Below are 56,073 nucleotides of genomic sequence, written 5' to 3'. Positions count from 1 at the left end.
TGGGCCGCATGGTGGCGGCGTCCGCCGCGCTGACCCTGTTCGTCGCCGTCACCCGGCGGTTCCGGGTCCGGCACACCGAAGCGACGGTCCCCCGCCGGGTCGCCGTCCCCCGGGGCGGCACGCTGGGGCTGATCGCGCTCTGGGGCGTGGCCTGGTTCGGCGGGTACAACGTGGCGCTCAACGCCGCCGAACGACTCGTCGACGCCGGGACAGCCGCGCTGCTGGTGGCGGTCGCGCCCATCCTCGTCGCGATCGCCGCGACACTCGTACTCGGCGAGCGGCTCACCGGCCGCCTCGGCGTCGGGGTGACGATCGCCTTCGCGGGCGTGGCCCTGATCGCGGTCGGCGGCTTCACCGGGCACGCCGACCCGGTGGGCGTCGCGCTGGCGGTGCTCTCCGCCCTGCTGTACGCCTTCGGCGTACTGCTCCAGAAGCGTCTCCTGGCGCGGGTGGACGCGGTGACGATGACCTGGCTCGGCGCGCTGGCAGGGACGGCGGCTCTGCTGCCGTTCGCGCCCACGCTGCTCGCGGAGTTCGCCGCGGCGCCGCTCCCGGCGACCCTGGGCGTGCTGTTCCTCGGCGTGTTCCCGACCGCGATCGGCTTCCTCACCTGGGGTTACGTCCTGTCCCGCTGGACCGCGGGCCGCACCACCGCCGCGACCTACCTGGTCCCGCCGGTGACGGTCCTGCTCTCCTGGACGCTGCTGGGTGAGGTACCCGCGCCGCTCGCCCTGCTGGGCGGCACGCTCTGCCTGGCCGGCGTGGTCTTCGCGACGCGCCGCTGAAAGAACGACGGCACGGCCGCACCGCCAGGCGCGACGCCGGCCGGTGCGGCCCGTCGCCACGCATTCCCGCCAGGAGTACGCGCCGACCACCGACCCGTCCGCCACCGGGTGGCACCCGGCCACGCTCGTGCCTCGCCGCGCCGCACGTGGCCCCGCTCGCGCCTGACGGGCTCGTCGGCGTCCCAGCTCGCGCCCCACGGCAGGTGCGCGCCTCCGCTCGCGCCTCGAAGTGTGCTCCCCGGCCCCTTTCGAGCTGACGGCGCAGACGGATCAGCGGCACCGATCGACCTCGGCGTGGGACCGCACCGTCGACATCCGGGCCGCTACCTTCGGTTCGTGACGTGGACCGAGCCTTCCGTCTGGTACGCCAACCTGCCGACCTTCCACGCCTCGGCCGGTGCCCTGATCACCGACCCGGCCGGCGACGTACTGCTGGTCAAGCCCCGCTACCGCGACCACTGGGCGTTCCCGGGCGGCGGCGTGGAGGCCGACGAGGCGCCGCACCACGCGTGCGCCCGCGAGGTCCACGAGGAGTTGGGCCTCACGCTGCCCGTCGGCGACCTGCTCGTGCTGGACTGGGCACCGCCCGAGGGCCCGCGCCTGCGCTCCCTGGTCCACTTCACCTTCGACTGCGGCACGCTCACCGGCACCGAGCGTCTCGATCTGCCAGCGGACGAACTTACCGAGGCCGCCTTCTTCCCGCCCGACGAAGCCGAGAAGCTCCTCCCCACCACCGTGGCCCACCGAGTCAGCGCCGCCCTCCACGCCCGCTCCCAGCGCAGGCCGATCTACCTTCCAGCGACCCCACCTTTGCAGCGGTCAACCGTGTGACGGCGTGACCTGCGGCCAGTTCACGAACGAGAGCCGACCAGGCACATCACCCTGCGTCTACGCGTCGCGGAGGGCAGCAGGATCCCGATACCGATGCCGGCAGCGACACCGATCACGAGGGTGCGACTACGACTGCCGCTCGAAGACGTCGGCTGCGGCGGAATCGGCAGCGGATCACCATTGACCTTCCACCACTCGCGCGCCACCGCCGACTCGAACAGCCGACTCGCCACGACGTGCAGCGTGTCCTCCCGCATCTCTGCGAGATCCCACACCATCGCCCAGTGGCTGACGAACAGGTTGGCATACACCTTCAGGTGGTTGCCCGGGTCGGAGATCGCGGCGGAGCCGTCGACATAGAGGTACCTGGGATTGTCGAGAGCCAGCTTGACGATGTCGAACTGCCGCTGCCGGATCGAATGGAGCTGGCTGATCCGATTCAAGCTGCTCTGCATAAGCAGGGAGGCCGACACGCTGGCCAGGGCGAGCCCGGAGAGGACCGCCGACGTGCCGCCGTACGCCTGACCCATGTCGGAGAGATGGCTCCACTGCACGGGCAGGTCCACCAGCCACGTCATGGCCAGCAGTGACAACCCGATCAATCCGACGGCCAGGGTCACCATCAGGGGAATCACCATCCTGCGAGCCCACCGCTTCCACGCCGACCACCTGGACGTGCCACTCCCCGATGATCACCCGCCCCGGCTCCCCTACACCTCAGCATGGAGCAGCCGCGCAAGTTCATCGATGGAGCAGACCACACCCGGTCCACAGTGGTCGAATGGGCGCCCGACCACGATTCACCCTTACCTGATCACCTGTCCAAGGCGTCGGCAGCACCGTCGCGAAAGTCGAGAACGAAGGTCCGCCACGCCGGACGGTCGAAGGCGTGAGGCCGACCATGGTTGCCAGGCGCGCCAAGTCCACACCTCAGGTGCCCGATTGCGGCAACTGGGTTCGGCGGCCGTGATCGCGGCAGCGTAGCTGTTCGACACGCCGGGCTGGAAACAGCTGCACTGCCACGGTGATGGTGGACGCCGGTGCGGCATCGGTGAGTGCGGCATCAACAGGGACCCTGGTCGAGCTAAGGGACAGCAGCCGGGACGGGACAGGTCATAGACTCCCCGGGTCGCGCCGCCGCACGGCGCACCGACCCGGGAGGACGTCCGTGGCGAGTGACGCGAACGAACCGGGGAAGCTGCCTCCTGCCTCCGCCGCCGAGATGCCCCGGGTCGACAGGCGCGGCACCCACCGCCGGGCCCTGATCCTGGTGACCGTGACGACCCTGGTCGCGGTGGTGGCGGGCCTGACCGTCTGGGCCACCCGACGGGTTTCGCAGACGGACGACATCTCCCACGGCCTACCCACATCGGTTCCCTTCAGATTCGACCCCGGCCAGCAACTGATCCACCTCACTTTTCTGCCTGGCACCGTCCGCTGGGCGAGATACGAGACCGAGCCCGGAATGCAGAGCATCATGGTGAGCGGGCAGCCGCCCAGCGACTGGAACTGGCAGTCGGGAGACCCCCCAAAGCCCGTCGACCGGAGCTGGCGGGTCGAGGTCAGGATGGCGGCACAGGACGTCGACGCGCACCGTTGGGACCGGGAGTACGACGAAGAGGCCGGATGGACGTTACCGGGCGATGAGATCGCGCCGGTGCGCGGGCGTCCCGCCTTCACCAACGAGGGTCAGGTGCTGTCCTGGGAGTACGTGCGGTATTCATGGATCCGGATAACGGTGCACGGTGTCGACCGGAGCGCTGAGCTCGCGCTCGCTCGTCAGGTCGCCGAGGGCATTCGTTGGGAGACGAGACCGCTCGCCCTGCCGTTCGAGACGGCGGGGTTGCCCGAAGGCGCCGTACTCGGCAGTGCGGTCCTGGAATGGTCCGAAGACGGACCTGTTCGGTCCTCCGCCGGGTACCTGCTGGAGCAGAAGGACCACGGAGGCTTCATCGATCCCGACTTCACGGTGGGTCTCACCACCGAGAGCCTGGACAGCGGCACCGAAGCCGTGACCGTGTCGGGCCGGGCCGCCACCGCAGACGTCTTCAGCAGGAAGAGCAGCGCAGGGACCTACCGGGTGGGTCAACTCCCCGGTGGGTGTGCCCAGTGCGTCGCGGAGCTGGACATACCCAAGCGAAGCGCCGGCGCCACGGCGGTGCGGGACAAGAAGGCCGCACTGCTGCTGGCGGCCTCGATCCGGCTGGTGGAGGGCCACGAGGATCCCGCGAAGTGGCGCACCTGGTAGTCGGAAACTCCAACACCGCGCCGCCGCACCGCGCCGCATCGGGGAGGATGTTCCATGGCGAGCACCAAAGGTCGGGTCCTGATCCTGGTGACCGTGACGGTCGTGGTGGCGGTGGTGGCGAGTCTGAGCGCGTGGGTCACCGGACGGGCGTTGAACACGGACGACATCGTCACGTCGGCACCCGTGCGATTCGACCCGAGTCAGCAGATCATGCGCCTCGGCTATCTGCCCGGCCCCGTGGAAACAGCCGAATACACCACCGGGCCAGAGTTTCATCGCCTCGACATCCACGGATCATTCGACGACGCGCCGAGCACCGAGGAGGAAGACGCTTCCTCATTCGACCCCGACTGGTCGATCGAGCTCCGGATGGCAGCGCGGGGTGTCGATATCCGCAGTGTCGTTCCGTACGACGAGGACTCGGGCGAGGTGCCCGTTCGTGGCGAACGCCTCCAGGTGCACGGACGTCCCGCCTTCCAGGCCACCTTCGACTCCAGCCGGGTGCTGACCTGGGAGTACGCACCGGACGCGTGGATGCACATGATGCTGTACGCGAAGAGCGCGGAGGACCGCCGGGATGAGATCGCGCGTCGGGTGGCCGAGGGCGTTCGCCTGGAAGCCACGCCACGGGTCCTGCCGATCCGGGTGAAGGGCCTGCCCGACGGCGCCGTGCTCGAAAAGACGCGGCTGTACTGGAAGGCGGACGGACACATCTCGTACTCCGCCGACTACCTGGTGGGGCAGGTCGAGGAGGACCAGCCGGATTCGCGGCCTGTGGTTCGGGTCGGGGTCAGCACGGAGAAGCTGGCCCGCGCCAGGCACCTCGACCGAGTCACCGTGGCAGGCCGGTCCGCCACGGTGTCTGAGAGTCGGAGAAAGGCGGGCACCATGGGTATCTACCGGGTGGCGCAACTGCCCGGTCGATGCGCCGACTGCGTGGCGGAGGTGTGGATCGAGCCGTACGCGTCTGCCGTGATGGGGGACCGGGACGACGCGCTGAAGCTGGCGGCCTCGATCCGGCTGGTGGAGGGCCACGAGGATCCCGCCCGGTGGCGCTTCTGGTAGTCGGCGACAGACCCCCGTGGGCGAGGACGACCGGCCGGTCAGAGTGCCACGATCGCTGCCGTCTCCGCCGGTAGCTCGATGCGGTCGCGTTGCACGGTGACGCCCTCCCCGGTGGCCAGCAGTACCCGGCGGGCCACCCCGGGCAGCGTCACGCGCTGCGGCTTGTCCGCGAGGTTCGCGGCCACCAGGCAGCCGCCACGCCGCATCACCAGGAACCGGTCGCCGTGACGGACGTCGATGGCGAACAGGTGCGGGTCGGACAGTTCGGGGCGGGACTTGCGCAGCGCGATCAGTCGGCGGTGGAACTCGTACATCTGGCGGTGTTCGGGTTTGTCCAGCTCGGCCCAGTCCAGCCGGGAGCGGACGAAGGTCTGCCGGTCCTGCGGGTCGGGCACGTCGCCGGGCGGCCAGCCGTGGGCGGCGAACTCGCTGCGGCGGCCGGTCACCACGGCGGTGGCCAGTTCGGGCTCCGGGTGCGACGTGAAGTACTGCCAGGGCGTCGACGCCGCCCACTCCTCCCCCATGAACAGCATCGGCGTGAAGGGTGCGGTCATCAGGAGCGTCGCGCCGACGCGCAGCAGTGCCGGGGAGAGCGTCGCCGAGAGGCGGTCGCCAAGCGCGCGGTTGCCGATCTGGTCGTGGTTCTGGAGGTACGCGACGAAGCGGTGGCCGGGGGTACGCGGGTCGACCGGGCGGCCGTGCTGGCGGTGGCGGAAGGTGGACCAGGTGCCGGTGTGGAAGAAGGCACCGGTGAGCACCTCGGCGAGGCACTCCATGGTGCCGAAGTCGCCGTAGTAGCCCTGCCGTTCGCCGGTGAGCAGGGTGTGCAGGGCGTGGTGGGCGTCGTCGTTCCACTGGGCGTGCAGGCCGTAGCCGCCGGCCTCGCGGGGGCTGATCAGTCGGGGGTCGTTGAGGTCGGACTCGGCGATCAGGGAGAGCGGGCGGCCCAGGTGCACCGAGAGCGACTCGACCTCGACGGCGATCTCCTCCAGCAGGTGCACCGCGCGGGAGTCGGGCATCGCGTGCACGGCGTCCAGACGCAGACCGTCGACGTGGTAGTCGCGCAGCCACATCAGGATGCTGTCGGTGATGAAGCGGCGTACGCCGTCGGAGTGCGGGCCGTCCAGGTTGACCGCCTGGCCCCAGGGGGTGTCCCGCTCGCTGAGGTAGGGCGCGAACATCGGCGCGTAGGCCCCGGAGGGCCCGAAATGGTTGTAGACGACGTCGAGGATCACCCCCAGACCCTTGGCGTGGGCGGCGTCGACGAGCCGTTTCAGGCCGTCGGGGCCGCCGTACGGTTCGTGCGGGGCGAACCAGCAGGCGCCGTCGTACCCCCAGTTGTGTTCGCCGTTGAAGGCGTTGACCGGCAGCAGCTCGATCATGTCGACGCCGAGGTCGACGAGGTGGTCGAGTCGGCCGATCGCGGCGTCGAAGGTGCCTTCCGGGGTGAAGGTGCCGACGTGCAGTTCGTAGAGGACGCTGCCGGGCAGTTGGCGACCGGTCCAGCCACCGTCGGTCCAGTCGAACGCCGCGTGGTCGTAGCGGCGGCTCGGGCCGTGCACGCCGTCGGGCTGCCACCGCGAGCGAGGGTCGGGCAGCGCCTGGTCGTCGTCGTCGAGCAGGAACTGGTAGTCGTCGCCGGCGTCGGGCACCTCGACCCGCCACCAGCCGCCCCGGGAGGCGCGCATCTCGTGGTCGGCGGCGCCGGCCAGGCGCAACCGGACCCGGGACGCCTCCGGTGCCCAGACGGTGAACTCGGTCATGACGCCTTCCCGGAGCCATCGAGGGGGGCGAGCAGCGCGACGGGATAGGTGGCGAGCAGGTCGGCCAGACGGGCCTCACCGTCACTGTAGACCTGCCCGGTGAACTGGCACGACATCTCTTTAACGGGTAATGACAGGGTGGTGTCGCGCCAGCCGCCGCCCGCCGCCAGGCGCAACGGCAGCCGGGTGGCGACGGCGAGCGCACCGCCCCGATCGAAGGCGACCGCGTGCCGGGCGGCCGGGCCGTGCACGACGACCGGCTGGTAGTCGCCGAACAGCTCCGGGCGGTCGCGACGCAGCCGCAGGGTCCGGGACACCACGAGCAGCTTGGCCGCGCCGGTCTCGTCCACCGCCGGCTGCCAGCCGGCATCGAGCCGGGCCAGCAGGTCCCGGCGTACGGCGAAGTCGACCGGGCGGCGGTTGTCGGGGTCGACGAGGGAGTCGTCCCACAGCTCGGTGCCCTGGTAGGTGTCGGGCACGCCGGGCATGGCGAGCTGCACCAGCTTCTGCCCGAGCGAGTTGGACCAGCCGGGCGGGGTGATCTCGGCGGCGAACGCGGCGATCGAGGCGTGCACCGCAGGGTCGTCGTACATGGCGTCGACCAGGGCGTGCATCGCCTGCTCGAAGGCCGGGTCGGGGTCGGTCCAACCGGTCGAGGCGGCGGCCTCCCGGGCGGCCTTCTCGGCGTACGCGTGCATCCGCTCCCGCGCGATCGGCCAGGCGCCGACGACGGTCTGCCAGAGCAGGTGGGCCAGGGCGGCGTCGGGGAGCGGCACGGCGGAGGTCCAGGCGGTGACCTGCTCGGCCCAGCGGCGCGGCAGTTCGGCGAGGACGGCCAGGCGGGCGCGGACGTCCTCGCCGCGTTTGGTGTCGTGGGTCGAGAGCGTGGTCATGCTCGCCGGCCAGCGGTCGTGCCGGGCGGCGGCGAAGCGGTGGAACCGGCCGGGCAGGGTGCCGAAGTGGGCGGGGCTGCCGCCGACCTCGTTGAGCGCGACGAACCGGGTCCACCGGTAGTAGGCGGTGTCCTCGACGCCCTTGGCCATCACCGCGCCGGTGAACTGGGGGAAGCGGCGGGCCAGCTCGTCGTCGGGGTCACGCAGCCGCCGGGTGACCGCGTCCAGTGCGCCGGTCAGGTCGCTGCGACGGCGGCCGGCCTCGGCGCGGGCGTTGGCGAGGTGCCGTGCCCCGTCGGGCGGGTAGCCCCGGTAGACCGGGAACGCGGCGGCCAGTTCGGCCAGGGCGGCGCGGGCCGCGTCCGGCTCCACGTCGGGGGCGAGTGCGGCGAGTCGCGCCAGCTCGGTGGCGAGCAGTCGGGTGGCGGCACCGAGCTTCGTGTCGTGGGTCAGGTCGGCCCAGGAGGTGGCCCGCCCGACCAGCCGGGTGTCCAGGGCGGTGAAGTCGGCCTCGGCGTCGCTGTCGACGAAGAGCCCACCGACGGCGTTGAGGGCGTCGTAGCCGGTGGTGCCCTCCACCGGCCAGGAGGGCAGTTCCTCGCCGTACTCCAGGATCTTCTCCACCACCAGCCACGCGTCGGGGGCGGCCTCGCGCAGCCGGGCCAGGTAGCCGCCGGGGTCGCGCAGCCCGTCGGGGTGGTCGACCCGGATGCCGTCGACCTCACCGGCCGCCACCCAGGCCAGGATCAGCTCGTGGGTGGCGGCGAACACCTCCGGGTCCTCCACCCGCAGCCCGGCCAGGGAGGCGATCGAGAAGAACCGGCGGTACGTCAGCTCGGCGTCCCCGCGTCGCCAGGAGACCAGCTCGTAGTGCTGCCGGTCGTGCACCTCGCGGGGGCTGCCGTCGCCGGTGCCGTCGGCGATCGGGAAGCGGTGCTCGTGGTACCGCAGCTCGCCGTCGGCGATCTTGAGGTCGGCCGGCGCCTCGGGGTCGTCGGCGAGCACCGGCAGCAGCAGCCGGTCGCGCGTCCAGTCGATGTCGAACCACTGGGCGTACGCCGAGTCGCGTCCCCGGCGCAGCACGTCCCACCAGGCCGGGTTGGCGGCCGGTACGGCGACTCCGGCGTGGTTGGGCACGATGTCCACGACCAGGCCGAGACCGGCCGCGCGCAGGGCCCGCAGCAGGCGCTGCCGGGCGGGCTCGCCGCCGAGTTCCGGGTTGACCCTGCGGTGGTCGACGACGTCGTAACCGTGCGCGCTGCCCGGCGCGGCGGCCAGCAGCGGCGCGCTGTAGAGGTGGGTGACGCCGAGGTCGGCGAGATAGTCGGCGAGGCCGGCGGTGGCGTCCAGGTCGAAGCCCGGGCTCACCTGCACCCGGTAGGTCGCCCCGACGGGGGTCACGGTCATGGTCAGTCCACCCTCTCCAGCACCACCAGCGAGCGGTCCGGTACGCAGACCGAATCGCCGGTCTCCACGGTGGTGCCCTTGTCCTGGTCGGGTTCGGCGGTGCTGATCACGAGCTTCCAGCGCTGGCCGAACTCGGCCGGCGGCGGGGTGAAGTCCAGTGGCGCGTCGTGGGCGTTGAAGCAGAGCCAGAACGAGGCGTCGTGGTGGCGCTGGCCGTACTGGCCGCGTTCCCGGATGCCCTCGCCGTTGACGAACAGAGCCACCGAGCGGCCGAAGTCGTTGCCCCAGTCCTCGCCGGTCATCTCCCGCCCGTCCGGGGTGTACCAGGCCAGGTCGGGCAGGGGCTCGTCGACCCCGCGACCGTGCACCGGCAGGCCGGTGAAGAAGCGGCGGCGCTGGAACACCTGGTGCTGGCGCCGGAACTCGACCAGCCGGCGGGTGAAGTCGAGCAGGCCGGTGTCGATCGCGTCCCAGTCGATCCAGGCGATCTCGCTGTCCTGGCAGTAGGCGTTGTTGTTGCCCCGTTGGGTGCGACCCATCTCGTCGCCGTGGCCGATCATCGGTACGCCCTGGGACAGCAGCAGGGTGGCGATGAAGTTGCGCTGCTGCTTGGCGCGCAGGGCGCGTACGCCCGGGTCGTCGGTGTCGCCCTCGACGCCGCAGTTCCAGGAGCGGTTGTGGCTCTCGCCGTCGCGGTTCTCCTCGCCGTTGGCCTCGTTGTGCTTGTCGTTGTAGGAGACCAGGTCGGCCAGGGTGAAGCCGTCGTGGCAGGTGACGAAGTTGATGCTGTGGAAGGGGCGGCGTCCGTCGTCCTGGTAGAGGTCGGCGGAGCCGGAGATCCGGGAGGCGAACTCGGCGAGGGTGGCCGGCTCGCCGCGCCAGAAGTCGCGGACGGTGTCGCGGTACTTGCCGTTCCACTCGGTCCACTGCGGCGGGAAGTTGCCGACCTGGTAGCCGCCGGGGCCGACGTCCCACGGCTCGGCGATCAGCTTGACCCGGCTCACCACCGGGTCCTGCTGCACCACCTCGAAGAAGGTGGAGAGCCGGTCGACCTCGTAGAACTCGCGGGCCAGGGTGGCGGCCAGGTCGAACCGGAAACCGTCCACGTGCATCTCGGTGACCCAGTACCGCAGCGAATCCATGATCAGTTGCAGCGAGTGCGGGCTGCGGACGTTGAGGCTGTTGCCGGTGCCGGTGTAGTCGACGTAGTACTGCCGGTTCTCCTCCGACAGGCGGTAGTAGCTGGGATTGTCGACGCCCTTGAAGCTGAGCGTCGGGCCGAGGTGGTTGCCCTCGGCGGTGTGGTTGTAGACCACGTCGAGGATGACCTCGATGCCGGCCGCGTGCAGGGCCTTGACCATGCCCCGGAACTCCTGCACCTGCTGACCCAGGTGCCCCAGGGCCGAGTACGCGTGGTGCGGGGCGAAGAAGCCGATGGTGTTGTAGCCCCAGTAGTTGCGCAGCCCCAGGTCGGCCAGGCGGTGGTCGTTGACGAACTGGTGCACCGGCATCAGCTCGATGGCGGTGATGCCGAGCCGGGTCAGGTGCTCGATCATCGGCGGCGAGGCGATGCCCGCGTACGTGCCGCGCAACTCCTCGGGGATGCCGGGCAGCCGCATGGTCAGCCCGCGCACGTGCGCCTCGTAGATCACCGAGTGGTGGTACGGGATGCGGGGCGGGGCGTCGTTGCCCCAGTCGAAGTACGGGTTCACCACCACGGACTTGGGCATGAACGGCGCCGAGTCGGTGACGTTCATCCGGTCCGGGTCGCCGTGCTCGTAGTCGTAGACCGCCGGGTCCCACTGCACGTCCCCGTCGATCGCCTTGGCGTACGGGTCGATGAGCAGCTTGTGCGGGTTGCACCGCAGCCCGTTCGCGGGCTCGTACGGGCCGTGCACGCGGTAGCCGTACCGCTGGCCGGGTCCGATCCCCGGGATGTACGCGTGCCAGACGTACGCGTCCACCTCGCGCAGTTCCACCCGACGCTCGTGTCCGACGTCCCACTCGTCGAAGAGGCACAGTTCGATCTTGTCCGCCACCTCGGAGAAGATCGCGAAGTTGGTGCCCATCCCGTCGTACGTGGCCCCGAGGGGATACCGCTCGCCCGGCCAGACCTGCATGTCGCTCCTTCGGCCACGTGTCACGAGCGCGCGCCCGCGCCCGGAAGCGCACCCGTCCGGGGGAGCCGGGCCGGTGCGCGCGGCGGTAATGCCCCGCACGGTCCGCCACCAATCCATCCGATCGGGTGAATGCCCGGTATCCAGCCGACTGATGCGAGATGAACCCTTGCGGTGCCGTCCGTCACTGTGACCGTTCTCAAGGTGCGTTATCGGCCATCATGCCGTTTCCTTGTTACCGGGCAAGTTCTCGCGTGCCCGCACCCCCGACGCTGTTCCCCCGCCGCCACCGACGCCGGCGCGTTCTCTGCTGCACGGACGGAGACTCTTGTGACGACCCTGCGGATCGGCGGGCGTACCGCCACCGCCACGGACCGAATCCACCGGCCCACCCTCACCTCGCGACCCCAGATCCCGGCCCAGCCCGGTCCGGCCACCCCGCCGCGCACCCACCGCATCCTGATGCTGTCGTGGGAGTTCCCGCCGGTGCTCGTGGGCGGTCTGGGCCGGCACGTGCACGCGCTCTCGGTGGCCCTGGTCGCCGCCGGCCACGAGGTCACCGTCGTCACACGTCACTGCGAGGGCGCTCCGCTGGAGGAGTACGTCGACGGCGTCCGGGTCGTCCGCGCCGCCGAGGACCCGGTGGCCTTCCCGCTGGCCACCGAGAGCCTGCTCGCCTGGACGATGGCGTTCAACCACACGCTGACCCGGGCCGCGCTGCGCGCCGCCTCCTCCGGCGGCTACGACGTCATCCACGCGCACGACTGGCTGGTCGCGCACGCCGCGATGACCCTGCGCGACCACCTGGACCTGCCGCTGGTCAGCACCATCCACGCCACCGAGGCGGGCCGGCACCAGGGCTGGCTGCCCGAGGAGATGAACCGCACCATCCACGGCGTCGAGCACTGGCTCAGCACCGAGTCGACCCGGGTGGTGGTCTGCTCCGGATACATGCGCGAGGAGGTCAGCGCCCTGTTCGGGGTGCCGACCGATCGCGTCGACGTGGTGCCGAACGGCGTGGAGCCGCATCGCTGGCGGGTGTCGGCCAGCGCGGTGGCGCAGGCCCGGGCCCGGTTCGCCGGGGACGGCCCGCTGGTCACCTTCGCCGGGCGGCTGGTCTACGAGAAGGGCGTGCAGCACCTGCTCGCCGGGCTGCCCAAGCTGCGCGAGCGGCACCCCGGGCTGCGCGCGGTGATCGTCGGCGACGGGCCGTACCGTGGCGAGTTGGAGGCCGACGTGCACCGGCTCGGTCTGGGCGGCATGGTCAGCCTGCCCGGCTTCCTCGGCGGCACCGACCTGCCGGCCGTGATGGCCGCCTCGGACTGCTTCGCGGTGCCCAGCATCTACGAGCCGTTCGGCATGGTGGCGTTGGAGGGCGCCGCCGCCGGTGCCCCGCTCGCGGTCGCCGAGACCGGTGGACTCGCCGAGATCGTCGAACCGGGCGTCACCGGCATGACGTTCCGGCCGCACGACCCGGACGCGCTGACCGACGCCGTGCACGCGGTGCTCTCCGACCGGGAACGCGCCCGGGCGCTGGCCCGTCGCGCCCGCGCCATGGTGCACGAGCAGTACGGCTGGGCCGCCATCGCCAGCCGCACCGGCTCGGCGTACGCGGCGGCCATCGCCCAGGCCCCGAACGTGGCCGCCGAGCGCGCCGCGCAGCTCATGGCGCACGGCCGGTCGCGCCCGGTGGTCCCGGAGGGCAACCTGCTGGCCGCCGCCGGCCTGCGCTGACCCACACCCCACACCCCACAGCGCTCGCGCCACACGGCGTTGCGCCTCGACGAGCCAGTGTCGACCCACCCGGTCGGCACTGGCTCGTTCGCGTGCCGGGGCGAACGGTGCCGGGACGGTCGCGTACCACCAGCGTGGTGGCGTTGCGTAAGCGTCGCCGAGCGTGACGATGCCCGGCCGCCACCAGTGGTCCACCTCCCCGCCTTTGCTCTGCTTCAACCCACGCAATAGCACCTGAGCTGCACCGATCCGACGACGGTGCCACCACGGCGACGGCGCGTCCACTGCGGAGGGTTACCGATGCGTGGGTTGAAGCAGAGCAAAGGGGCCGCAGGGGAAACGGCGGACACCGGGGTGGGCTACCGACAGTGAGGCCCCGGTGCGGCCTGTCCCGGTGCGGGTCGTGCCGGAGCGGCGTCCGTGGCCCTGCCGTCGGGCGGGCCCGCCGAGGTCGGATCCGAGGCGGCCAGACCCGTTCGGCCAGATGATTCTGTCGTTACGATCTTGTATCTGCACTGGTCACCGCTGCTTCACATCCGACAGACTCGCAAGAATTCGGGAAGGCTGCGGCCTCCGCGAGGTCGAGGAGGGTGTGCGTGCGGGTGCTCCTGGTGGAAGACGACCTCCGCGTGTCGGCGGGCCTCTCCGCAGCGCTGCGGCGCCGGGGGCACGAAGTCGTGCAGGCGCTGACGGCCGCCGAGGCGGTCGAGGCGGAGCCGGTGGACCTCATCCTGCTCGACATGAACCTGCCGGACCGCGACGGCCTGGAGGTGTGCCGGCGGATCCGCCAGCACAACGAGGAGGTCGCCATCATCGCCGTGACGGCGCGCGTCGAGGAGCACGACCGGGTGGCCGGGCTGCGGGCCGGGGCGGACGACTACGTGGTGAAGCCCTTCTCGATGGTCGAGTTGCAGGCCCGGATCGAGGCGGTGATGCGGCGGACGACGCGTACCGCCCGGCCGGCGACCCTGGTGCAGGTCGACACGCTGCGGATCGACGTGGACGCCCGACGGGTCTGGGTCTCCGACCGGGAGGTCGGCCTCTCCCGCAAGGAGTTCGACCTGCTGCTGGCGCTGGCCCGGCAGCCGGGCACCGTGGTGCCCCGGGACCGCTTGCAGTTGGAGGTCTGGCAGACCACCTGGGCGACCCGGCACAACCTCGACGTCCACGTGGCCGCGCTGCGCGCCAAGCTCGACGACGCCGGGCTGGTCGAAACCGTACGCGGGGTCGGTTATCGCCTCCGGTCCGGCTGAGCATCGACTCAGGGCCGAGGCCGGCCGAACCTCAAGGCATCCTCAAGAATCCCTGCTCGCGGCCCCGCAGTCGGCCCGCTGAGGGTGTGCTGTCGGTATCCAGCCCTCCCTCCTGTTTGGAGAACCCCCCTTGAGATACAGACGGACAACGGCCGGTGTCTTCTCCACACTTCTCGTCGCCGTGCTCGCGGCGACCGCCCAGCCCGCCCCGGCCCTCGGCCAGCTGCCCACCGCGCTGGCGCAGGCGGAACCGAACCAGGTCCAGGGCCTGACGGTCGTCCAGGGCGACGGGTACGCCACGCTGGCCTGGACCCACGTCGACGGCGCCACCGACTACCAGATCGAGCGCACCGCCCTCGCGGAGGACGGGACCCCCTCCGGGAACGGTGTGATCGTCGGTGTCTGGCGACCGAACCGTCAGATCAACAACTCCGAGCCCACCTTCGCCGACGCTGGCTTCGTGCCGGGCAACCGGTTCCAGTGGCGGGTACGCGCCCGCCTCGGCACCGAGGCGCAGCCGTACTCGGCGGCCGTCAGCGGCACCACCACGGCGCACTGGGGCGACCCGAACGTCCCCGGCCAGAACCTGCGTACGCAGTGGGAGAACACCCTCGGCGCGCAGTACACCAGCGACGTCAACGAGTACGCCTACACGGCGGCCGTCGACGAGCTGAGCGAGCGGGTCCGCGTCGTGGAGCTCGGCCGCACCATCAACAACCGGCCGATCAACATGTTCGTCATCGGCTACCCCACCCCGCCGGCGACCCCGGAGGCCGTGGCCGCGACGAACCCGCTGCTGCTCAACTGCAACGTGCACGGCAACGAGCCGGGCGACCGTGAGGCGTGCTTCATCATGGCCCGCCAGCTGGCCTTCACCGACGACCCGGCCACCCTCGACCGGCTGTCGAAGACCACCATGCTGATCCTGCCGACGATCAACGGCGACGGTCGGGCCGCCAACAGCCGGGGCAACTCCACCGGCCAGGACCTGAACCGGGACTACTCGCTGATCCGCCAGCCGGAGACGCAGACCTTCGTGGAGATGATCCGCGACTACCGCCCGATCGCCAGCTACGACGGCCACGAGTACGGCAACGCCAACACCGGTGACCTGCCGATGCTGCCGCCGCGGCACGCCAACGTGGCGCAGGGGATCTTCGACGAGTCGCAGAACATGATCGAGGGTCACATGTACACCCAGGGCGCCAAGGACGGCTGGTGGGCCTGCCCGTACGGGTGCACCGGGGCCAACGTCGGCCTGGGTGAGGAGACCATCCTGCGGAACACCCTGGGTCTGAAGAACGTGGTCAACTCCCTGCTGGAGCTGCGCAGCTCCGGCGGCCCGACCCGGCCGGACGAGACCAACACGGCCAACAACCGGCGCCGCAAGACCTACTCGGCGCTGTGGACGTTCACCCAGTTCCTCGCCTACCACCAGGCCAGCGCCACCAACCTCAGCAGCGCCCGGGCCGAGGCGATCAGGTTCCAGTCGGCGAACACCGGCCGGATCGTCTTCCGCGGCTCCCGTCCGATCGAGGCGCACCCCGCCCCGCACCCGGGTGACACCCCGCCGCCGGTCGACGCCCCCACGCCGGCGCGGATCCTGGAGCAGGCGCCGTGCGCGTACAAGCTCACCGAGGCGCAGTACAACGGTGCCCGCACCGACGGTCCCGCCGGTCGACAGACCACCGTGGCCCAGCGGCTCGCCGCACACGGCTGGAAGGTGATCAAGGTCGCCGACGGGTACGTCGTGCCGCTGTCCCAGCCGGAGCGGGGTCTGGTGCCGCTGCTCCTCGACGAGCAGGCCGTGGAGGGCCTGGTCGTGGGCGAGCGGATCGCCGCCACGGTGACCGGTACCCGCAACGGCCCGCTGACCGTCTCCGGGGTGACGTGCCTCGCCGACGCCACCATCCGTGGTCCGATCAAGGTCCAGCCGGGCGCCGCGCTGATCGTCAACGGCAGCTCGATCAACGGGCCGGTGGACGCCAGTGGTGCGGCCGGTTTCGTGCTGACCGCCAGCACCGTGCACGGTCCGGTGAACGCCACCGGCGTCCGGGGCCCGGTGGTCCTGGTCGGCAACCGCACCAACGGCCCGGTCAACGTGGTCAACAACACCGGTGACGCTCCGCTGGTCGCCGGCAACACCGTGAACGGCCCGCTGTCCTGCTCCGGCAACACCGCCGCGCCGGTCAACCTGGAGGTCGTCAACTCGGTGAGCGGTCCGAAGTCCAGCCAGTGCGCACGCCTGTGACCTGCTGAACCTCGACCGACCGACGTACCGGCAGGCCGGATCCGCGCCCGGCCTGCCGGTACCCACCACCCGCCCGACACAAGGGGAGACCACCGTGACCGACACCCTCAGGCCCTCGACGACGGACCCGCGACGGGCCCGACGGCGCGCGGTCCCGGTCGCCGGTGCGGCCCTGGCCACGCTGCTCGCGGTCGCGGGCTGCACCGGCGGCGAGGATCGCGCCACCGACGCGGCGGACACCGGTACGCCGGTCGCCGTCGCGGTGACCGGCCCGCTCTGCGAGCAACTGCCGGCGGGCACCGAACCGGGTAACCCGGGCTCGCTGGTCGGCCAGCCCGCCGACCAGGCCCTCCAGTGGATTCCCGTGCTGACCACCTTCGAGGCGGCGGTCCGGGCCACCGGTCTGGGCGGCGAACTGGCCGGCGTGACCGTGCTGGCCCCCACCGACGACGCCTTCTCGGCGAAGTTCTCCCGCACCAACCTCGACGAGTTGCTGCTGCACGATGTCGACGACCTGCGCACACTGCTGCGCGAGCACGTGGTGACCGGGCCGATGTCGGTCTCCGAACTGGTCACCGCCGGCAGCGTACGCACCCTCGCCGACACCGAACTCACCGTCACCGGACAGGGCGAGGCCGCCCGGTTCGGCGACGAGGCACAGACCGTCTGTGCCGACTACCAGGCCGCCGGCACCCGGATCCACGTCATCAACCGGGTCCTCGGCTCGCTGCCGACCACGGCCGGCGAGGACGACGACGGCCACCCGGCGCACTGACCGTCCGTGGGGCCAACCCCCTCCTCGCGGACGCACGACGGCCGCCGACCCCCGTGAACCGGGGACGGCGGCCGTCGTGTCGCTGTGAGGAAGGGACCCTTGCTCTACACGAGGCGTGAGTAAGGGGCCCTTCCTTGCGGGGTCAGCGCTTCTCGAAGGGGAGGTAGTCCCGCTCGGCGGAACCGGTGTAGACCTGCCGAGGACGGCCGATCTTGGTCTCCGGGTCGTTGATCATCTCGCGCCACTGCGCGATCCAGCCCGGCAGCCGACCCAGGGCGAACAGCACCGTGAACATCTTGGTCGGGAAGCCCATCGCCTTGTAGATGAGCCCGGTGTAGAAGTCCACGTTCGGGTAGAGCCGGCGGTCGACGAAGAAGTCGTCGGCGAGCGCGATCTCCTCCAACTGCATGGCGATGTCCAGCAGCGGGTCCGGCTTGGCCATCCGGCCGAGCACGTCCTGCGCCGCGTTCTTGACGATCGCGGCACGCGGGTCGTAGTTCTTGTAGACCCGGTGGCCGAAGCCCATCAGCTTGACGCCGTCCTGCTTGTCCTTGACCTTGCGGACGAAGGACTGCACGTCACCGCCCTCGACCTGGATCCGCTCCAGCATCTCCAGCACCGCCTGGTTGGCACCGCCGTGCAGCGGGCCGAACAGCGCGTTCACGCCGGCCGAGACCGAGGCGAAGAGGTTGGCGTTGCTGGAGCCGACCAGCCGCACGGTCGACGTGGAGCAGTTCTGCTCGTGGTCGGCGTGCAGGATGAACAGCATGTCCAGCACGCGGGCCATCACCGGGTCGACCTCGTACGGCTCCGCCGGCACGCCGAACGTCATCCGCAGGAAGTTCTCCACGTAGCCCAGCGAGTTGTCCGGGTACAGCAGCGGCTGCCCGATCGACTTCTTGTAGGCGTACGAGGCGATGGTGGGCACCTTCGCCATCAGCCGGACCGTGGACATCTCCACGTGCTCGGCGTCGAACGGGTCCAGACTGTCCTGGTAGAAGGTGGAGATGGCGCTGACGGCCGAGGAGAGCACGGCCATCGGGTGCGCGTCCCGGGGGAACCCGTCGAAGAACCGACGCATCTCCTCGTGCAGCAGCGAGTGCCGCCGGATCCGTTCGGTGAACTCGGTGAGCTGCTCGGTGGAGGGCAGCTCACCGTAGATCAGGAGGTAGGAGACCTCCAGGAAGGAGCTCTTCTCGGCCAACTGCTCGATGGGGTAGCCACGGTAGCGCAGGATGCCTGCATCGCCGTCGATATAGGTGATCGCGGACGAACAGGCGGCGGTATTGACGAAACCGGGATCGTAGGTCGTCATCCCGGTTTCCTTCAGCAGCTTGCCCACGCCGACCCCGCCGGGGCCCTCGACCGCGGAATGCACCGGCATCGACAGCTGCCCGCCGGGGTGATCGAGCTTGACTTCCGTCATGTGGTTCCTCGCTTCGCCGGCAGATCTACGTTGAATTGCCTTCGCTTCTACCGTAATTGCGGTTGCGGCGACACCGCCTGCCGTGGTTCGGCGGTGAGGTATGCGTCACCCGATTCCCGACCAGGGCGCTGGGAAACCCCGACGAGCAGGGGCATACAGGCACAAAGAAACCACGAAGAGTGTCGGTACGCGACGGGTACGTAACTGTCCGAGCGCTCAGTCACGTGCCCCTCGTGGGGTGACGGCGGGCCGCGCGCGGACGTGCCGGCGTCAGGTGACGGCGAGCCGGCGCAGGTCACCGGCGGCGTCGACGAGGTACAGGTCGAGCCGGTTGGCGCCGGGGTGGAACAGCCGGTCGTCGGCGAGCAGCGCGGCGAAGCGGCGACCACCCGGATCCGGGGAGACCACCGGCACCACGGCCCCGACGACACCGTTGACCGCCACCGCCAGCGAGGTACCGTCGGCGACCCGGTCGGGCACCGTGCCCCAGATCATCCCCGGCAGCCGCCCGTCGTCCGGGTCGACGGCGCGGAAGGCGTCCTGCCCGCCGACGACGGCGGTGCCGCCGGGCGGCGCGTCACCCACGGTGGTGCCGACCAGCGGGTGCGGTGGCGGCGACGGCATCGCGGCGGGTACACCGCCCCGGATCGGCATGGGCTGCGACGGCCGGTCGTAGAAGACCTTGCCCGGATCGGTACGCGGCGCCTGCCGGGCCGAGCGGCCCTCGACCCGCCACGGCAGCCGGATGGCCGCCTCGTCGGCGATGGTCGGCAGCAGGTCGACGTGTTCCCAGTTGCGGTCGTCCACCCGCCCGGTGCGCTGCCCCGGCGTCCGGACGAAGGTGGGCACCCAGGCCACCTGCTCGGGGGCGGCCCGGATGGCGTCCTCGCCCCGGCCCTGCACCCCCTCGGTGAAGCTGACGCCGTGGTCGGCGGTGACCACCACCAGCGCCCGGTCCCACAGTCCGCTGGCGCGCAGCGTACGGATGGTCTCGCCGATCAGTCGGTCGGTGTAGCCGAGCTGTGCCAGGTGCCGCTGCCGGGCCAGGTCCACCCAGCCCCGTCCCTCGTACGGAAAGTCCTCGGGCGCCTCGTACCGGGCACCCGAGGGCAGGTACGCCCACGGGCTGTGCGGCATCAGCAGGTGCAGGAAGTGCAGCGTGGGCCGGTTCGACGGGGTCAGGCCGTTCAGGAAGCTGGTGAAGCGGGCCGGCTGGTTGACGTTGAGGCTGTCCCAGCGGAACTTCGGGTCGCTCGGCACCGGCTCGGCGGCGTCGATGCCCGCCTCCTCGGCGGTGCGCTCCCGGTACGAGTCCTCCGGGTCGATCCGGCTCTCGTGCGGCGCGGTGATCTGCCGCGCCAGCCTTCCGGTCTCCCGTACCAGCACCCCGATCCCCTGTTCCGGGGTGACCGGCTGCTCGCAGCGGCTGGGCGGGCAGAGCCGGGTGATGCTCTCCTCGGCCCGGATGTCGTACAGCCCACCGAAGGCGGTGAAGAGGTTGTCCGGGTAGTGCGAGTAGTGCGGCGCGTACGGCTGGGCCGGGTAGCGGCCGGTCAACATGGCCGGCAGCGCGTACGGCGTCCAGCCGCTGACCCCGGTCGAGTTGCGGTACCAGGTGGAGCCGGCGGCCAGTTCGGCGAAGTGCGGGTACCGGGCCGCGTCGATGCCGCCGTCCGCGTCGAGCAGCGAGACCAGGGGCAACTCGTCCAGCACCAGCATGACCACCGGCGGGTGCAGGTCACCGATCGCCGTACCGGCCGCGCCGCCGTCGCCCCGGGGCAGCACCACCGGACCGGTCGGCGAGGCGAACAGGAACAGACCGACGAAGATCAGCGGACCCACGGCGGCCACCCGCAGCACCCGTCCCGGAGCCCGCCACCGCCGGTGCGCGAGCGCCGCCACGGCCCCGGCCACCGCCGCCACCAGCAGCAGCGGTACGCCCCGCAGCGGCGTGACGTGCCGGCCGACCTGCACCGCCAACGCGCCGACCAGCAGGCCGACCAGGAGCGTGTGCGTGGCCGCCCGGGTGAGCCGACCGGCCAGCCCGGACAGCAGGCCGAGCAGCCCGAGCGCGACGGTGGGCACGATCGCGACGAGGGCGACCAGCAGCAGGATCTCGCCCCGGTCGGCCCGGTGGAACAGGAAGAAGTCCGGACTGCGGCCGAGGACGTCCAGCAGCGGCTGGGTGACCGCCAGCCCGACCAGTGCCGTCACCTCCAGCACCCGACCGCCCTCGGCCCGCCACCCGCCCCACGACCGACCGCCCCACCGGCGACCCGCCCTCGCGCCCCCGGCAGCGTCGGCCCCGGCGCCGTCGATCCCGGCAGCCCCGGTCCCCGCTTCGTCGCCGGCACTGTCAGCGCCGGTCGCGGTGGAGTCGGTGGGGCCGGACCCGTCGGCGGGTCGGTCACGCACCCAGGGCCACCCGGTAGAGGGTGCGGGTGCCCGAGGGCAGCTCTAGCCGGTCCTCGACGGTGCCGTGCGCGCCGAGCAGTGCCTCGAAGGCGTCGCGCCGGTAGTCGGGGAAGAGACCGTCGGGCTTGTTCGCCAGCAGCCGGGCGGCCATCGGGTCGTCGGGGTGCACGAACTCCACCACCAGCCGGCCGCCCCGGACGGCGTACCCGGCCAGGCAGGCGACCACCTCGGGCAGCGGCACGTTGCGCCCGATGGCCAGGTGGTGCACCAGGGCCAGGGCGAGCACGGTGTCCGCCTGCGCGCGGTCGGCGAACGAGGCCCGCTCCACGCCACGCCAACCGCCGCCGGGCGACGGGTCGGCGAGATCCATGACCAGCGGCAGGATCCGCGGTTCCCGCTCGTCGCGCAGCGTGCGGTAGAGCCGGTCGAGCACCGCCGGATCCTGCTCGACGGCGACCACGTAGTCGGCGTGCCGGGCGGCGAGGCGGGCGTACCGGCCGTCGTTGGCGCCCAGGTCGAGCACCATGCGCGGCCGGGCGGCGCAGGTCAGCGCGGCGGTGACGAACCGTTCCTTGCCGGCGCGGTCGTCGCCGGAGTAGCCGCAGGTGCGCTGGTAGTCCACCCAGTGCGTGGCGGTGGGCCGGTGGTCGAGACGGCGGACCAGCTTCTCGATGCCCCGGACGGTGGCCAGGGCCAGTTCCCGGGTGTAGCCGGCGGCGCGCAACTGGGCGCGGACGTCCGAGGTGCTGGTGGCGGCGCTGCGCCGCTGCACGCTGCCATGCAGGTGGACGTGGGTCGGTACGCCCGGCAGCAGCCGCCGTACGCCCCGGAACAGCGGGACCATCTGCTCCGGTTCGATGCCGTCGATCCGGGCCCGCAGCCAGGGCCGGAAATCCATCCCCAGGTGGGCGCCGAGCATCAGCGGATAGAGCAACGTCTGGCAGAACTGCCGGTAGCCGGCCCACGGTTCGCCGTCGCGCAGCGGGGTGAACGAGCCGACGTCGATGAAGACCGGTTCGACGCCGCGCCACTGGAGGTTGTACGCCGAACCGTCCTTCGTGGTGAAGCCCGCCGGCAGGGCCGCCCGGAGGATCTCCAGGTGCAGCAGGGCCGCGTCGCGCAGCATGGCGAAGGACCACTCGTACGGGTGGGAGACGAACGGGATGCGCTCGTGCCGCAGCACCGCCGCCCATGCGGGGTCTCCCGTGCCGGTCGGGTCTCCGGAGCCGGCCGGTGCGGCGGAGGGCGGCACCTGCGCGCCGGCCGGGAGTTCCTCGGTGCCGCAGACCTTGCCGGCGGCGAGCAGGGGCGGGAAGAACGTGCTGCCAGCGAGCGCCCGCCAGTGCTGCGTGGCGGTCTCGTCCAGCGCCCGCAGCACGTCGTCACCGGCGTGGAAGACCCGGTTGGCCGGGTCGCGGAAGGACCCGGGTTCGGCCCGCAGCTCGACGCCGGACGAGGTCTGCCGGTCGGCCCGGCCGAGGTCGGGGATCGTCATGCCCGGCGGGTCAGTTCTGGTCGGTGGGCTGGCGGCGGAACCGGTCGACGAGTCTGCGCCAGTACAGTTTGGCCGCCACCGCGACGCCGGCGACACCGCCGACCACCGCCTGCACGATCAGGCTGCCGGATCCCGCGTCCAGGTAGGCCAGGTGGTCCACCGACCGCTCCTTCCCCTCGCCGTCTACGTCGTCGTCTACGGCATACGTTTCACGTTTCGCACGTTTTGCCGGACTCCTGCCACCGTACGCGGATTGCCGCTGCCTGTCGGGCACAACGCCCACTTCCCCGCGTTCGAGTCGGATGTAAGGAGGGGACCCCTGCTATGCACGAGGCGTTAGCAGGGGTCCCCTCCTTACATCCGGGGGAGGTGGACGGTGAAGACGGTGCGGCCGGGGCGGGTGTCCAGCGTGACGCTGCCGTGGTGGGCCTCCACCACGGCGGCGACGATGGACAGGCCGAGTCCGGTGCTGCCGTAGGCGCGGGAGCGGGAGCTGTCGCCCCGGGCGAACCGTTCGAACACCTCCGGCCGCAGCTCCGGCGGCACGCCCGGCCCGTCGTCGGCGACGCGGAGTTCGACGACGCCGTCGGCCAGCCGCAGGCCGGTGGTGACGGTGCTGCCGGGTGGCGTGTGCACCCGCGCGTTGGCCAGCAGGTTCGCCAGCACCTGGTGCAGCCGGGCCGGGTCTCCGGGCACCCGGACGACGGTGTCGGGCAGGTCGAGCTGCCAGTGGTGCTCCGGGCCGGCCACGTGCGCGTCGCTGACCGCGTCCACGACCAGCGCGGTGAGGTCGACCGGTTCGAGGGCCAGCGGTCGGCCGGAGTCGAGCCGGGCCAGCAGCAGCAGGTCGTCCACGAGTCGGGTCATCCGGGTGCTCTCCGACTCGACGCGGCGCAGCGCGTGGGCCACGTCGGGCGGGACCTGGTCGCGACCCCGACGGGCCACCTCCGCGTACCCCCGGATCGCGGCCAACGGGGTGCGCAGCTCGTGGCTGGCGTCGGCGACGAACTGGCGTACCCGGGTCTCGCTGGCCTGTCGGGCGGCGAGCGCGGCGGCGACGTGCCCGAGCATCCGGTTGAGCGCGGACCCGACCTGCCCGACCTCGGTGCGCGGATCGGTGTCGGCGACCGGCACCCGTTCGGAGAGGGCCACCTCGCCCCGGTCCAGCGGCAGTTCGCTGACGTGGGCGGCGGTGGCGGCGACCCGACGCAGCGGACGCAGTGTGGCCCGCACGATCAACGCCCCGGCGGTGCCGGCGACCAGCAGCCCGGCCGCGGTGACGCCGGTCTGCGCGGCCACCATCCACCAGACGGTTTCCCGGACGCCGGACAGCGGCACCGCGAGCACCCGGACGGTGCCGGTGGCCGACGGGCGGGCCACCATCCGGTAGCCGCCCCGCTCGCCCAGGTCGACGCTGCGCGGACGGCCGTCGGTGGGCACCCCGGACAGCGCCGACAGCTCCGTGACCGGCACCTCCTGCTCCTGGCGGTCGACGAGGGTCCACGCCTCGGTGACCCGACCGTCGACGACCCGCGCGCTGATCGTGCCGGACGGGAAGCCGCGCGGGACCCGCACGTCGCCGTTCCACGGCCCACCGCCCGGCACGGGCTCCCACGGCACGCCGGGCCGGCCGCCGGGCATCGACTGCAGCTGCTGGTCCACCCGGGAGATCAGGAACTGCCGCAGCGCCACCGTGGTCAGGCCGCCGATGGCCAGGCTGACCACGGCGAGCAGGGCGACGAGCGTGACCACCAGGCGGGTACGCAGCGACCAGCCGGCCAGCCAGCGCCGCAGCACGCTCACTCCGCCGGCTTGAGCAGGTACCCGGCCCCGCGCAGCGTGTGGATCATCGGCGGGCGACCGGCGTCGATCTTCTTCCGCAGGTACGAGATGTACAGCTCGACCACGTTGGCCTGGCCGCCGAAGTCGTAGTTCCACACCCGGTCGAGGATCTGTGCCTTGCTGAGCACCCGACGCGGGTTGCGCATCAGGTAGCGCAGCAGCTCGAACTCGGTCGCGGTGAGCGTGACCAGTTGCCCGTCCCGGCGTACCTCGTGGCTCTCCTCGTCCAGCGTGAGGCCCCCGACGGTGAGCACCGCGTCGGGGCGGGCGGCGACCGCGAAGCCGGAGCGGCGTAGCAGCGCCCGCAGCCGGGCGATCACCTCCTCCAGGCTGAACGGCTTGGTCACGTAGTCGTCGCCGCCCACGGTCAGCCCGGCGATGCGTTCCTCGACCGCGTCCCGGGCGGTCAGGAACAGCACCGGCAGGGTGGCGGCCTCCTCGCGCAGCCGGCGCAGCACCTGGAAGCCGTCCAGGTCGGGAAGCATCACGTCGAGCACCACCGCGTCGGGCCGGAACTGCCGGGCGGCATGGACCGCCGCCGTTCCGTCCCCGGCGGTGCGGACCTGCCAGCCCTCGTAGCGCAGGGCCATCGACAGCAGGTCGGCCAGGGTCGGTTCGTCGTCGACGACCAGCACCCGGACCGGTTCGCCGTCGGGCCGGCGCAGCTCGACGCGGCCCGGCCCGACCGCTCCCTCGCTCATCATGGTCCCCATCGTGAGCGGACCGACTGGGCTCCGCTTGTGCGGTTCCTGTGTGCCGGCTGTGTGGACTCCCCGCGCGCGGGGTCCGTCACTCGGTCACGCCGACCGGGTCGGTCCGGACGAAACGCATCGTCCAGTCGCCCGTGCCGTCGGGCCGCTGCCGCGCGTAGAGATGGTCGGCGGCGGGATCCGGCGCCGATTCCGGCCGACGCAGCACCCACAGCCGGGGCGGCGCCCCGTCCGGGCCGGCCGGCAACGCCCGGACCAGATCGTCGGCCGGGCCACCGACGAAACGTACGGTCACCTCACTCATCGTGTGCTCCGCCTTCCGTTCGTCCGGTTCGTCGCCGTCCCGGCTCGCACGCTAACGCACCGGCCGCCGCCGGAGGCCGGTTTGCCCTGATCAACGACGGGGTACCGTGCCGGACGCCGCCAAGTCAGGTGAGGCGCGGCACAGCAGCACGAGGACGAGGAGCGGTCCATGCGGACGCTGGACGGGCGATACCGGCTCGAACAGCGCATCGGCGTCGGCGGGATGTCCGAGGTCTGGCGGGCCCACGACTCGGTGCTCGACCGGCCGGTCGCGGTGAAACTGGTGTCGCCGGGTCAGCCGGACGGGGACGCCTCGGTCGAGCGGATCCGCGCCGAGGCCCGGTCGGCGGCCCGCCTGGTGCATCCCAACGTCGCCAGCGTGCACGACTTCGGCACCTGCGCCGGCCTGCCCGGACGCGAGCAGCCGTACATCGTGATGGAGCTGGCCGAGGGGTTGACGCTCGCCGCGCACCTGCGCGCCGGGCCGCTGGACTGGCAGATCGCCGTCCGGGTCTGCGCCGAGGTCAGCGCCGCGCTGGCCGCCGCACACGCCCACGGCATCGTGCACCGTGACGTCAAACCGGCGAACGTGATGCTCACCCCGTCCGGGGTGAAGGTGCTCGACTTCGGCATCGCCACCCCGAACGGCACCGCCGACTACGCCCCCGACGGCGTGGTGGTGGGTACGCCCGCTTACCTCGCCCCCGAGCAACTGCGTCAGGCGCCGGTCACCACGGCGGCCGACATGTACGCCCTCGGCGTGCTGCTCTACTGCTGCCTGGCCGGGCGGTTGCCGTACTCGGCGGACAGCGTCACCCAGTTGCTCGGGCCGCACGGACGGCAGCCACCGCGCCCCCTGCCCGAGGTCCCGGGCCTGCCCGCCGAGGTGGCCGACCTGTGCCGGCGCTGCCTCGCCGACGATCCCGCCCGGCGGCCGACCAGCCTGGTCACCGCCCTGCTGCTGGCCGAGGCGGTGGACGCCCGGGTGTACGTGCCGATGCACCAGCCCTTGCTGCCCCGTCAGCGCCCACCGGTGAGTCCGTGGACCGAGCGGGCGGCGTCCGAGGCCACCGAGGCCGCACCGCGTGTGCAGTGGAGCCGGCATCCCCGGTGAGTTTCACCCGATCGGGGTCGGGTAGCCGGGCGGGGAGCGACGGGAGGAACGTGATGAGTTCCTGGCTGAACGAGGTTGCCACGGCCACCGCCGAGGGCGGCCACATCCACACCGACGACGAGGCGCTCTCCACCGGCCTCGCCTCTCCGTTGGCGGCACACTGCAGCGGGCTCACCCCGTCGCAGCTGCTCGCCGCCGCCTTCGCCTCCTGCCTGCACCACGCGGCGGTCGAGGCGGCCGGGGGGATCACCGACGAGGCGCACACCGTACAGGTACGGGCGGAGGCCAGCCTCGGACGCGACGACGACGGCCGGTACCGGGCCGACGTGCACGCCTCGATCTCGTCGGTGGGCCTGACCCGCCAGCAGCTCACCGAGCTGGTGGAGCAGGCCGACCTGCTCTGGCCGTTCTCCAGCGCCGACGGCAGCCGGCACCGCCTCACGGTCACCCCGGCGGAGAACGGCCGGCACTGACCCCGCCGGGCCCAGCGGCCCGCGTCGCGGCCCCCGGCCCCGCCGATCATGGCGTCGCGGCCCCCGGGTTCGTCGATCATGGCGTCGTGGCACCCGGGTTCGTCGATCATGGTGTTGCGGCACCCGGGTTCGTCGATCATGGCGTTGCGGCACCCGGTTTGTCGAATTATGGGGCGTTATGCCGTCGCCACGAGTCCATGATCGACGGGGCGCACGGGTGCTGGGCGCACGGGCACTCAGGGCGTGGGGCGATGGGGGTGGTGGGGCGGGTGGGGACGAGGGGGGCCGACCGCCCGACCGGTGCGGACGCGATGGGCCCAGGCAGCCCTCCACCGTTCGGGGGAGGCGCGGTCGGGGCTCCATCGACGGCGGCGAGATCCCTTTTTCGTCCTATTCACACCGTAAAATCCGGCATGACGGGCACGACGGATAGACGAGGTGCATCCGCTATCCGGTCAACCGGGCGGTATCGACCGGTGAACAGCGACGAATTGTGACGCACGCCACCAAGTGGGCTGATGGCAACGGGCCGAAGGCTTTCTAGCCTCGGCGGGTGCATCCCGACGACCCCATCGACCAGAAGCTGAACCCCGAGCGACCGGCGAGCCGTACGGCCGACGGAGCATCCTCCGAAAGGACGACCGGACGACACCGCCGCGTGGTGAACCCACGTCGTGGTGTCCGTGCCCGGCTGGCCTCCACCCCGGTCCGGGTGGCCCTCGCCACCGGCGTGACCTGCTGCCTCGGCGCGGCGGCGGTGGCGACGGCGACCCGGAACGACGACGAGCCACCCCGGGCCCGGGTCGCCGATGCGGTGGCCGAGCGCGCCCTGGCCGCCGAGGACGACCCCGCCTCCCGTTCCTTCGACCGCAGCCCCTCTCCCACGCCGCCCAGCCCGAGCCCCAGCGCGTCGCCGAGCGCCTCGCCGACGCCGAAGAAGACGACCTCCCCGAAGCCGAAGAGGACGACGCCCGCCCCGCCGGCGCGACCCAGGCCGGTCGCCGGACTGACCCAGGCGCAGATGGACAACGCCAAGGTGATCGTGGACGTCGGCGTGGACCTCAAGATCCCGCGGCAGGGCCTCGTCGTCGCCGTCGCCACCGCCATGCAGGAGAGCACGCTGCTCAACTACGCCAGCGGCGTGCTGCCCGAGTCGCAGAACTACCCGCACCAGGCGATCGGCTGGGACCACGACTCGGTCGGACTGTTCCAGCAGCGGCCCAGCAGCGGCTGGGGCACCGTACGCGACCTGATGCGGCCCGCGTACGCCTCACGTGCCTTCTACGAGGCGCTGGTGAAGGTGCCGGGCTGGCAGCAGATGAGCATGACGCTGGCCGCCCAGGCGGTGCAGATCTCCGCCTACCCGTACGCGTACGCCCAGCACGAGCAGCGGGCCGAGACGATCGTGGCGGCGCTGACCTGACGCGCCGTCGCCGGTCCGGCCCGTCCCTCGTGTCCGGCGGGGACGTCGGCCGGACCGGCGGAGACGGACCCGACCGCGACGTGACGTGTCAGACGCGCTTGGGCAGCACGACGACCCGGCCGAAGAACTCGTCGATGCGGTGCACGACGTCGTTGAAGTCGTCCAGGTCGATCGGCTTGGTGACGTACGCGTTGGCCTGCAGCGTGTAGCTGCTGATGATGTCGGTGTCGGCGTTCGAGGTGGTCAGCACGACGATCGGGATGGTCCGCAGGTCCTCGTCGTTCTTGACCTCGCCCAGCACCTGACGCCCGTCCATCCGGGGCATGTTCAGGTCGAGCAGGATGACGTCCGGCCGGTGCGCCCCGGTGTGCCGCCCCTCGCGACGCAGGAACTCCATCGCCTCCTGGCCGTCGCTGACCACGTCGATGACCTTGTCGACGGTCGAGGTGGCCAGTGCCTCCTCGATCATGAGCACGTCACCCGGATCGTCGTCGACGACGAGGATGTGTACCGGGTCAAGGGTGCGTGCGCCCATCGTTACCTGCCCTCAGGTCGGCGAGGGCGGGACCTCTCGGCCCCGCGCTGGCGGGAAATCTAGCCCATCCCCGGGCGGTCGGTGGCCGCCGGGTCGACGGCGTCAGCACCGTACCCCAGCACCTCGGCGAGACCCGTCACCGTCAGCACCCGCTGCACCCGGCCGGTGGCGCCGGTGACGCGCAACCAGCCGCCCTCGGCCGCCGCCCGGTTGTCTCCCCGGACGAAGACCGAGATGCCGGTCGAGTCGCAGAACGTGAGGTCTGTCAGGTCGACCAGCAGCCGGCGCTCACCGGCGTCGGCCAGCCGTTCGATGACGGCGGTGAGTTGCCCGGCGCTGCTCATGTCGAGTTCGCCGGCGAGCCGGAGGCGGGTCGGCCCGCCACCGAGACGCTCGGCGTACGTGACGGTGAACGTCACGGTGATCCCTCCCGCCGTCCAGAGACGGATGCTTGCAGTGGCGCAAGTATAGAGCCAGCCTGACAGCCGGCCGGATCCTACGCCTCGGCGGGTGCCGGACGGGCGCAGCGCGCCGCCACCACCGCGCGGCCCGACCGCAGGTATCCGGCGGCGCGGGGGAAGTCCTGCAGGACGCGGGCGTAGTGGCTCAGGACGGTGTCCACGGCGGACTCCGGCACCCCGCGACTGTCCAGCACGGCCGCCATCCACTCGACGAACTCGGTGAACAGCGTGTCGTCGTCGACGTAGAGCGCGGCGGCCAGGAAGTCCAGGACGTGGCCGAGGTCGCTGACCGTCGAGTCGGTCTGGGCCGGGGTGTAGTCCCGGGCGGCCGGATGTCGGTGCGCCAGATCGGCCAGCGCGCTGTCGATCAGCTCACCGCGCCGGGCGACCAGGGCGGCGTACTCGTCGTCGGCGAGGTGCGCCAGGCTGGCCGGTGGCGGCCCCGCCCGCAGCGCCCGCTCGTCGCCGAGCAGGCGTGCCGCGGTGGGTCCGTCGGGCGCCCACAGCACGCCCAGGCGCCGCGCCCAGCGGCCGTCCGTGCCGAAGCCCCGCCCGCCGACCACCACCGGCACGTCCGCGCGCTGGCATGCCTCCACCATGCGGTGGGCGTGCGGCAGCCGCATCGGCAGCGCGCACGCCAGTGCGACCGCGTCCGCGTCGTGGCGGTGCAGGTACGACACCAGGTGCGCGGCGGGTACGCTGGCCCCGAGGAAGGTCACCTGCCAGCCACGCAGCCGCAGCATCTCGGCGACCAGTCGCGCCGGCAGCGCGTGCCACTCGCCGTCCATGCAGGCCACCACGATCCGACCCCGGGTCGGCCGCACCTCGCGATACGCCGCGATCGCCCCCACCACCCGCTCGCTGATGTGGGTGGCGGCATGTTCCTGGGCCACGCTCCACTCGTTGCGGGCCCACCGCTCCCCCACCTCAGCCTGGGCCGGGGCGACCAGTTCGAGCAGCAGCCGTTCGGCCGGTACCCCACCGTCGAGCAGGCCCCGGGCCACCTCGATGGCGGCCGGCTCGTCGGCCTCGGCGAGACAGTGCAGGTAGTCCTCGTACGCGGCGGCGGAGAGGACACCTCTGGTCGCGGTGGTCACGACCCGGTCGTCCCTGCCCCGTCCCCAGGTGGGGTGGGCACCGCGTGCAGGTGCCGGTGCGAGCGCGGGCCGGCGCCGGTGGCGCGCAGCGCGAGCACCGCGATGTCGTCGTGGTCGCGGTGGGCCAGCCAGTCGCAGGTGACCTGCTCGATCCGCTCGGCCAGGGCGGGCGCGGGCATCCGCTGGCAGTCGGTCACCGCCTGCACCAGCCGGTCGGTGCCGAGCTGCTCGTCGCCGCGCCGTCCGCCGCGTGCCTCGGTCACCCCGTCGCTGTAGAGCAGACACGTCTCACCGGGGGCGAGCCGGACGGTGACCTGACCGACCCGCGGGTCCGGCACCACGCCGATGAGCATTCCGCGCAGCGGCAACTGCTCCACCTCGCCGGAGGCCCGCAGCACCAGCGGCGGCAGGTGCCCGCCACCGGCCAGCGTCAGCGACAGGCCGCCGTCGCGGTGCGGCCGGACCACGCCCAGCACCAGCGTGGCGAACCGGCCCTGTCCGTGCGCCAGGGTGGTCTCCAGCAGCGCGTCGTTGAGCAGCTGCAACAGGCGGGCCGGCTGCTGCTCGACCCGGTGCAGCGCGTGCAGGCACTGCCGTAGCTGGCCGGTGAAGACGGCCGCCTCCACACCCTTGCCGGAGACGTCGCCGAGGAAGAACACCGAGCCGCCGTCGGGCAGCCGGTGGGAGCCGTAGAAGTCGCCGCCGATGCGCAGCCCCGCCTGGGCGGGGCGGTAGGCCGTGCCCCACTGCACGCCCGGTGCCTCCACCGGCTCCACCGGCAGCAGGCTGGACTGCAGGGTGTCGGCGACCTCCGCCTGCTCGCGATAGAGCAGCGCGGTGGTCAGGGCCGCACCGGCGCGGGCGGCGAACGCCCCGATCAGGTCGACGTCCTCCTCGGCGTACCAGTCGGTGGCCGCGCGGGCCACCAGCAGCACTCCGGCGGGCGCGTCCCGGCCGGGAAGCTGCACCAGGCGGGCGCAGACGTCGGCGGCGGCCGACCCGGGCAACCAGCCCGCCTCGACGGCCTGTTCGACAAGCCAGTCGACGGTGTGCGGCTGGACTCCCCGGAGGCTGTCGGCGACCGCCTGCGGCAGCTCGGTGACGGAGAGCACGCCCCGCTCCACCACCGGCGCGTCGTCGTCGGCGCGGCTGGCCCGCCACCAACGGGCCCGGCCGGAACGCGGCGCCAGCACCAGCACCGCCACCTCCGCCAGGGTGGGTACGGCGAGCCGGACCACCGCCGCGGCGGCCCGGTCCGGGTGCAGCGGGTTGCCCAGCTTCTCGCCGACCACGGCCAGGAAGGCGGACCTGGACCGCTCGGCCGCCAGCGCGTCGGCGCGGACGACACTCTCGCTGACGTCCTCCACGTACCAGCAGCTTCGACCGGCCGACAGCGGCACCCGGCGGGCCCGGAGTCGCCGGCCGTGGTGGACGAACTCGGTCGGATCGGCACGCAGTCCGTCGATCGTGCCGAGCGTGCCCCCGACGGCGATCTCCGGCAGGAGTCGCTCGGCGACGGGGCTCACGTGCCACACGGTGTCGTCGGGACCGCACACCACGAGTCCCTCACGGAGGTGCTCGACCACCTCGGGCCAGTCGGCTGCGGCGTGGGAGCGCTCCAGGGCGGAGAGGCCAGCGGTCGGGGACGCATCCGGGCGCCATGCCGAGACCCGGGCGACACGCGGCGGGGTAGACCGTCCGTCGCCGGGCTCGAGATCCCTGACGTCGGTACCCGTCACCAGCTCGGCCCTACTCCTGTCGATTTCCGCACCCGCGTTGCGCGGGGTGCACGGCGTTTCCCCACCCACCCTACGCTGCTCCCGCGCTACCGCCACCCGGCAGCGATCACGGCTGAGCGGCCCGCGCGGGACGCGTCGGCGGACGCGAGCGTGCCGGTCGCGCCCGGGAGGCGGTGCAGCTCAGGGATTGTTACGATCCGGGACGCCCCTGCCCGCCCACCCCCGCGGAAGGCTGATCGTTGCTGTCACACGGTCGGAGACCCGAGTCGACGCCCCTGAGCATGTCCGTCGACCGGGCCGATCCCCGAGCACCCGTCATCCGGGTCGGTGGAGACCTGGCCTACACCACGGCGGCCCCGCTCCGGGTGGAGATCGACCGGCTGCTGGGCACCGGGCCCGTCACGCTCGTGCTGGACTTCGCCGACCTCCAGTTCATCGACAGCACCGGGCTCAGCGTGATCGTGCACGCCTGGCGTGAGGGGCAGCAGCACGGCAGCACGGTCGAGCTGCGCGCGGTGCCGCGATTCCTGGAGACGATCCTCGACATGACCGGCGTTACCGGGCTGCTCGCCCGTCCGGTCGGCGGCGGTGGACCGGCGACCGGGTCCGAGGGCCAGCCGACCGTCACCGCGTAAAAGGCCATCACTGCGAAAATGCCGGTCTCCGGGAGAAACGCCGACCCCGCGACTTGCGTCAGACGCAGGGACTGGGAGCATGGAGGCATGTCCTCACCGCTGTTGGCCATCACGGTCAGCCGTCTCGACGCCGAGCGCGCCGAGCTACGGCTCACCGGTGATCTGGACTTCGACAGCGCACCCGACCTGATCGCCGCCGTCACGGAGCTGCACCGCTCCGGCTACCGGCAGCTCGTCATCGACCTCGCCGGGGTCGGCCTCTGCGACTCCTCCGGGCTGAGCGCCTTCGTGATGGCCCACCGCAGCGGCTCCGAGCCGATCCGGCTGGTCAACGTCAACCCGCCGCTACGTCAGCTGCTGGACCGCACCGGCCTGGCCGAGCTGCTGCAACTGCCGCCGGCCGTGGACGGCGACGGCATCACCGCGGTCGGCTGACCGCGCCGGACGCCGCCCGACAGGGGTGGCCCCCGACCCTGGGACCAGGGGCCGGGGGCCGGAACAGGGATCAGGGCGTCGGGACCGTACGGCTGACGGTGCGGTGCGGTGCGACGGCGGTCTCCGCGTCCTCGGGAGGTCCGGCTTCCGGCGGCTGGAACAGATACCGGACGAACTCCCCGTCCGTGCCGTCGTCCTCCGCCCCGGGCCACTGGCCGGCGCAGTCGACCCCGATCACCTCACGGCCGGTGCCGTCCGGCTCCTCCAGCAGCGCCCACAGCGTCACCGGGTAGCACCGGGTGTCCTCGGCGGTCAGCCGCCATCGCGCGTACCAGCCCGGTCGGGCGGGGACGATCTCGACAATCTGCTTCATCGGACCTTCCCTTCCGCGTGCCTCGGAAGTTCGTGCCTCACACCGGGTTGCCCGGCCACCCCGATCGTCCGGCCGGCGCGGGTGAGCGTCCCTCACCCCGGCCGGATGAAGCGCGCCGACCCGATCCGGAGTGGCCGTCTCGGGCGCCGGGCGATCGTTTCGTGCTCGGTGGCAACGGGAAGGCGTCGCGGGAGGCCCGACGAGAACCGACGGAAGCGAGGTGTCACCGTGCGCAAGCAGATGGAGGGCGACAACCAGCGCCGCCGCGCTCTGGCCCGGCAGGCCCGTGAGCGCGGCATGCAGGCCGCCGACACCGGCGCGAGCCTGAGCGCCTCCAAGCAGCTCACGCACCTGGAGCAGAGCAAGCGCGCCGGTCCACCGCCGGCCGGAAAGAGCCACAAACCGGACACGACGCGCGGTGGGCCCGCGCCCCCGCCGGCCGGGGTCGCCGCGAACCCTCGGCCCCGACCCGATCCGGGCACGAACGCCCCGGGAGTCACCAGCATGGGCTACCGCGAACTCGTCGAGGACGTCGTCCGGCGGTCCGGCGTCGACTTCCGTACCGCCAAGGTCGGGGTCGAGTCGACGGTGCTCGTGCTGGCCACGGCCCTGGATGCCGGCGAACGCCAGCGCCTGCTGCGGGCGGTACCGGACTCGCTGCACGACGTCGTGCCCGTCGACGGCATCCGACGCCACCGGGACCTGTCCGGGTTCCTGTCCGAGGTGGGCCGGATCAGCGGACGCACCCCGGAGCAGGCCCGCTACCAGGCCGAGGCCACCCTGGCGGCGCTCGCCGAGCAGGACCGCGACCTGGTCGAGTCGCTGCACGTACCGGACGGGTTGCGCGACCTGCTGGAGCCGCCGGCAGCCGGCGGCGGTGTGGTCGGCACGAACGGCGGCACCCCGCCGCTCACCGACACGGAGCTCCGCGACGCGCTGGGCGGGCTGCCCTACTGGTCCGGTAACAGCGACGCGCTGTCCCGGACGCTGGAGCTGCCTGCGGAGAACCTCGACCGGGTGCTCGACCGGCTCGACCTGCTCCGGGACGAGACCGGACGACGGCCGCGCATCGGCCGCGCCGGCCCCACCACGGCGGTGCTGACCGTCAGCAGCCGCAACGCCGGAGCGGTGACCGCGCTCGACGTCGACCTGGCCCACGCCGTCGACGACGCGATCGACGAGGCGGGCGCCGGAATGGCCGACGGCTGATCCCCGCCGCCGGGCCGGGTGGACGAGTTCCCCGGCCCGGCGGCCGGTCAGCGGGCGTGGCTCGGCAGCTCCGGCGACTCGCTCTCCAGCGGCACCGCGTCGGCGGGGATCAGACCCAGCTGCGCCGCCGAGCGGGGCAACGCGGCGTCGAGCAGCCAGTCCGCGCTGACCCGGGCCCGGTTGCCCGGCATGGCCAACAGGTGGTAGCCACGCGTCACGGCCTTCGCCGGCAGACCCGACAACGGCACCTTGAGCGGGTTCGCCGCCGCCTGCTTGCCGCCGAGGTCGACCACCCACCCGAGGTCGTGGTGCTTGTACGGCCGACGCCGCCCCTTCCCGTAGGAGGCGGCGATGTTGTGCGCGGCGAGTTTGCCCTGCCGCTGGGCGTGCTGGGCGGTCATCGTGCAGATCTCGCCGGGCCGGGTCAGGTCGGGCACGGCGGCGGCGTCACCACAGGCGAACACCTCGGGGAAGCCGGGCACGTTGAGATACTCGTCGACGACCAGCCGCCCCTTCTCGGTCCGCAGGCCCAGTTGCGCCACGAAGGGGTCGGGACGGACGCCGACGCACCAGATCAGCGAGCAGGTCGGCACGTACTCCCCGTCGGTGAGGGTGACCCCGTCGGAGGTGGCGACCGCCACCGAGGTGCCCATCCGCACGTCCACGCCACGTCGGCGCAGCACCCGGTCGGCGGTACGGGACATCCGCCGGTCCAACTCGGGCAGCACCCGGGGCGCGACGTCCAGCAGCATCCACTTCGGGCGGATCGGCAACCGGGGACGCTGGGCGGTCAACTCGTCGGTGAAGAGCTGCCCGTGCGCGGCCACCTCGGTCCCGGTGTAACCGGCGCCGACCACCACGAACGTGGCCCGCGCCCGCTGCTCGGCCGGGTCCTCGGCCTGCTCGGCCAACTCGATCTGACGGACCACGTGGTCGTGCAGGTAGAGCGCCTCGGGCAGGCCCCGGAACCCGTGCGCGTACTCGGTCACCCCGGGGATGGGCAGCAGCTTGTTCACGCTGCCGACGGCGAGGATCAGCCGGTCGTACGCCAGCCGGTTGCGCTCGCCCTCGGGCTGGGTGAAGCCGACCCACCGGTTCTGCAGGTCGACGTGGTCCGCCTCGCCGATGACCACCCGGACCCCGTTCAGCGTGCCGGTCAGCGGCACCGCGATCCGACCCGGCTCCACCACGCCGGCGGCCACCTCGGGCAGCAGCGGCAGATAGAGGAAGTAGTCGGTCGAGTTCAGCAGGACGATCTCGGCCCGGTCGCGGGCCAGCCGGCTCAGCGTCTTCGCCGCGTGGTACCCGGCGAAACCGGCCCCCACGATCACCACACGAGGCTTCGTCATTCCGGGCCCGTTCCCACCCCGCAGGCCGACAAACGTCGCCCCGCCGACCTATCGGCGCAACGTCCGGTCCGGCGGCATCGGGAACTGGAGGAACGTGGCGCCCCGCAGGTCCAGCCAGGCCCGGTCCGGCGCGCGGACCAGCCGCAGCATCACGTCCGCGCAGGCCGGACAGCGGGCCACCAGCCCCGGCGCGTGCGGGTAGACCCGCAGTCCGGCCATCGGGCCGGCGGTGCCGCAGTGGGCACAGCGGCCGGTGGCCGTGCTCAGGTCCACCGCGAACACCTCCCCCAGCGGACCGTCGAGCATGTTCCCGTCCACGTACGGCAGGGCGGTCATCCGCGGCTCCTCTCAGCCGGTCGGGCCGAAACGTTCGGTGCGTACCTGTCGGGCCGGGTGACCCAGGCCGACGAGCAGGTCGGAGACGGTCTCCACGAAGCCGGTCGGTCCGCAGACGTAGACCAGCGGCGTCAGCTCCGGCGGCCACCCGTGCGTGTTGACGTCGGCGAGGCCGAGGCGGTGCGGCTCGCCCGACCAGCCGTCCGGAGCCTCGCGGGTGTAGACGTAGGCGACGTCCAGGCCCGCGTCGTCGCGAACCCGTCGCCGCAGTTCGTCGGCGTAGAACACGTCGGTGGGCGTGCGGACGGAGTAGATCAGCCGGAACGGGGTGCGGCTGCCGGCGGCCCGTCGGGCGCGGATCATCGCCATCAGCGGCACCACACCCGAACCACCGGCGACCAGCAGCACCGGGTCGGTCTGCGTGGGCCGCCAGACGAACCAGCCGCCGACCGGGCCCCGGACCTCGATCGGGTCACCCTCGCGGTAGCCGTCCACCAGGAACGGCGACACCTCGCCGTCGGGCACCCGCTGCACGGTGACCTCGATCCGGTCGCCGTCGGCCGGCGCGGCCAGCGAGTACGACCGGGCGGCCTGGTATCCGTCGGGTGCGGTCAGCCGCAGGTCGACGTGCTGTCCGGGTACGTGGGCGGTCCAGCCCGGCACCTGGAGCACCAGGGTGTGCGCGCTGGGCGTCTCGACCCGGCGGTGCACCAACCGGGCCGGCTGCCACCGCATCCGCCCGCTCAATCGCCCTGGTACCGCTGCTCACGCCACGGATCCCCGTAGTCGTGATAGCCGGCGGTCTCCCAGAAGCCGGGGGTGTCCTCCAGGCCCAGCCGGATGCCGCGCACCCACTTGGCGGACTTCCAGAAGTACAGGTGCGGCACCAGCAGTCGGGCCGGACCGCCGTGCTCGGCGGGCAGCTCGGCGTCGTCGTACGTGTGCACCAGCCAGGCCCGACCGTCCATCAGGTCCTCCAGCGGCAGGTTGGTGCTGTAGCCGCCGTAGGAGTGGGCGAGGGCGTAGTCGGCGGCGGTGTCCACCCCGTCGAGCAGGGTGTCCAGCGAGACGCCCTGCCAGCTGGTGCCGAGCTTCGACCAGCGGGTGACGCAGTGGATGTCGACCGTCGGGGTCTCCTGCGGCAACGCCATCATCTCGGCCCAGGACCAGCGGTACTCCGCGCCGGTCTCGGTGGTGATCACGAATTCCCAGCTCTCGCGCGGCACCTTCGGTGTGGGGCCGGCGGAGAGCACGGGGAAGTCGGGTGTCAGGTACTGACCGGGTGGCAGGTCCGGCGCTTCGGAGCGTGGCCGGCCCTGGAAGCCGGGCGTGACGATACCCACCGCACAGTCGTACCACGCCCGGCTCCGCCATGGGGGCGGGTCACTTCCGTTCGGTGACGACCTCCTTGGAGCCCGGCACCACGTTGCGGGTGGCACGCAGGCTGGTGATCGTCACGACCGTCAGCACACCGATGATGACCAGCAACGACGCCACGGTCGGGATCTCCGGCACACCCTCCCAGATCCCGTGCGCCCAGTGCAGGCCCAGCTTGACGCCGATGAACGCCAGGATGATCGCCAGACCGTAGGTGAGGTGGACCAGGCGGCTGAGCGCGGCGTGCAGCACGAAGTAGAGCGCCCGCAGACCCAGCAGCGCGAAGGCGTTGGTGGCGAAGACGAGGTACGGGTCCTCGGTGATGCCGTAGACCGCCGGGACCGAGTCCACCGCGAAGACCACGTCGGTGGCGAAGACCGCCACCACCACCAGCGCGAGCGGCGTGAGCGCACGCCGTCCGTCGACCCGCACGGTCATCTTGGTGCCGTGGTACTCCTGGACCACCGGCATGAACCGACGCAGCAGCCGCACCGACCGCATGTTGCCGATGTCGACCGACTGCTCGTGCCCGGTGAACGCGTCGCGCAGCAGCTTCGCGGCGGTGAACAACAGGATCAACGCGAAGATCAGGAACGCGAAGTCCAGCGTCTGCAACGCCGCCGCGCCCAACGCGATGAAGATGCCCCGCAGCACCAGCGCGCCGGTGATGCCGAAGAGCAGCACCCGCTGGGCCAACTCGGTCGGCACCGCGAACGCCGCCAGCAGCAGCATGAAGACGAACAGGTTGTCCACCGACAGCGACTTCTCGACCAGGTAACCGGTCAGGTACTCGAAGCCCCGTTCCGAGCCGAACTCGGACCACACCCAGGCACCGAAGGCCAGCGGCAGCGCGATGTAGAAGGTCGACCAACCCAGTGCCTCCCGCAGGGACACCTCGTGGGGCTTGCGGGTCACCACGAAGTCGAGCACCAGCAGGGCCAGCACGCCCGCGATCGTCACCGCCCAGAGAGTGGGCGTACCCACCGACTGCAAACCGGCAGCAGCGTAGGACAATTCGGACATTGGGCCTCCTCGAACACCGTGTCATGTTCGAGGTCTCCTTCACCCACGTTTCGTGGGCAACCACCCGAGGCACACCCGGGGTGCGCCGTACTGACCGGTATGGTTCGTGGGAAGTACTCCCCTCGTACCGCCAAGGTTAGGACAGCCCGATCCGACCCGCCAGACGGGGGCTCCTGTCGGCGTGTACCGCGTCCGACCAGGCCGGAACCCGGAGTGACGATGCCGGTACCGGACCCGGACCCGAGCGCCTATCGTGATGGCGGTGACCGCAGAGCAGGCGGCCGGCCCGCTGGCCGGAGTACGCGTGGTCGAGCTGGCCGGGATCGGCCCCGGCCCCTTCGCCGCGATGATGCTGGCCGATCTCGGCGCGGACGTGATCCGGGTGGACCGGCTCACCGACGTGGACCCCTCGGCCTTCGGCACCGCCCACCCGGACCTGCTCAACCGAGGTCGACGCTCGGTCGGCGTGGACCTCAAGTCCGCCGGCGGACGTGAGGCGGTGCTCGCCCTGGCGCAGAGCGCGGACGCGCTGGTCGAGGGGTTCCGACCCGGGGTGACCGAGCGCCTCGGTCTCGGGCCGGCCGACTGCCACGCGCTCAACCCGAAGCTGGTGTACGGCCGGATGACCGGCTGGGGGCAGGACGGCCCGAGCGCCCCGTACGCCGGACACGACATCGACTACCTCGCGTTGACCGGCGCGCTGCACGGCATCGGGCGGGCGGACGAGCGGCCGGTGCCCCCGCTCAACCTGCTGGGCGACTTCGGCGGCGGCGGGATGATGCTGGCCCTGGGCGTGGTCTCCGCCCTCTACTCGGTACGCGGCGGCGCCACCGGCCAGGTGATCGACGCGGCCATCGTGGACGGCGTGGCGGTGCTCGGCACGCAGATCCACGCGTTGCGGAGGCTCGGCCTCTGGCAGGACCCGCGCGGCGTCAACCTGCTCGACGGCGGCGCGCCGTTCTACGACACCTACGAGTGCGCCGACGGGCGCCACGTGGCGGTCGGCGCCCTGGAGCCGCGCTTCTACGAGGAACTGGTCCGCCGCACCGGGTTCCCGCTGCCGGGCGACGAGGCACCGGACCGGACCGACCCGGCGCACTGGCCGGCGTTGCGCGCCGCCTGGGCGCGGCTGTTCCGGACCCGTACTAGGGACGAGTGGGCGGCCCTGCTCACCGCCTCCGACGCCTGCGTCGCGCCGGTGCTGGACTGGGCCGAGGCGCCGGAGCACCCGCACCTGGTGGCGCGGGACACGTTCGTGGTGCGGGACGGCGTGGTGCAACCGGCACCGGCCCCCCGTTTCTCCGGCACCCCCACCTCGGTACGCCGACCGCCGCCCTGGCCGGGCGAGCACACCGACGAGGTCCTCGCCGAGATCGGCTACGGACCGGAACGGGTGGCCGCCCTGCGGGCCGACGGGGCGGTGGGCTGAGTCAGCGGCGTCGCAGGGTCGCGCCGGGTGCCAGCGCGGGCTCGACCATGTCGCGATAGTCGCGGGGAAGCTGGACCATCAGCGTCTCGAACTCACCGGCCAGCGCCTCGCGCAGTGCGGTGAAGACCGCGCGGACCCCGCCTCGGGCCGCCGACGTCTGCACCCCGAGGCGGAACGCCACCCGGGCGGCGAACTCGTCGGCGTCGAAACGCTGGGCCGCCTCACCGTCGGGGGTCGTCCGCATCGACTGGCGCAGCGGCACCGGCAGTTGCAGAGACAGGTCCAGGGCCTCCCCGCCGGTCAGCCGCTCGGCCAGCGTGGCCAGCGTCGCCCGGGTCAGGTCCACCGCCCGCTCCGGCGTCGTACCGGCCCGCCGGGCGACCTGGTCGACGAACGTGTCGTAGTCCATCGCGTACCCCCTCGGGCGGCGGTTACCCGGCGGAGCGGGTCGGAAACGGCGGCCCGTGGCGGGGCGTGACGGCAGCCGGGGTGGGTAACCGCGGCCGGTCGTGGCCGGATCGAAGCCGGGAGGAGCCGAATCCATGGCGAGTTACGCCGACGTCCTGCAGTACCTGTCCCGCCTGGACTACCCCGCCGACAAGGACGAGGTGGTACGCGAGGCCGAACGCGAGGGGGCACCGCCGGACGTGCTGCAGGCCCTGCGCGCGCTGCCGCCGGTGGACTACGCGAACAGCACCGAGGTGGCGCGTTCCGCCCACATCGACGCGAGCGAGGAGGCCGACGACGCCCAGCGCGGCGCGGCCGGACGGGACAAGCGTCACCAGCGGGTGTCGCAGCACCTGCGCAGCATCTGATCGGTCGGTCGACGGGCGATCGCCCGGACCGCCTGTCGGCGGGTCGGGGTCACGGCACCCGACAGGACTCCGACAGGCGGGCGCCCCGGCCGCGAACCGCGACCGGGGGCGCCGCTACGTAATCGCCTGCCCTGTTAGCACGGCGAACCCGAACCGGGTCGTCATGACCAGACGGCGACAACCACCCGAACCGGGCGGCTGCTACTGCGACTACCTTACCGCACGCCATCAGCCGAACGGACAGGGGGTGCCGGACGAAGGTATTTCATCCGGTTTGTTCGGGAGCCGCCGGTCAGTTCCGGAAGCCGCCGGAGCGGTCGCGGGCCTTGAGCCGGACCGTGGGCAGCGCCGGGGCGGGCAGCGGCGGGTCGGGGTCGTCGGCGACCGTACCGAAGCGCCGACCGGCCATCCAGTCCTCCCGGGCGTCGGCGATCTCCTCGTGGCTGCGGCCGACGAAGTTCCACCACATCACCAGCGGCTCCTCGAACGGCGTCCCGCCGAGCAGCATCAGCCGGGCACCCGGCCCTCCGCGCACGGTCAGGGTGTCCCGCCCGGCGCCGAGCCAGAGCAGTGCCCACGGCTCCAGCGCCACGTCGTCCACCTCGGCGGCGCCGTCGAGCGCCAGCAGCGCGTACTCGAAGTCGCGGCGCAACGGCAGTGCGGCCGGACCCGCACCGCTCAGGTCGAGCTGCGCGCCGAGCAGCGGGGTGTGCACCCGGGCCGGCGAGACCTCGCCGCCGAGGTCACCGACGAGCAGGGTGACGTCCAGGTCGCCGTCGCGCCACCGGGGCAACTCGGCGTGGTGGGCGAAGTCGGCCGCGCCGGCGCGGGCCGGGTCCGGCAGCGCCACCCAGAGCTGCACGCCGTGCATCAGCGGCGGATGGGCGGCCGGGGACCGCTCGGAGTGCGCGATGCCGTGCCCGGAGGTCATCACGTTGAGCTGCCCGGGTCGGATCGGCTGCACGTTGCCGAGGCTGTCGCGGTGCAGGATCTCGCCGTCGAGCAGCCAGGTCACGGTCTGCAGCCCGGTGTGTGGATGCGGCGGCACCTCCATGCCCAGGCGCTGCGCCACGTCGTCCGGACCGAAGTGGTCCACGAAGCACCAGGCGCCGACCATCCGGCGGGTGCGTTGCGGAAGCAGCCGACGCACCGTCGTGTAGCGCCCCAGCGGCACGTCGTGGCCGGGCAACAGGACGCTGCCGGGGTCGACGGTGGCCACACCGGGCGGTCGGGTCTGCGCGGGCATCGACTCGGCACGTTCCACCATCCGACTGTACGCCCGCGCGCCGGACCCGCTCAGCCTCCGCGTACGGTCACCCGGTTCGCGCCCGCCACCAGGTCGAGGAAGATCCGGTCGGCGGCCCGGTCCCAGCCCGGCGACCCGAGCACCGTCTGCGGGGCGACCCCGTCGAGGCGCTCGTCGTACACGGCGATCGCTCCGGCTCCGGCGACCGACCGGACGCGGACCGGAACGCCGCCGACCACGGTGACGTCGAACCGGTTGACCCCGCCGGTGACCCGCACCACGACCAGCCCCTCCACGGCGGGCAACCGCAGCGTGGTCCGGGTCGCGCCACCGGCCAGTTCCAGGCCGCCCAGGCGGGCGGCGGCGAGGTCCAGCCGCCGTTCGGTGCTCCCACCGGTGAGCGCCACCTGCCAGCTCACCCGGGCGTTGAGCAGCACCTCGACCTCGCCCGGACCCGCACCGTCGCGGGTCAGCCGCAGCCGCACCCGGTCGCCGACCAGTTCCGGGAGAAGCCGGGTGACCGACTCGGCCGGGGTGATGATCCGGTACAGCTCCTCCCCCAGGTCCGTCACCCGCAGGTCGAACCGGGTCACGTCGTCGACCAGTTCGAAGGTGGCCCGCCGACGGCCGTCCAGCGGCGCGGTCTCGACCTGCTCGGGGCGCTGCGCCGCCGCCTGCGCCGCGCCACCCAGTCCGCTGGTGCCCTCGGGGGCGGCGGTGACCTCCGGCAGGTCGCCGGAGAAGACCCGACCGAGCCGGTGCGGGTCGGAGAGGATCACCACCACGGCGGTCGCGCCCAGCCCCAGCATCAGCACCGCGGCGGCGGCGAGCAGCCGCGCCCCGGCCGACCATGTCGGTCGTCCGTCCCCGGGCTCGTCCCGGACCTCGGGCTCGTCCTCACCCACGGTCGCGTCGTCACCCACGGTCACGCCGTCCGCGTCTCGCGATTCGTCACCGACAGTTGCCGGTGGTGCCGGCACCGCGTCCTCCGACCCCCGACCCGAGGGTGTCAGGCGGTACGCCTCGTGCTCCGACTCGGCCATGCCACGTCCCCTTCCACGGTCCCCTACCAGCAGGTACGCGCCAGGGAGCGGGTCGGATCAGTCAACTCGGGGACGAACCTCCCCCTCGACCGGTGCGCCCAGCCGACCGGCGACCTTGTCGGCGCACCCGCCGAGGACCTCGCGGGCGTCCAGACCCAGGCTCTCGATGGCGACCAGCGCGGTGAACGCCACGTCGGCCAGCTCCGCCGCCACGTCCGCCCGGGTGTGCGTGACCCCCTTGCGCGGGTTCTGGCCGAGGAACCCGATCCAGGCGCCCGCCACCTCACCCGCCTCCTCGGTGAGCTTGAGCATCCGGCAGGTCAGCTCCGCCTCACCGGTGCCGTTTGTCACGTCCAGCCAGTCACGCGCAGTGCGTACAGTCGTCCAGATCGTCTCGTCCACGCTGCCAGTGAACCGGACAGTGGTCACCATCCGTATCCGGGGGCACCGCGTGACGGGGCGACAAGGCACGGCACCACGCCGTGCCCGGACCGGAAGGACGTGTCGGTGATGCCGGAGACGGTCGAGTCGGTGTTCGCCAGTGTGGTCAACCGCAACCCGGGTGAGCCCGAGTTCCACCAGGCCGTACGGGAGGTGTTGGAGAGCATCGGCCCGGCGCTCGCGCGTCACCCGGAGTACGCCGACGCCCGGATCATCGAACGGATCTGCGAGCCGGAGCGGCAGATCATCTTCCGGGTGCCGTGGGAGGACGACCGGGGTCAGGTCCGGGTGAACCGGGGATTCCGGGTGGAGTTCAACAGCGCCCTCGGCCCGTTCAAGGGCGGCCTGCGCTTCCACCCCTCGGTCTACCTGGGCATCGTCAAGTTCCTCGGCTTCGAGCAGATCTTCAAGAACGCGCTGACCGGGCTGCCGATCGGGGCCGGCAAGGGCGGTGCCGACTTCGACCCCAAGGGATGCTCGGACCGCGAGGTGATGCGGTTCTGCCAGAGCTACATGACCGAGCTGTACCGCCACATCGGCGCGCAGACCGACGTGCCCGCGGGTGACATCGGGGTGGGCGGCCGGGAGATCGGCTACCTGTTCGGCCAGTACAAGCGGATCACCAACCGGTACGAGTCGGGCGTGCTCACCGGTAAGGGCCTGTCGTACGGCGGTGCGCAGGCGCGTACCGAGGCCACCGGGTACGGCGCGGCGTTCTTCGCCGAGGAGATGCTCACCCAGGGCGGGGACAGCATGGACGGCAAGCGGGTGGTGGTCTCCGGCGCCGGTAACGTGGCGATCTACGCGATCCAGAAGGTGCACCAGCTCGGCGGCAGGGTGGTCGCCTGCTCCGACTCGTCCGGGTATGTCCTGGACGAGAAGGGCATCGACCTCGACGTGCTGCGGGACCTGAAGGAACGCCGCCGGGGCCGGCTCGCCGACTACGTACGCGAGGTGCCGCATGCGGTCGCCGTCGCCGGGCGTACTCCCTGGGAGGTGCCTTGTGACCTGGCCCTACCGTGCGCGACGCAGAACGAGATCGGCGGCGCCGAGGCCGCGCAGCTCGTCGCCGGCGGCTGCGTCGCGGTGGTGGAGGGGGCGAACATGCCGACCACCCCGGAGGCGGTCCGCATCCTGGGCCGGGCCGGGGTCCGGTTCGCACCCGGCAAGGCGGCCAACGCCGGTGGGGTGGCGGTCAGCGCCCTGGAGATGCAGCAGAACGCCAGCCGGGAGTCGTGGACGTTCGCCGAGTCGGAGCAGCGGCTGCGCGAGACCATGCGCGACATCCACGCCCGCTGCTGGGCCACCGCCGAGGAGTACGGCCTCCCCGGCGACTACGTGGCCGGCGCCAACATCAACGGCTTCCGCCGAGTAGCCGAAGCCATGCTCGCCCAGGGCCTGATCTAACCCACCCCACTCCACCACCCCACCCGGCCCCGCCCGGCCCCACCCCGCCCGGTTGATCAAGAGGTTTTGGTGCTCGACGCGCGCCCGAGAGCACCAAAACCTCTTGATCAACCGGGCGGTGGGTACCCGCAGCCGCGCCGGTGCGGCTGCCGGCTATCTCGGGTGGATCGGCGTGATCGTGGGAAGGACCGCGACGACGTCGAAACTGTGCCGGGGCGAGGGCAGCTCGTGGTAGTGCTCCTCGTCGCGCTCGGGGTCGTACATCCCGGAGATCACCCGGGTCCGCGCGGGCCGATCGAGAATCGGGGTGATTTCGGTCGGGTGCGGCGAGCGCAGGTCCACCACCCGTACGTCGTCGTCGGCGCCGGTCAGCAGCACCGCCTCCAGCGAGTCCGGGCTGGGCCGGGGAAGGTCCCGCTCGGGAATCCGGCCGTGGCCGAAGGCGAGGTGGACGGCGGCGTACCGGTCGCCGAGAGCCGCCCGGAGATGGCCGCCGGTCATGACCTCGTGTGTGGCGACGCGCGCGCTGCCCTCCCAGAGGACGATGCGGTCACCGGTGCGCCGCTGGTGTGCGAGGAGGCGGTCGGCGGCGGCCCGTTCCTCCCGCGCCAGGTCGTGTCCCACGCCGATGGCGTTGGCGTGATGCGCCACGATCGCGTCGAGCAGCGGCAGCGCTTCGTCACGCTCCGGGCCCGGGTCGAGCCCGGCGACCAGGTCGTGGGCGGTGCGGGCAAGGTCGACGAAGGGCGTGCCGGGGTGGGTGCCGCGCGCACGTCGGACGTGCTCGCCGTCGTCGTGGGCGGTGCGGATGACGTCGAAGAGCTGCGTGACGCGTGTCGCCGTCGTCGCGTCGCGCCGCGCGATCAGCCCCACGACCCGGTCGTAGTCGGCGGGCAGCACGCGCGAACCGCCGATCGCGACGATCCGCACCGGATCGGCCGGGTGCCGCTCGTTGTGCCGGCGCAGCCGGCCGAGCGCCTCGCGCATCTCGGTCGTTCGCCACGGCCCCCACGCCTGACCGAGCGCCGCGTCGAGATCGATCTCCCCGCCCAGGACGAACTGGTCGTACCGCTCACCGATGCGCGGGTTGTCCAGCACCGCGACGACGCGGAATCCGGATTCGACCAACGCGTGGGTGGTCTGCTCGACGAGGCCGAAAAGTTCGTGCGCCTCCCGGGTGGAGGTGCCCAGGCCGACGATCGTGGCGTGGTCGACGAGGGATGAGATGCGGTGCCCAGCCCGCTGAAGGTCGTACGTGCGTCCGCTCATACGACGCACGATCACAGTTCAACAAATGGTGAAGTCAAGTCGCGCCACCGGGCCGTCCGGGTGCTCACCGGACCGGTTCGGCACGCCCGATGTCGCAGAGCCTGGTGCCCGACTCCAGGGCGGCGAGGTGCGTCCGGAGGTCGGCCAGTCGCTCCTCGGCCTCGCTGACCAGCCGGTAGGCGACCTGCCCCCACTCCTCGGGCGTCGGGTTCGCCGACAGGCCGCCGAAGAGAGCGGCGATCTCGCGCACGGTCAGGCCGACCCGCTGGGCGACCCTGGCGACCTCGATGCGGCACACGGCCGACTCCTCGAAACGGCGCTGGTTGCCCGTGGTGCGGACCGCGGTGATCACGCCATGGCTCTCGTAGAACCGCACGGCGGACGGCGCGACGCGACTGCGCACGGCCACGTCGCCGACGGTGAGCGTCATCAGGGAGGCCGGCTTCACAGTCATATCCGCACCGTAGTCACGCCCCGACTTGACTTCAACCAATGTTCAACATGGAACCTCGCTGCCATGACCGCTTCGCACGAACAGCACGACGGCACCCCACCCGCAGGCGTACGCGTGGCCGTGATCTCGGCGAGCGTCCGCAAGGACCGGATGGGGCCGACGATCGCCGACTGGGTCGTCGCCGCGCTGGGGGGTTCCGCCGACGTCGATCTGATCGACCTGGCCGACACGCCCCTGCCCGACGACAGTCTCCTGTATCCCGGCGGTGGTCCGAAGAGCGCCGTGGCCGACCGGATCGACGCGGCCGACGCCTTCGTCTTCGTGATGCCGGAGTACAACCACAGCTACCCGGCCTCACTCAAGCGCCTGATCGACTGGCACTACCGGGAGTGGCGCCTGAAACCCGCGACGATCGTGGCGTACGGCGTCCACGGCGGATACGCCGCGATCGAGCAGCTCCGCGGTGTGCTGGCCGAACTCGGCATGGTGACCACCCGGCGGGTCGTCGGCCTCCCCGCGCCCTGGGACTGCCTGAACGACCAGCAGCGGTACGCGCCGGACGACGGCCTCTGCCGTGGCCTGGCCGGTTGTCTCGACGAGCTGCGGTGGTGGGCCGACGTGCTGGCCGACGCCCGCCGCACCCGCCCTTTCCCGGCGTAGCACCGGCGGCGGCGAGGCACGGGGTGGTACGAAACGGTGCCGGTGCCCGCCGGAGGGATCGGCGGGCACCGGCACCGGTGCTCACTGCGGGACGGACCCGCGGTGTCGGATCAGTTCACGCTGCCGAAGCGGCGGCGGCGCCAGAGCACCGTGCCGAGCAGCATGACCGCGCCCGCGGCGACGAGACCGCCACCGACCTTCATCGGCGTGCTCGTGCTGCTGCCGGTGACCGGCAGGTGCGGCTTCTTCTTGTGCAGCACCCGGAGTTCGGTCGACGCGGTCCGGCCGGACTCCCGGCCGACGGCCGTGAAGGTGAGCAGACCGGTCACCGACGGGGTGTACCGGCGGCTGAACTCGCCCCGCCCGTTGGTCCGGGCCGTGAAGGTCAGCGGCGCGCTGGCCTGGAAGGCGACCGGGGCCATCGCGACGGTGCTGCCGTCGCTGCGGCGGGCGGTGCCGGCGGCGGGTGCCGCCAGCGGCCGGGTGGTGACGGTGATGTCGACCGTCTCGTTCGGCCCGAAGTTGCGGCCGGTCAGGATGACCGTCTCACCGAGGAAGATGGTCGGTCGGTTCACCGTGAGCGAGGCCAGCACCGGCGGGTAGGGCGGTGGCTGGGGCGTTCCACTCACGGATGGCGTCGGCTGCGGCTGCGCCGCCCCCGCCGCGGTCGGCACGGCTACCACGGCCAAACCGACCGTGAGCGCCATGATGATGCGGGATAGCCGCATTGTTGGTTCCCTCCTACTGAGTACAGCTTGGTGCGGTAACAACATGGGTGGTCCATGGGGTGGCGGTGGGCGTGAGCCACAGCTCGGCCGTGCCGCTGCCCGTCTTGCCGGTCAGCAACGAGACCTGCAGCGTCCGGGTGTCACCGGGTCCTGTCTCGACGTTCACCGTGGCCACCTGGCGGCGTCGCTCGGTGCCGTTGCCCACCGACGTCTCGGCACCGTCGAGGTGGGTGTCGAGCACCGCCCCGCCGGCCGGGCTGTAGACCGAGACCAGGGTCCGAACCGTGTACGGGTCTCCTGCCTGGGCCAGCCCGAGCACCGACTCGGTGAGCCCCGAGGCGGGCGCGGTGGATCGCAACGTCACCCGGAGGTGCAGTTCGCGACGGCCGTCGGCGTGGCAGTCGCCGACGGTGAGGTCGGCGGTCTGCCGGAGGTAGTAGCCGAGCTTCGCGCCACTGCCGTCGTTGAGGAACACGCCGACAGTGGGCACGGTGTCCTGTTCCGGAAGCGTCCCGGCCATCCGGCTCTCGCCGAACACCCGCTGTTCCTCCGGACGGGCACTCCAGAACAGTATCCGACGTTCTTGTATAGAGCGGCTAAAAGCGGACAATAGCCCGTTCGGGTGTGTGTTGCGGGCGAAAAGGGTGTCGAACACGGTCGCGGCGGCGGAGGCGAAGAAGGTGTCCTGCTCCTCCGGGGCCATCCGCTGGTAGGTGTCGCTGAGCAGGGTCCGCACCGCGTTCTCCGCGCTGAGCGACACGCCGCCCGGCACCCGGACCGGCCCGGCGGCCTGCAACAGGTACGACAACACCACCGGGTCGACGGCGAGCACCCCGTCCACGGTGTCGCCGCTGTGCCGCCGGTACATCTCCCGGTAGAGCGCGGCGGCGGTCGGGAAGTGCGGGCTGAGGTTGACGTCGGCCGGGTACATGCCGGGCAGTTCGCCCCAGAGGGCCCGCTGCTCGGCCGGGATCTTCAACGGCTTGGCGAACATTCCCAGGCCGCTGCTGGCGCCCTGGTCGCCCATCTCGATGCGGCCCTTGTTCGCCCGGATCACCGCGTACGCGCCGAACATGCCGCCGGTGGCGCGCAACTCCGCCGAGTTCTGCGACACCAGCAGGTACTGTCGCGCGCCGTCCACCCCGAGCAGCGGCGGCAGCAGTCGGGTGGCCTTGCCGGCCGCCGAGGTCATGGTGGCCAGCCGGTCGATCTCGCCGCGCAGTTCCTGGAGCGCCTCGCGTACCTGCCCGACCAGCCGGTCGGCGGGCACGGTGGACAGCTCGGCGCGGATCCGCTGGACGGTCGCGTCCACCTCGACCAGTTCGTCACCGACCCCGTGCAGCCCGGTCAGGTCCAGCCGACCCTCGCGCGGCACCAGACCGCCGAGGTCGACCCGCAGCAGCGCCGGGAACGCCTGGCGGGCCAGGTCGTCGACCGCGATGGAGATCTGCCGGACGGCGGCGAGGTTGGCGCCCGCGTACGGCGTGTGCTGGGCCGTCCACCAGCCGGGGTCGGCGGTGGCCTGACGGGCGGCGCCGGACTGCACCTGCAACGCGGCGAGGGTCCGCTGCGCCCGGTCGGTGTCGCCGCCGACCAGGTGCGCGCTCAGTTCACCGGCCAACCCGGCGGCGTTGACCAGGTGCGCCCGGGCCTGCCAGCCCCGGAACCCCACCCATCCGGTCACGCCCGCCACCAGCGAGCCGACCACCAGCGTGACGAGCAGGGCACGGCGCAGTCGGGCCCGCCGCCGCCGGCGCGACCGGCCACGGGTACGGCGCGGGCTCTCGCTCTCCGTCACACCACTCTCCACTCCGAAATTCGGACAGAAGCCACCATTGTTCCTAACAGGTAACGACTGTGTTGGTGAATTAATGACGCTCTTGGGCCATATGTGAGTTTCGGTCGCGACTCGTGTTCCGGGGCGGGGTGCCGGCCGCCGTCCGCAGCAGCGCCTCGATGCGGTCCACCCCGGCCCGCAACGACATCTCCCGCAGGTACGCCTCCCGGCCGCGTCGCCCCATCTCGGCGCGGGCCGGTGGCGGGATGTGCGCGGCCAGCCAGAACCGGTCCGCCAACGTGGCCCAGTCCTCCGGCGGGCAGGAGAGCCCGGCACGGGTCCGCTCGACAAGGGCGGCCGTGTCCCCACCGGTCGACGCGACCACCGGCGCGCCGCAGGCGAGCGCCGCCTGGAGCTTGTCCGGCACGGCACTGCGCAGCGCCGGCAGGTTCCGGGACATGACCAGTTGGTAGTCGGCGGCGGCGTACATCTCCGGCATGTCCAACGGCGAGCGCCGGTCGACGAACCGGACGTTGTCGGCGCGCAGTTCGTCGGCGAGCCCCCGCACCCGCCGCTCGTCCGCGCCCGAGCCCACCAGGACCAGGTCCATGGTCCGGTCCAGCGCCACCGCCGCCCGTACCGCCGTCTCCAGTCCCTGCCGCGCCCCGATGGTGCCGGCGTGCATCACCACGCACCGGTCGTCGCGGCGCACCAGACGGCGCGCGGCCGGGCCGGCCGTGGCGGGCAGGAAGATCCGCTCGTCGGTCCAGTTCAGCACCACCCGGACCTTGGCCGCGTCGACCCCGACCCCGACGACCGCGTCCCGCAACGACGGCGCGGTCACCGCCACCACCGTGGCCGCCTGGTAGGTCCGGGTCATCGCCGCACGCACCCGGGCCGCCCACCGCCCGTCGCCGCCGTCCGGCAGGTCCTCGGCCCACACGTCCGGCACGTGCAGCACCAGCGGCACCGGGCCGAGCAGGCGCAGCAGGGCCGCCGTGGCGAACGCGGTGGCCGGCGGCTGGTGCACGTAGAGCACGTCGACGCCGGTGAGGAACCGGCGGCCGACCAGCGCCGCGCTGCCGGCGAAGGAGAGCCAGGAGGCCATCCGGCCGCGCGGCGTGAGGTCGCCGGTGCTGTACCGGGGCACCCGCCGCACGGTCAGTCCCCGACTGCGCGTCTCGTGCCGCCAGCGCTGGCGCCACCCCGGGTACACGTGCCCGCCCGGGTAGTCCGGGAAGCCGGTCAGCACCCGCACCTCGTGGCCCCGGGCGGTCAACTCCTCGGCGAGGCTGCCGGGGATGAAGGCCGGTTCCGGCGGGAAGTGGTACGTCAGCAGGCCGATCCGCATCCCGCCACCTCCCCTGCCGGGTGCCGGTCCGGCGCGGCGGCCGGGGACAGCGGCGGCCCGGCTGCGTACCATCGCGGCAACCCCTCACCGGGCGCCCGCCACCGGCGGTCGTCCCCCGTCGCGGCGCTGCCGCCGGCGGCCACGTCGTCGAAGGGGTCACCCATGCTCACCGGGGTGCTGTTCGTCTGCCACGCCAACCTGTGCCGGTCGCCGATGGCCGAGTACACCGCACGTCGCCTGCTCGCCGGGCGTCCGCTGACCGTCGCGAGCGCCGGCACCGACGCCGTCGAGGGCCTGGAGATGCACCCGTACGCTGCCGAGATCGCCGCCGAGACCGGTGCGGAACCGACGGAGTTCCGGAGTCGACGGCTGATCCCCGCCCACCTCACCGAGGCGGTGCTGGTGCTGACCGCCACCCGGCGCCAACGGTCGCTCTGCACCTCGCTGGCGCCGGCGGCGCTGCACCGGACGTTCACGGTGCGCCAGTTCGGCCGGCTCGCCGCAGCGGCGGAACCCGCCACGGACGAGCCGGACGACTCGCTCGCGGCCGCGGTGGCCGCCGCCGCCCTGGCCCGGGGACGGCTGCAACCCGCCCCGGCGGACGCCGACGACCTGCGCGACCCGGTCGCCGGTACGCCCGCCGACTTTCGCGCCTGCGCGGAGGAGATCGAGCGGTCGCTGCGCCCGCTGGCGGCGCTCATCGGGGCAGCCGGGTGAGTTCCTGGGTGTGATCGGGCAGGTCGGCCACCGGCTTGCGTTCGGCGTGCCGACCGGCTCCGGCCCGTTCGCCCGTCGCCGTCGTCGGCGCCGGTGTCTCGGCGACCACCCGGTACGCCTCGTACTGGTAGGCCTCCGCCTTGGGCACCCGGGCCATGTTCAGCACGCAGCCGAGCAGCCGCACCGAGACCGAGTGCAGTGCCCGGGCCGCCGCGGCCACCTGTGCCCGTGAGGTACGCCCCTGCTGGGTGACCAGCAACGCGCCGTCGGCCTGCACCGCGACCACCACACCGTCGGTGACCGCGAGCAGCGGCGCGGTGTCGATGATGACGATGTCGGCGGACTCGCGCAGGGCGGTCAGCAGGTCGGACATGGCCTTGGAGCCGAGCAGTTCGCTCGGGTTCGGCGGGGCCGAGCCGCTGGGCAGCACCAACAGCGACTTGTCGCCCCAGCGCTGGACCACGTCGCCGACCTGCACGTCACCGACGAGCACGTCGGTCAGCCCGACGCCGGAGTCGATGCCCAGGTAGTCGCCGACCTTCGGCCGGCGCAGGTCGGCGTCGACCAGCAGGACCCGCCAGCCCGCCTCGGCCAGCGCGATGGCCAGGTTGCACGACATGGTGGTCTTGCCCTCGCCCTGCAACGCGCTGGTGACGGCGATGACCCGGGCGGGTTCGTGCACGTCGACGAAGCGCAGGTTGGTGCGGAGCTTGCGGACCGCCTCGGCGCGCGCCGAGGTGGCGGCGTCGCCGACGATCAGCGGGGCGGTGCGGGCGCTGGGGTCGATCGGGATCTCGCCGAGCAGCGGGCTGCCGGTCACCCGTTGCAGACCGGCGGCGTCGCGCAGGCGGACGTCGGCCATGCCGCGCAGGATCGCCAGGGCGACACCGGCGAGCAGGCCGATCAGGGTGCCGATCGCGGTGTTGCGCAACGGCTGCGGCGAGACCGGGGTGGGGGTGACCCGGGGGCCGCTGACCACCTCGATCTTGATGGGTCCGGCGGTGCCGTCCGGCCGGGCCTCGACCTTCTGCACGAGTTCGACGAACTTCGCCGAGAGCGCCTCGGTCACCCGCAGCGCGCGGGTCTGGTCGGTGTCGGTCACCGACGCCCGCAGCAACACGGTGCCGGTCTCGGTCGAGGTGCTGACCCGCTGCTGGACCTCCTCGGCGGTGAGCCCGAGTTGGTTGTCCGCGACGGCGGCCTGCGCCAGCCGGTCGCTGGTGAGCAGTTCGGCGTAGGACTTGACGCGCTGTTGCAGGAAGAGACCACCCTGGTAGGCGTCGGTGACGCCCTGGCTCGGGGTGGTGACGAAGAAGGTGACCGAGGCGACGTAGCGAGGCTGCGCCCGAACGGTGACCAGGGCGGTCAGCCCGAGGGCCACCACGAGGGTGACCAGGACGATCCACCAGCGCTGGCGCACGAGACGCAGTTGGCGGTACAGGTCCATCAGGCGCGCCTCCGTACCGGGCCGGTAACGCCAAAGAAACTCACGAAAACCCCCAAGGTCTACTTAAATCTCGTGAACCATTAAAGCCGCTCATAAGCGTTATGTCCGGAGTTAGGGGTTTTCCTCGGCAGAGGACCGCGCCCGCAATGCCCAACCGGACCGACCGTCCGTCGGAATCGCCTCGCCACCGGGAAAAATGCGATTTCCCCGCCGGGCCGTGCTCAGCCCTCGGGGCACTCGGCCGAATCAGCGGCCGGAGGCCCGGCCGATCCGACCGGCCGGGCCTCCCGGTCCGGCGGACCAGCGGAAGTTCTCCGTCAACGCGCTGCTGAGCATCCGCCGCAGCAGCACGATTACGACGGTGGCGGCCAGTTCCCGCCAGGTCTGCTCCCCGGTCAGCCGCAGCAGACCGGCGGCGACGAGCATGTCCAGCAGGATCCGCAGCGCCGTCGACCGGGATCCGGTGGTGACCAGCGCGACCCCGGCGCCGAGTACGCCGAGCGCCGCGACGACCGTGGCCAGCGCCTGGATCACGACGCCCGCCCCGGCCGACCGACCTGCTCCTGCTCGTGCTCGATCTCCCGGCCCAGGACGTGGTTCAGCACGGTCCGGATGGCGGCGATCGCGGCGAGCTGACCGATCTGGGTGAAGGTCGGCGACAGCGCGGTCCGCAGGATGTCCGCCGCCAACTGGAACTCCAGTCCGAGCACCAGGAAGCGGCCGAGCGTCAACCGGATCCGGGTGAACACGGTCGCGTCGCGGTAGCGGACCCCGTCCACCACGAACCGCAGCGCGGCCCAGGCCGCCCCGACGACGATCACCGCCGCGCCGACCAGCTCCACCGCGATCACCAGCCAGTGGTGACCCCGTTCCAGGAGTACGTCGACGTTCACGCGGGCGACTACCCGGCGGGGCCCCGGGTAGTCGGCTCCCGCCGGGTCAGGTCAGTTCCGCGACCGCCTCCACGATCAGCCAGATGCCGCTGATCGCGAACAGCGCGGCGGCACCGTACTTGATGGTCCGCTCCGGCAGCCGGCGACCGAGCAGCCGGCCGACGACGATGGCGAGCGCGTCGGCGGCCACCATGCCGATGGTCGAGCCGACCCAGGTGCCGAACCAGCCGTACTGGGTGGCCAGGGTGATCGTGGCGAGCATGGTCTTGTCACCCAGTTCGGCGAGGAAGAACGCGACACCGACGGCGAAGATCGCCGACTTGCCGCCCTTGGCCGCCTTGCGCTTCTCGTCCTCGGTGAGCGTGTCCCCGCGCAGTGTCCAGAGGCCGAAGCCGATGAAGGCCAGACCCGCCAGGAGCGAGATCCAGCCGGTGGGTAGCGCGGCACCCAGCCCGACACCGATCGCCACCGAGGCCAGGTGCACCACGGCGGTGGCGACGGTGATGCCGATCAGGATCGGCACGGTGCGGTATCTGGTGGCGAATGCCAGAGCCATGAGCTGGGACTTGTCTCCCAGCTCGGCAACGAAGATCACGCCGAAGCTGACTGCCAGCGCGACGAGGAACCCCTCCATGACGTCCTTCCGGATCAGGCCGGGAGGAGGATCTGGGGCGCCCTCGACCCGGCTGTTGAGCCTGGGTCGAAGGTCTCGCCCGCCCCGTGATGAACGAGGCCGCGTGGCCGGATGCGGAACGCACCAGTATGTCGACCACGGCGTTGCGGGCTACTCCCCTTCGCTGCCGCACAGCCTAGCCGATCGCCGACCGGTCGGGCCGCCGGGTGACCCGACACACCTCCGGAGTCGTGCGTCCGCCGGTTCAGTCCGCGCGGGCCAGGGTCACGCCGAACAGGTCGTCGGGGTCGGTCCAGAAGCGCTCGGCCTGGAACCCGGCCGAGGCAAGCTCCGCCGCGATCCCCTCCGGGCGGAACTTCGCCGACACCTCGGTCCGCAGTTCCTCCCCCTCGGCGAAGGCGACGTCCAGGTCGAGCACGCGTACCCGGACCGGCCGCTGCGCCCGCAGCCGCATCTCGATCCACTCCCGCTCCGGGTCCCAGAGCGCGACGTGGGCGAAGGCGGCCGGGTCGAAGTCGGCGTCCAGTTCGCGGTTGAGCACCCGCAGCACGTTGCGGTTGAACTCTGCGGTCACCCCCGCCGCGTCGTCGTACGCGGGCACGATCACCGCCGGGTCCTTCACCAGGTCGGTACCGACCAGCAGCCAGTCCCCCACCTCCAACGCGGCCCGCATCCGGGCGAGGAAGTCGGCCCGCTCGGCCGGCAACAGGTTGCCGACGGTGCCGCCGAGGAAGATCACCAGCCGCCGCCCACCGGCGGGCAGCCGGTCCAGGTGCCGGGTGAAGTCACCGACGATGCCGCGGACCCGCAGCCCCGGGTAGTCGGCGGCGAGCGCGGCGGTGGACGCGGCGAGCGCGCTGGCCGACACGT

The 56,073-nt window shown here is 72.3% G+C and carries 55 protein-coding genes (2 of these 55 only partly in view); 19 read left to right on the top strand and 36 right to left on the bottom strand.

The genetic code is table 11. The annotated features are described in order from the left end of the window. Together ABZ738_RS25750 and ABZ738_RS25745 are read left to right on the top strand one after the other, a co-directional pair. A protein-coding gene (locus ABZ738_RS25750; RefSeq protein ID WP_131054286.1) for a DMT family transporter crosses the window boundary here: on the top strand, positions 1-785 show its 3' portion. 190 nt of this gene lie to the left of the window's left edge; only the last 785 of its 975 coding nucleotides appear in the window; the start codon falls outside the window, past its left edge; it ends in the stop codon at positions 783-785. Positions 786-1,121: 336 nt separating this feature from the next. Continuing rightward, positions 1,122-1,616, top strand: a complete 495-nt coding sequence (locus tag ABZ738_RS25745; RefSeq protein WP_176094348.1) for an NUDIX hydrolase — start codon at positions 1,122-1,124, stop codon at positions 1,614-1,616. Positions 1,617-1,636: 20 nt separating this feature from the next. Here ABZ738_RS25745 and ABZ738_RS25740 read toward each other — a convergent pair whose 3' ends face one another. Continuing rightward, positions 1,637-2,254 (bottom strand): DUF6082 family protein, encoded by a 618-nt coding sequence (locus ABZ738_RS25740; RefSeq protein WP_357217181.1) that lies wholly within the window; start codon positions 2,252-2,254, stop codon positions 1,637-1,639. Between the two features lie 638 nt (positions 2,255-2,892). On the opposite strand from ABZ738_RS25740, the gene ABZ738_RS25735 reads away from it, so the two are divergent. Beyond that, the gene (locus tag ABZ738_RS25735) at positions 2,893-3,864 is read left to right on the top strand and encodes a hypothetical protein (protein ID WP_357217177.1); all 972 of its coding nucleotides are present in this window, start codon (positions 2,893-2,895) and stop codon (positions 3,862-3,864) included. A 93-nt stretch (positions 3,865-3,957) separates the two neighbouring features. Continuing rightward, positions 3,958-4,929, top strand: coding sequence for a hypothetical protein (locus tag ABZ738_RS25730; protein ID WP_131054112.1), 972 nt, complete (start codon positions 3,958-3,960; stop codon positions 4,927-4,929). A gap of 38 nt (positions 4,930-4,967) precedes the next feature. On the opposite strand, the gene treZ is transcribed toward ABZ738_RS25730, so the two are convergent. Genes treZ through glgX form a run of 3 tightly spaced genes read right to left on the bottom strand, consistent with a single transcriptional unit; the run spans position 4,968 to position 11,112 of the window. Then, positions 4,968-6,692: a malto-oligosyltrehalose trehalohydrolase gene (treZ, locus tag ABZ738_RS25725; protein ID WP_131054113.1), complete on the bottom strand. Its 1,725-nt coding sequence runs from the start codon at positions 6,690-6,692 to the stop codon at positions 4,968-4,970. Beyond that, positions 6,689-8,992 carry a malto-oligosyltrehalose synthase gene (gene treY, locus ABZ738_RS25720; RefSeq protein ID WP_357217172.1) on the bottom strand — a complete coding sequence of 768 codons (2,304 nt, stop codon included), beginning with the start codon at positions 8,990-8,992 and terminating at the stop codon, positions 6,689-6,691. The genes treZ and treY overlap by 4 nt, the downstream gene beginning before the upstream one ends. Positions 8,993-8,994: 2 nt before the next feature. Next, positions 8,995-11,112: a glycogen debranching protein GlgX gene (gene glgX / locus ABZ738_RS25715; protein ID WP_357217169.1), complete on the bottom strand. Its 2,118-nt coding sequence runs from the start codon at positions 11,110-11,112 to the stop codon at positions 8,995-8,997. Positions 11,113-11,439: 327 nt separating this feature from the next. Between glgX and ABZ738_RS25710 the strand changes: the two genes are divergently transcribed. The 4 genes from ABZ738_RS25710 (at position 11,440) to ABZ738_RS25695 (ending at position 17,122) form a co-directional block, all read left to right on the top strand. Continuing rightward, positions 11,440-12,843, top strand: coding sequence for a glycosyltransferase family 4 protein (locus ABZ738_RS25710; RefSeq protein WP_357217166.1), 1,404 nt, complete (start codon positions 11,440-11,442; stop codon positions 12,841-12,843). A 596-nt stretch (positions 12,844-13,439) separates the two neighbouring features. Further along, positions 13,440-14,096 (top strand): response regulator transcription factor, encoded by a 657-nt coding sequence (locus ABZ738_RS25705; protein WP_131054924.1) that lies wholly within the window; start codon positions 13,440-13,442, stop codon positions 14,094-14,096. Positions 14,097-14,226: 130 nt separating this feature from the next. Further along, positions 14,227-16,347, top strand: a complete 2,121-nt coding sequence (locus tag ABZ738_RS25700; RefSeq protein ID WP_236145897.1) for a M14 family zinc carboxypeptidase — start codon at positions 14,227-14,229, stop codon at positions 16,345-16,347. Between the two features lie 94 nt (positions 16,348-16,441). Next, positions 16,442-17,122, top strand: coding sequence for a fasciclin domain-containing protein (locus ABZ738_RS25695; RefSeq protein WP_357217162.1), 681 nt, complete (start codon positions 16,442-16,444; stop codon positions 17,120-17,122). Positions 17,123-17,264: 142 nt separating this feature from the next. On the opposite strand, the gene ABZ738_RS25690 is transcribed toward ABZ738_RS25695, so the two are convergent. The 7 genes from ABZ738_RS25690 to ABZ738_RS25660 form a co-directional block, all read right to left on the bottom strand. After that, positions 17,265-18,548 (bottom strand): citrate synthase, encoded by a 1,284-nt coding sequence (locus ABZ738_RS25690; protein ID WP_357217159.1) that lies wholly within the window; start codon positions 18,546-18,548, stop codon positions 17,265-17,267. 270 nt (positions 18,549-18,818) lie between these two features. Next, positions 18,819-20,963, bottom strand: coding sequence for a sulfatase-like hydrolase/transferase (locus tag ABZ738_RS25685; RefSeq protein WP_357217156.1), 2,145 nt, complete (start codon positions 20,961-20,963; stop codon positions 18,819-18,821). Next, positions 20,956-22,458, bottom strand: a complete 1,503-nt coding sequence (locus ABZ738_RS25680) for a class I SAM-dependent methyltransferase (RefSeq protein ID WP_357217152.1) — start codon at positions 22,456-22,458, stop codon at positions 20,956-20,958. The genes ABZ738_RS25685 and ABZ738_RS25680 overlap by 8 nt, the downstream gene beginning before the upstream one ends. A gap of 10 nt (positions 22,459-22,468) precedes the next feature. Beyond that, positions 22,469-22,618 (bottom strand): hypothetical protein, encoded by a 150-nt coding sequence (locus ABZ738_RS25675; RefSeq protein WP_162854381.1) that lies wholly within the window; start codon positions 22,616-22,618, stop codon positions 22,469-22,471. Positions 22,619-22,812: 194 nt separating this feature from the next. Continuing rightward, entirely contained in the window at positions 22,813-24,240 is a 1,428-nt protein-coding gene (locus ABZ738_RS25670; RefSeq protein WP_357217253.1) for a HAMP domain-containing sensor histidine kinase, read from the bottom strand. 17 nt (positions 24,241-24,257) lie between these two features. Beyond that, positions 24,258-25,004: a response regulator transcription factor gene (locus ABZ738_RS25665; RefSeq protein ID WP_131055454.1), complete on the bottom strand. Its 747-nt coding sequence runs from the start codon at positions 25,002-25,004 to the stop codon at positions 24,258-24,260. Positions 25,005-25,089: 85 nt separating this feature from the next. After that, positions 25,090-25,314, bottom strand: a complete 225-nt coding sequence (locus ABZ738_RS25660) for a hypothetical protein (protein WP_131055452.1) — start codon at positions 25,312-25,314, stop codon at positions 25,090-25,092. A gap of 168 nt (positions 25,315-25,482) precedes the next feature. Here ABZ738_RS25660 and ABZ738_RS25655 point away from each other — a divergent pair, with 168 nt between their 5' ends. The 3 genes from ABZ738_RS25655 to ABZ738_RS25645 all read left to right on the top strand — a co-directional run bounded on the left by ABZ738_RS25655 (position 25,483) and on the right by ABZ738_RS25645 (position 28,323). Next, positions 25,483-26,427, top strand: coding sequence for a serine/threonine-protein kinase (locus tag ABZ738_RS25655; protein ID WP_131055458.1), 945 nt, complete (start codon positions 25,483-25,485; stop codon positions 26,425-26,427). A gap of 53 nt (positions 26,428-26,480) precedes the next feature. Beyond that, positions 26,481-26,900 carry an OsmC family protein gene (locus ABZ738_RS25650; protein WP_131055450.1) on the top strand — a complete coding sequence of 140 codons (420 nt, stop codon included), beginning with the start codon at positions 26,481-26,483 and terminating at the stop codon, positions 26,898-26,900. Between the two features lie 553 nt (positions 26,901-27,453). Further along, positions 27,454-28,323: a hypothetical protein gene (locus tag ABZ738_RS25645; protein ID WP_176094359.1), complete on the top strand. Its 870-nt coding sequence runs from the start codon at positions 27,454-27,456 to the stop codon at positions 28,321-28,323. A gap of 88 nt (positions 28,324-28,411) precedes the next feature. Here the strand turns inward: ABZ738_RS25645 and ABZ738_RS25640 are convergent, their stop codons facing one another. The 4 genes from ABZ738_RS25640 to ABZ738_RS25625 form a co-directional block, all read right to left on the bottom strand. Next, positions 28,412-28,858: a response regulator gene (locus ABZ738_RS25640; protein ID WP_131057747.1), complete on the bottom strand. Its 447-nt coding sequence runs from the start codon at positions 28,856-28,858 to the stop codon at positions 28,412-28,414. 59 nt (positions 28,859-28,917) lie between these two features. Continuing rightward, complete coding sequence (locus tag ABZ738_RS25635; RefSeq protein ID WP_131057746.1) at positions 28,918-29,277, bottom strand: STAS domain-containing protein; 360 nt, start codon at positions 29,275-29,277, stop codon at positions 28,918-28,920. A gap of 77 nt (positions 29,278-29,354) precedes the next feature. Further along, positions 29,355-30,416 carry a cobalamin-dependent protein gene (locus ABZ738_RS25630; protein WP_357217143.1) on the bottom strand — a complete coding sequence of 354 codons (1,062 nt, stop codon included), beginning with the start codon at positions 30,414-30,416 and terminating at the stop codon, positions 29,355-29,357. Further along, on the bottom strand, positions 30,413-32,155 hold the full coding sequence (locus tag ABZ738_RS25625; RefSeq protein ID WP_357217140.1) for a PP2C family protein-serine/threonine phosphatase: 1,743 nt from the start codon (positions 32,153-32,155) through the stop codon (positions 30,413-30,415). The genes ABZ738_RS25630 and ABZ738_RS25625 overlap by 4 nt, the downstream gene beginning before the upstream one ends. Positions 32,156-32,436: 281 nt before the next feature. Here ABZ738_RS25625 and ABZ738_RS25620 point away from each other — a divergent pair, with 281 nt between their 5' ends. Continuing rightward, entirely contained in the window at positions 32,437-32,790 is a 354-nt protein-coding gene (locus ABZ738_RS25620) for an STAS domain-containing protein (RefSeq protein ID WP_131057319.1), read from the top strand. An 87-nt stretch (positions 32,791-32,877) separates the two neighbouring features. Then, complete coding sequence (locus ABZ738_RS25615; RefSeq protein WP_131057321.1) at positions 32,878-33,225, top strand: STAS domain-containing protein; 348 nt, start codon at positions 32,878-32,880, stop codon at positions 33,223-33,225. 70 nt (positions 33,226-33,295) lie between these two features. Here the strand turns inward: ABZ738_RS25615 and ABZ738_RS25610 are convergent, their stop codons facing one another. After that, the gene (locus tag ABZ738_RS25610) at positions 33,296-33,598 is read right to left on the bottom strand and encodes a hypothetical protein (RefSeq protein ID WP_357217136.1); all 303 of its coding nucleotides are present in this window, start codon (positions 33,596-33,598) and stop codon (positions 33,296-33,298) included. Between the two features lie 228 nt (positions 33,599-33,826). Between ABZ738_RS25610 and ABZ738_RS25605 the strand changes: the two genes are divergently transcribed. Continuing rightward, positions 33,827-34,807 carry a DUF2267 domain-containing protein gene (locus ABZ738_RS25605; RefSeq protein ID WP_357217133.1) on the top strand — a complete coding sequence of 327 codons (981 nt, stop codon included), beginning with the start codon at positions 33,827-33,829 and terminating at the stop codon, positions 34,805-34,807. Positions 34,808-34,854: 47 nt separating this feature from the next. Here ABZ738_RS25605 and ABZ738_RS25600 read toward each other — a convergent pair whose 3' ends face one another. The 5 genes from ABZ738_RS25600 to ABZ738_RS25580 are packed head-to-tail and all read right to left on the bottom strand — an operon-like array spanning position 34,855 to position 38,892. Then, a complete protein-coding gene (locus ABZ738_RS25600) occupies positions 34,855-36,156 on the bottom strand; it encodes an NAD(P)/FAD-dependent oxidoreductase (protein WP_176094364.1) in 1,302 nt (433 codons plus the stop codon). A gap of 48 nt (positions 36,157-36,204) precedes the next feature. After that, positions 36,205-36,492 (bottom strand): DUF6510 family protein, encoded by a 288-nt coding sequence (locus ABZ738_RS25595; protein ID WP_357217130.1) that lies wholly within the window; start codon positions 36,490-36,492, stop codon positions 36,205-36,207. Positions 36,493-36,504: 12 nt separating this feature from the next. Further along, positions 36,505-37,227 (bottom strand): ferredoxin reductase, encoded by a 723-nt coding sequence (locus ABZ738_RS25590; RefSeq protein WP_131055056.1) that lies wholly within the window; start codon positions 37,225-37,227, stop codon positions 36,505-36,507. An 8-nt stretch (positions 37,228-37,235) separates the two neighbouring features. Further along, positions 37,236-37,835 (bottom strand): sulfite oxidase-like oxidoreductase, encoded by a 600-nt coding sequence (locus ABZ738_RS25585; protein WP_176094366.1) that lies wholly within the window; start codon positions 37,833-37,835, stop codon positions 37,236-37,238. A 40-nt stretch (positions 37,836-37,875) separates the two neighbouring features. After that, a complete protein-coding gene (locus tag ABZ738_RS25580; protein WP_131055065.1) occupies positions 37,876-38,892 on the bottom strand; it encodes a TerC/Alx family metal homeostasis membrane protein in 1,017 nt (338 codons plus the stop codon). Positions 38,893-39,148: 256 nt separating this feature from the next. On the opposite strand from ABZ738_RS25580, the gene ABZ738_RS25575 reads away from it, so the two are divergent. Continuing rightward, a complete protein-coding gene (locus ABZ738_RS25575) occupies positions 39,149-40,321 on the top strand; it encodes a CaiB/BaiF CoA-transferase family protein (RefSeq protein WP_357217125.1) in 1,173 nt (390 codons plus the stop codon). 1 nt (position 40,322) lies between these two features. On the opposite strand, the gene ABZ738_RS25570 is transcribed toward ABZ738_RS25575, so the two are convergent. Beyond that, positions 40,323-40,730: a DUF2267 domain-containing protein gene (locus tag ABZ738_RS25570; protein ID WP_176094369.1), complete on the bottom strand. Its 408-nt coding sequence runs from the start codon at positions 40,728-40,730 to the stop codon at positions 40,323-40,325. A gap of 133 nt (positions 40,731-40,863) precedes the next feature. On the opposite strand from ABZ738_RS25570, the gene ABZ738_RS25565 reads away from it, so the two are divergent. Continuing rightward, positions 40,864-41,136, top strand: coding sequence for a DUF2795 domain-containing protein (locus ABZ738_RS25565; RefSeq protein WP_357217122.1), 273 nt, complete (start codon positions 40,864-40,866; stop codon positions 41,134-41,136). 292 nt (positions 41,137-41,428) lie between these two features. Here the strand turns inward: ABZ738_RS25565 and ABZ738_RS25560 are convergent, their stop codons facing one another. The 3 genes from ABZ738_RS25560 to ABZ738_RS25550 are packed head-to-tail and all read right to left on the bottom strand — an operon-like array spanning position 41,429 to position 43,827. Continuing rightward, the gene (locus tag ABZ738_RS25560; protein WP_357217119.1) at positions 41,429-42,400 is read right to left on the bottom strand and encodes a pirin family protein; all 972 of its coding nucleotides are present in this window, start codon (positions 42,398-42,400) and stop codon (positions 41,429-41,431) included. A 32-nt stretch (positions 42,401-42,432) separates the two neighbouring features. After that, complete coding sequence (locus ABZ738_RS25555; protein ID WP_357217116.1) at positions 42,433-43,425, bottom strand: hypothetical protein; 993 nt, start codon at positions 43,423-43,425, stop codon at positions 42,433-42,435. A 57-nt stretch (positions 43,426-43,482) separates the two neighbouring features. Beyond that, entirely contained in the window at positions 43,483-43,827 is a 345-nt protein-coding gene (locus tag ABZ738_RS25550) for a MazG-like family protein (protein ID WP_131057275.1), read from the bottom strand. A 108-nt stretch (positions 43,828-43,935) separates the two neighbouring features. On the opposite strand from ABZ738_RS25550, the gene gdhA reads away from it, so the two are divergent. After that, positions 43,936-45,273: an NADP-specific glutamate dehydrogenase gene (gdhA, locus tag ABZ738_RS25545; protein WP_357217250.1), complete on the top strand. Its 1,338-nt coding sequence runs from the start codon at positions 43,936-43,938 to the stop codon at positions 45,271-45,273. 153 nt (positions 45,274-45,426) lie between these two features. Here the strand turns inward: gdhA and ABZ738_RS25540 are convergent, their stop codons facing one another. Together ABZ738_RS25540 and ABZ738_RS25535 are read right to left on the bottom strand one after the other, a co-directional pair. Next, a complete protein-coding gene (locus tag ABZ738_RS25540) occupies positions 45,427-46,542 on the bottom strand; it encodes an erythromycin esterase family protein (RefSeq protein WP_357217112.1) in 1,116 nt (371 codons plus the stop codon). A 64-nt stretch (positions 46,543-46,606) separates the two neighbouring features. Then, on the bottom strand, positions 46,607-46,996 hold the full coding sequence (locus tag ABZ738_RS25535) for a MerR family transcriptional regulator (RefSeq protein ID WP_357217109.1): 390 nt from the start codon (positions 46,994-46,996) through the stop codon (positions 46,607-46,609). Between the two features lie 63 nt (positions 46,997-47,059). On the opposite strand from ABZ738_RS25535, the gene ABZ738_RS25530 reads away from it, so the two are divergent. Continuing rightward, positions 47,060-47,656 (top strand): NAD(P)H-dependent oxidoreductase, encoded by a 597-nt coding sequence (locus ABZ738_RS25530; protein WP_131055245.1) that lies wholly within the window; start codon positions 47,060-47,062, stop codon positions 47,654-47,656. Between the two features lie 110 nt (positions 47,657-47,766). Here the strand turns inward: ABZ738_RS25530 and ABZ738_RS25525 are convergent, their stop codons facing one another. The 4 genes from ABZ738_RS25525 to ABZ738_RS25510 all read right to left on the bottom strand — a co-directional run bounded on the left by ABZ738_RS25525 (position 47,767) and on the right by ABZ738_RS25510 (position 51,676). Beyond that, positions 47,767-48,285: a hypothetical protein gene (locus ABZ738_RS25525; protein WP_236145914.1), complete on the bottom strand. Its 519-nt coding sequence runs from the start codon at positions 48,283-48,285 to the stop codon at positions 47,767-47,769. Between the two features lie 112 nt (positions 48,286-48,397). Then, on the bottom strand, positions 48,398-50,182 hold the full coding sequence (locus tag ABZ738_RS25520; protein WP_357217104.1) for a DUF4012 domain-containing protein: 1,785 nt from the start codon (positions 50,180-50,182) through the stop codon (positions 48,398-48,400). A 70-nt stretch (positions 50,183-50,252) separates the two neighbouring features. After that, positions 50,253-51,512, bottom strand: coding sequence for a glycosyltransferase family 4 protein (locus tag ABZ738_RS25515; protein ID WP_357217101.1), 1,260 nt, complete (start codon positions 51,510-51,512; stop codon positions 50,253-50,255). After that, the gene (locus tag ABZ738_RS25510; protein ID WP_131055240.1) at positions 51,494-51,676 is read right to left on the bottom strand and encodes a hypothetical protein; all 183 of its coding nucleotides are present in this window, start codon (positions 51,674-51,676) and stop codon (positions 51,494-51,496) included. Before ABZ738_RS25510 ends, ABZ738_RS25515 begins: the two co-directional genes overlap by 19 nt. Between ABZ738_RS25510 and ABZ738_RS25505 the strand changes: the two genes are divergently transcribed. Then, complete coding sequence (locus ABZ738_RS25505) at positions 51,675-52,229, top strand: low molecular weight phosphatase family protein (RefSeq protein ID WP_357217097.1); 555 nt, start codon at positions 51,675-51,677, stop codon at positions 52,227-52,229. The genes ABZ738_RS25510 and ABZ738_RS25505 overlap by 2 nt on opposite strands. On the opposite strand, the gene ABZ738_RS25500 is transcribed toward ABZ738_RS25505, so the two are convergent. From ABZ738_RS25500 to egtD, 5 genes are all read right to left on the bottom strand, one after another. Then, positions 52,210-53,676, bottom strand: a complete 1,467-nt coding sequence (locus ABZ738_RS25500; RefSeq protein ID WP_131054197.1) for a polysaccharide biosynthesis tyrosine autokinase — start codon at positions 53,674-53,676, stop codon at positions 52,210-52,212. The genes ABZ738_RS25505 and ABZ738_RS25500 overlap by 20 nt on opposite strands. Before the next feature lie 246 nt (positions 53,677-53,922). After that, positions 53,923-54,210 carry a DUF1622 domain-containing protein gene (locus tag ABZ738_RS25495; protein ID WP_131054196.1) on the bottom strand — a complete coding sequence of 96 codons (288 nt, stop codon included), beginning with the start codon at positions 54,208-54,210 and terminating at the stop codon, positions 53,923-53,925. Continuing rightward, positions 54,207-54,569, bottom strand: a complete 363-nt coding sequence (locus ABZ738_RS25490; RefSeq protein ID WP_131054195.1) for a DUF1622 domain-containing protein — start codon at positions 54,567-54,569, stop codon at positions 54,207-54,209. Before ABZ738_RS25490 ends, ABZ738_RS25495 begins: the two co-directional genes overlap by 4 nt. 46 nt (positions 54,570-54,615) lie before the next feature. Next, complete coding sequence (locus tag ABZ738_RS25485; protein ID WP_357217092.1) at positions 54,616-55,203, bottom strand: TMEM165/GDT1 family protein; 588 nt, start codon at positions 55,201-55,203, stop codon at positions 54,616-54,618. Between the two features lie 244 nt (positions 55,204-55,447). Next, a protein-coding gene (gene egtD / locus ABZ738_RS25480; RefSeq protein ID WP_131054193.1) for an L-histidine N(alpha)-methyltransferase crosses the window boundary here: on the bottom strand, positions 55,448-56,073 show its 3' portion. The gene runs 340 nt beyond the window's last position; only the last 626 of its 966 coding nucleotides appear in the window; its start codon lies beyond the right edge, outside the window; the stop codon is at positions 55,448-55,450.

Source organism: Micromonospora sp. NPDC047793 (assembly GCF_040642635.1).
Classification (GTDB): domain Bacteria; phylum Actinomycetota; class Actinomycetes; order Mycobacteriales; family Micromonosporaceae; genus Micromonospora.
This window is presented reverse-complemented; position numbering and strand designations above follow the sequence as displayed.

Excerpts from the sequence above, each read along its gene's own strand:
- ABZ738_RS25740 (WP_357217181.1), bottom strand. The coding sequence starts at position 2,254 with ATGGTGATTCCCCTGATGGTGACCCTGGCCGTCGGATTGATCGGGTTG.
- treZ (WP_131054113.1), bottom strand. The coding sequence starts at position 6,692 with ATGACCGAGTTCACCGTCTGGGCACCGGAGGCGTCCCGGGTCCGGTTG.
- treY (WP_357217172.1), bottom strand. The coding sequence starts at position 8,992 with ATGACCGTGACCCCCGTCGGGGCGACCTACCGGGTGCAGGTGAGCCCG.
- glgX (WP_357217169.1), bottom strand. The coding sequence starts at position 11,112 with ATGCAGGTCTGGCCGGGCGAGCGGTATCCCCTCGGGGCCACGTACGAC.
- ABZ738_RS25690 (WP_357217159.1), bottom strand. The coding sequence starts at position 18,548 with ATGACGGAAGTCAAGCTCGATCACCCCGGCGGGCAGCTGTCGATGCCG.
- ABZ738_RS25680 (WP_357217152.1), bottom strand. The coding sequence starts at position 22,458 with ATGACGATCCCCGACCTCGGCCGGGCCGACCGGCAGACCTCGTCCGGC.
- ABZ738_RS25665 (WP_131055454.1), bottom strand. The coding sequence starts at position 25,004 with ATGATGAGCGAGGGAGCGGTCGGGCCGGGCCGCGTCGAGCTGCGCCGG.
- ABZ738_RS25660 (WP_131055452.1), bottom strand. The coding sequence starts at position 25,314 with ATGAGTGAGGTGACCGTACGTTTCGTCGGTGGCCCGGCCGACGATCTG.
- ABZ738_RS25655 (WP_131055458.1), top strand. The coding sequence starts at position 25,483 with ATGCGGACGCTGGACGGGCGATACCGGCTCGAACAGCGCATCGGCGTC.
- ABZ738_RS25650 (WP_131055450.1), top strand. The coding sequence starts at position 26,481 with ATGAGTTCCTGGCTGAACGAGGTTGCCACGGCCACCGCCGAGGGCGGC.
- ABZ738_RS25640 (WP_131057747.1), bottom strand. The coding sequence starts at position 28,858 with ATGGGCGCACGCACCCTTGACCCGGTACACATCCTCGTCGTCGACGAC.
- ABZ738_RS25620 (WP_131057319.1), top strand. The coding sequence starts at position 32,437 with ATGTCCGTCGACCGGGCCGATCCCCGAGCACCCGTCATCCGGGTCGGT.
- ABZ738_RS25615 (WP_131057321.1), top strand. The coding sequence starts at position 32,878 with ATGTCCTCACCGCTGTTGGCCATCACGGTCAGCCGTCTCGACGCCGAG.
- ABZ738_RS25610 (WP_357217136.1), bottom strand. The coding sequence starts at position 33,598 with ATGAAGCAGATTGTCGAGATCGTCCCCGCCCGACCGGGCTGGTACGCG.
- ABZ738_RS25600 (WP_176094364.1), bottom strand. The coding sequence starts at position 36,156 with ATGACGAAGCCTCGTGTGGTGATCGTGGGGGCCGGTTTCGCCGGGTAC.
- ABZ738_RS25595 (WP_357217130.1), bottom strand. The coding sequence starts at position 36,492 with ATGACCGCCCTGCCGTACGTGGACGGGAACATGCTCGACGGTCCGCTG.
- ABZ738_RS25590 (WP_131055056.1), bottom strand. The coding sequence starts at position 37,227 with ATGCGGTGGCAGCCGGCCCGGTTGGTGCACCGCCGGGTCGAGACGCCC.
- ABZ738_RS25580 (WP_131055065.1), bottom strand. The coding sequence starts at position 38,892 with ATGTCCGAATTGTCCTACGCTGCTGCCGGTTTGCAGTCGGTGGGTACG.
- ABZ738_RS25575 (WP_357217125.1), top strand. The coding sequence starts at position 39,149 with ATGGCGGTGACCGCAGAGCAGGCGGCCGGCCCGCTGGCCGGAGTACGC.
- ABZ738_RS25570 (WP_176094369.1), bottom strand. The coding sequence starts at position 40,730 with ATGGACTACGACACGTTCGTCGACCAGGTCGCCCGGCGGGCCGGTACG.
- ABZ738_RS25565 (WP_357217122.1), top strand. The coding sequence starts at position 40,864 with ATGGCGAGTTACGCCGACGTCCTGCAGTACCTGTCCCGCCTGGACTAC.
- ABZ738_RS25555 (WP_357217116.1), bottom strand. The coding sequence starts at position 43,425 with ATGGCCGAGTCGGAGCACGAGGCGTACCGCCTGACACCCTCGGGTCGG.
- gdhA (WP_357217250.1), top strand. The coding sequence starts at position 43,936 with ATGCCGGAGACGGTCGAGTCGGTGTTCGCCAGTGTGGTCAACCGCAAC.
- ABZ738_RS25540 (WP_357217112.1), bottom strand. The coding sequence starts at position 46,542 with ATGAGCGGACGCACGTACGACCTTCAGCGGGCTGGGCACCGCATCTCA.
- ABZ738_RS25535 (WP_357217109.1), bottom strand. The coding sequence starts at position 46,996 with ATGACTGTGAAGCCGGCCTCCCTGATGACGCTCACCGTCGGCGACGTG.
- ABZ738_RS25530 (WP_131055245.1), top strand. The coding sequence starts at position 47,060 with ATGACCGCTTCGCACGAACAGCACGACGGCACCCCACCCGCAGGCGTA.
- ABZ738_RS25515 (WP_357217101.1), bottom strand. The coding sequence starts at position 51,512 with ATGCGGATCGGCCTGCTGACGTACCACTTCCCGCCGGAACCGGCCTTC.
- ABZ738_RS25505 (WP_357217097.1), top strand. The coding sequence starts at position 51,675 with ATGCTCACCGGGGTGCTGTTCGTCTGCCACGCCAACCTGTGCCGGTCG.
- ABZ738_RS25510 (WP_131055240.1), bottom strand. The coding sequence starts at position 51,676 with ATGGGTGACCCCTTCGACGACGTGGCCGCCGGCGGCAGCGCCGCGACG.
- ABZ738_RS25500 (WP_131054197.1), bottom strand. The coding sequence starts at position 53,676 with ATGGACCTGTACCGCCAACTGCGTCTCGTGCGCCAGCGCTGGTGGATC.
- ABZ738_RS25485 (WP_357217092.1), bottom strand. The coding sequence starts at position 55,203 with ATGGAGGGGTTCCTCGTCGCGCTGGCAGTCAGCTTCGGCGTGATCTTC.